Here is a 56,647-nt window from a genome sequence, read left to right on the forward strand (position 1 = left end):
TTCAGTCGTTCGAGCGTGCCGACCTCATCCTCGCCCATGAGCGTGCTGTAGCCGACCACGTCGGCAGCAAGGATCGCGGTAAGCCTTCGCTCCATGTGCGGTTGTCCTGCCTCCCTAGGTCAAAGCTTCGCTGAGCGTATTCGACTGGCGTTTCGAATGCGAGCATGCTTGGCCTACTGGACAGCGATAATGCAACCACGTCGTTTTGAAGACATTGCCCTCATGGCTTAGCCTTGTGCGAAACCGGATGTTGCCGCATGGCTGATGTGGGTCGAGATCGGCCTCTGTCGTTCTTAACTGGCCACAAGCGGACTTACTGGTCCCGGCCCCAAGGCTGCCGGTCAGCAATGCGCCTGATCTCGGCCGTTGCAGCCACCTTTGATACCTTCTGAAAGCAGACGTTGACGGCGACCACGCTGGAGTTCGCAGTGCGCACTGTGCGTCACGACGAGTATGAGGTGACCGGCCTAACCGCGTGGTCGGGCGGTCGAGCCGCGGACCAAGAGTTCGACCGGTATGATCACCTGGCTCGGGGCGCCGTTTGCAAACACCGTCGTGGCGGCAAGTCTCCCCTTCCCGACAATGTCTTGAGCCACTGTCGTGAGCGGGGGCGTGGTGCGCGAAGACTCCGCAGTGCCATCGAAGCCGACGACAGACATGTGTTCGGGTATCTTGATATTGCGCCGACGCGCTTCGTCCAGGACGGTGATTGCCTGCCAGTCCGACATAGTCAAGATCGCCGTTGCTTGCGGAGCCCGGTCGAATACGACCGCTCCGGCCGAAGGCTCACCTGGGGTCGTCTCGATGATCGGGACATTGTCGATTGACAGACCGAGCTCAGCCAAACCCTGGGCGAAGCCGAAAAGTCTCTCCTGATCGAGTTGAAAACCGGCAGAGATAGCGCGCGGGGAATTGCCAGGCAAATGGACGATGGGTGACCCCGATGTGCGCCGAATGGAAAGGATTGCAAAACGCCGATGTCCAAGAGCAGCCAGATGCCTGATGGCCGCCAGCGCCCCGCTCCTGCCGTCTATCCGGATAGAATTGACGTCCGGACCGGCATCGCTCTCGAGGATGACGAAGGGCAGCCGCCGGCGCCGTAAAGACGCGATCAACTCGATGTCCGCGCTGTGGCCCAGAATGAAGCCGTCCACCAAGGCCTCTCGAATGGTGGAAGTGCGTGTCTCGTCCGTACCATTGACCAAACTCAATGTCGCTCCAGCCTCGTCACAAGCAAGCGAAACGCCAAGCACCAGCTCGCGCAGATATGGGCTCCTGATCATATCGGCAATGGCGTATGCGCCCGGGGGGATCAGGCCTATGGCGTTGAACTTGCCGTCGCGCAGCACGCGTCCCCTCGGGTCGGGGCCATCATAACCAAGCTGACGCGCCGCGGCCTCGACGCGCTGGCGCAGATCGGATCGCACCAGATCCGGATGGTTGAATACGTTGGAGACGGTGCCGCGGGAGACTCCAGCGAGCCGGCCGACATCGGCGAGCGTAGGCATTTTAGAAGCGTTCATTTCCCTCAATTAGACAATTTCTTGGAGCGCTCCAAGTTTTTTCTTGACGCTAGGTCCAAAATGTTGGAACTTGCACTTGGAGCGCTCCAAAAATTGAAAGTAGCAGTTCGGCATCTGTCCCGAGCATCGGCCGAGCTGATTTCGAAAATCATCAAGGAGGATTAGGATGGCTACGACCAATGGTGCTCCGACCTCGCTCGTCGGAAAGACTTTTGATTGCTCATTCGGACAGTTCGTACCGAGGTTGACGGTCCTGTCGCCGACCGAATTGCGGGTGCAGGCGACGATCGGCGCTACCGAGATCGACGAGGTGGTTCAGAGCAATCTGACCGGCGTTCGACCCGGACTTTTCATCATGAGTTGGACCGAGCAAGGCGGCAACTTCGTCGTGCAGGTTCAAGATCACGAGAACCAGATCGTTCATAACTATGCGCGACTGGCGGACGGGCAGCAGTTCTGCGCCCAAGGCACAATTCAACCAGTGACGACGGCGTGAGGGCCGCCTGTCTATCTGAGAGGAGAATTACGCCATGACTACCAAGGTGATCGACCATACCGATCCTACGCAGTGGGATCCAAAGCTTGACGCCGTTATCGCGGCTCCCGGAAACCATAAGGTGTTGTTTGAGAATGACCGGCTACGTGTGCTTGAGGTAATCCTCAAGCCCGACGAGGAAGAGCCGACACATCACCACCGCTGGCCTTCAGTATTCGTGTTCGATGAGGTGGAAGGCCCTATCCACGACTTCGCGCCGGATGGAACCATGATGCCGCCCAATCGAGATGTCATCCAGGCGGTTCAGGCATGGGACGGTCAAGGCTGTCTCGTGGTGCATATGGCCGCCCAACCAGCGGGTCGCGTGCTCAACGCTTCGAGCAAGACCCTGCATGGTATCCGTGTCGAGATGAAGTCATAAAGCAGACGTGATCCTGGCCACCGGAACTCGCGCACGCTGAACGTCCACTTCTGACGGATTGAAGCCTTAAAGCTGCCAGTTGGCTTGCGGTCCCCAAGGTTGCCCGACAGCTTTGCGCTTCATCTCAGCCGTTGCGGACAGATTTGCCACTGATTGAAAGCGGGCATCGCGGCGACCACGCTGGTCGTCGCTCGCGACTCAGCGCGATCAAAGCTCCCACGGCGAGACGAGGGTCGCACCGTACACCCGATTTTGATTGTGCGTCAGCGCATTGGCAGGATGTTCTGGTTGAGGCGGAACAGATTGTCCGGATCGTATCTGTGCTTGATCTTGGCGAGCCGCGCGTAAGCCTCAGCGCCGAAGGCGTCGCGGACGAGATCCGATCCTTCGCCATGGCCGGGGAAGTTCAGATAGAGGCGGCCGGTCGAGTAGCGCTGCATGTCCTGCCAGAAGCTGCGAACCCAGCCGATGTTCGCGTCGTCCTCGTTAGCGCCTGGCCAGATGGCGTCGAGGCTGAGCATGAAGGGCATGGAGCGGTCGCCGAAGGCAGTCTCATCGGCTGCAACGCGCTGGACGAAACCGCCGAACTTCCAGATCGAGGCGAAGGTCATTTCGGAGGGGCGCTTCGCCATCCAAGCAGTGGTCTCCCCGACGACCTCGTCGTCGAGGCGCGAGAGGTAAGTGGATTTCCAGTAGCAGCGGTCGCGGCCTTTCGGGAACAGCCCGTCATAGAGCGACTGGATGGTGCGATATGGCATGCGGCCGCTGAAATCGACGAGCGGTTCCCCAAAACTGCGCAACGGCGCCACGACCCGTTCGCCCTCGTCGGCCGGTCCGTCATAGACATGCGCGAGCGCCAGGACGCGCCGGCCCCTTGCATGCTCGGCAATCGAGGGGTCGTCGGGCAGGGTGGAGAACTCGGCCAGGCCGCTCAGGCGGTCGGGTGCGGTCTGCATGAAGTCGCGCCAGAGCGGAATGATCTCGTTGGCGCGCTCCTCGGGATAGGCCGGACCGCATAACATCAGTTCCGGTTCGATCGGGTGCAGCTTGAACTCGAAGCTCGTCACCACGCCGAAATTGCCGCCGCCGCCGCGTAGCGCCCAGAAGAGATCCGGGTTCTGCGTCGCGTCGGCATGGATGAGCCGGCCATCGGCGGTCACCAGATCGGCGGCGAGCAGATTATCGACGCTGAGGCCGTGGCTGCCGCGCAGCCAGCCGATGCCACCGGAGAGCGTCAGGCCGGCAACGCCCGTCGCCGAGATGAGACCGCCCGGCGTGGCGCGGCCAAGCGGGGTGGTGGCCGCATCGACATCGGCCCAGGTCGCGCCGCCCTCGACGAGGGCACGGTCGAGGCCGGACGCGACCCGCACGCCCTTCATCAGCGACATGTCGATCATCAGGCCGCCTTCGCAGACGGCGTAGCCTGCAACATTGTGGCCACCCGAGCGGATCGCGATCGCTAACCGATGCTCGCGCCCGAAATTCACCGACGCCACGACATCGGCAGCACTCCGGCAGCGCGCGATGAGGGCGGGACGGCGGTCGATCATGCCGTTCCAAACGACCCGCGTCGCGTCATAGGACAGGTTCGACGGCTCCAGCACCTCGCCGCACAAGATGGAACGGAAGCTATCGATGCTCGATTGTGCAAGGGTAGCGGTGGCGGCCATGTGGCGGTCTCCTCGTTTCATGCACGCTAGCGCGGCGCGGGCACGGCCGCTAAAGTCGAAAATGCTGGAAGGCGGTCATTTCTGCCATGGTTGAACAGGCAAGACCATTGAATGTGGCGATCCTTGCCGCTCCGGAGGCTACCGCCTCCACGATCTACGGCATGTTCGACTTGTTTTCCTCGCCCGGCAGGGATTTCCTGTTCATCACCAGCGGAGCCGCGGGCACGCCACGCATGCGGCCCTATGTGGTTGCCGGGGACGGCAGCCCGTTTCGCGCGGCAAACGGCATCTGGGTGCGCCCAGATCACAGCCTTGCCGATTGCCCGCCACCCGACATCGTCTGTATTCCAGATTTCTTCGTCAATCCGGGCGAAAGCGTTGCCGGGCAGTATGACGCCGAAGCCGCGTGGCTGAAGCGAGCGCATGACGACGGCGCCATGCTGGCCAGCGCATGTTCGGGCGCGGTGCTGCTCGGTGAGGCCGGGCTGCTCGACAATCGCGAGGCCACCATTCACTGGGGCTATGTCGAGACTCTCACGAACAACTATCCCGGCGTGAAGGTGAAGCCGGGCCAGTCGCTCGTGCTGAGCGGCGAGGCCCAGCGCATCGTCATGGCCGGGGGCGGCTCAAGCTGGCAGGATCTCGCCCTCTATCTGATCGCGCGCTTCGTCAGCCTCAGGGAGGCGATGGAGGTCGCCAAGGTCTACATGCTGCAGTGGCACGACATGGGCCAGCAGCCCTTCGCAGCGCTGATGCGCTTTCGCCAGACCGACGACGCGGTGATCAACCGCTGCCAGAAATGGGCCGAACGCAACTACCGGACCCCTTCGCCCGTCACCGCCATGACCAAGCTGTCAGGCCTGTCCGAGCGCTCCTTCGTGCGCCGCTTCGCAAGGGCCACGGACATGAAGACAATCGACTACATCCACGCGCTCCGGCTCGAAGCGGCCAAGGAACTGCTGGAGACCGGCGACCTGGCGGTCGAGGGGGTGGCCAATGAAGTCGGCTACGAGGATGCGAGTTTTTTCGGGCGTCTCTTCCGCCGCAAGGTCGGGCTGACGCCGGCGCAATATCGCATTCGTTTCAGTGCTCTCCGGCGAGTTCTGAGCCGCGGTTGAATCTCAACCGTCGAGGCGCGATGCCATATTCCGCTATGCGCCGCAATTCGGCCATTGGGCCGAGCTCTGCCGCCGATTGAAGCGGACTCTGGTAGCTGGTTGCGCGTAGGCAGGGGTGCCACGTTAGAGCAAACCCAGGTGTAGGGCCGGAGGGGATCGTGGCGCGCCCAGAACGAAAGCTTGTGGCGGTTTTGGCAGCAGAAATGACCGAAGCGCCGTAAGATTGCGGCAATCCTGGTGGCGGACATCGTCGGGTTCAGCCGTCTGGGGCGAAACGACCAGGATTGTAGGCCCCCTTCACGCACACTTCTTGCGCTCAGCCACCTCGACGCTAAGGCGGAAAGCCTGGCCATCCGCATAGGAGCGTGCGTAGCTTTCTGCCTCGAAAGCGAAGGTCAGCGTGTTGCTATAGGCCGGCACGCGGACGGTCCAATTTCTTGTAGCGGATGATTTCGAAAGCATGCTCGGGCGATTCCATAGTTCCTCCCGCGATCACCGACGAGAGCTCTCAGATAGCGTCGCAAAAACCTTTGAATGCAAACCATCCGACACATCGGTGTCGTAATGTTTCAACGTTGCCCAAAGCTCCGCCAGTCCGGCCGGTAACCAAACAGTTCAGGCGGCGCTCCACATCATCAGCGCTTTCGCGACTCCGTCGAGAAGATGGTCAGCGTCAGATTCATGCTCGTAAAGCATGCTGGCCCGGATCGACTCCAGTGGAGTGTAGGATGGCGCGATACGCTTGAGTTCCGAAACGAGCCGCGATACCGCGTCCTGGTTGCCCAACTTCGCCTGTGCCGCCGCCAGCCATGTGAGCCTTACGGCCGAAGTCATGGGCAACATCGACCAACTGACAACGGCTCCCTTGTAGTCTCCCGCCGCGTATTGGGCGAATGCACGGTCGGAATGATACCAGTCTGGATGTATCGGATTGATCTGAACCGCCTTGTCGATCCAGGTCAGGGCTTCGAAAGGCTTGCCCCTGATGGCAAGCAGATAGCCGATCTGCGCGATCGTGTCCGCATCGAAGGGATTGAGGTCATAGGATCTTCGAAAGTGCCGCTCGGCGGCATCGTATGTGCGCGTGCACAGCAGTGCTTGGGCAAGAATCCGATGGCAGCGAGGCTCCTCTGGTGCGAGTCCTACCGCGAAGCGGGCTTGCTCTACTATGTCGGCCAGCACCTCCGGAGGAGCCATTCCATAATCGCCGATAATCAGGTCGGCAAATGCAAGGTATGAGCGCGCGAGCGCATAATGCGTATCCTTGGTGACGGCCGCAGCAAAGTAGTTCCGTGCTGCCTGATTATCGTCGGCGCCGTAGCCACGCAAATGCACCAGCCCCTTGAGAAGAAGCTCATAGGCCGCCAGGCTTGCTGGAGGCTTTGGACGGGCGCGCGTCAAGCCCGCATCGTCGAGCCGTGCGACAAGACGGTTCGTCACACGCAGCGCGATCTCTTCCTGCATGTCAAAAACAGCTGAGCCCGATGCTGTGAACTTCTCGCCCCACAAGACCGCGCCGTTTGCCGCTTCGATGAGGTTGATCGCCACCCGTACGGTGCCGTCGCGAAGGCCCATGCGTCCCCGAACCAGGAAGGTTGCCCCGAGTCTCCTGCCGACCTCGGTCCAGTTGCCGGGGTCCTCCGACGCAAAGGAAAAGCTTGAGTTGCGCGCCAGGACAACAGCAGTGCGAAATCGCGCCAGAGCGTTGACAATGTCCTCGGCAAAACCATCGACCAGAGGCGTGTCGGTCGCATCGCCTTCATTAGTGAAGCGCAGCACCGCTACAGAAGGCAGGTCGGACGGCGGCCTCGCCGGCGCGCCAAGCGGTGAAAGGAGGTAGCCGCGGCCTGAGACGGTGCGAATTATACTTTGTGAGTCATCGCGCAGCGCCTTGCGCAACTCGCGCACGCCTTGGGTGAGCGAGTCTTCGGTTACAAACAGCCCAGGCCAGACGGACTCCATCAGCTCCGACTTGCTGACGACGTGCCCTGTTTTTCCAACGAGATGGCTCAGGAGTGCAAATGTCTTGGGACGAAGTTTGACGGGATGACCCTGGCGCAACAGCAAGCCGCGCGAAGTGTCAAACACGCACTCGCCGATTGCTATGCTCCCTGATTCTGTATGCGACATTCAGAAGCGCTCTGCCAAACCGAGCCGGGCTCGTCGACATACAGGGGCCATCCGCGCTTACGGTCAAGACCTTTGCCGCAGCCGCAGGTTCTGCTCCCTCAGGCACGGGTTCATGGCGAGCCAGGGCGCCCAACTCTAGAAGTTCGAAGAAGGTGCCGGGCATTGGCGCGCAGGCCAAGCTGTTGACCCCACTGAAGTACAACTCGTAAAGCTCTTGCCGTATGCGGAGCCTTTCGACGTCGTTTTCCATGATGGCCACTCCCTAGATTGTAGGGATCATGGCGCATGTGGAGCGGTGCGTACCGGCGAAATTCTGAAACTTTTCTGAAACCTGGTCGCTGGAGTACAGATCGGCCGGCGCCGAGAAGCCAATGACTGGCTCGCCGGCGGCTATCGCGAAATGCGATCACGCGAATCGGGCGAACTATTCCTCGTCTTCCACTCTCGGCGAGGCGCCTTGGGTCGCTGCCTCGATGCGATCGACGACGCGCAGCTCTTTACGATGGCGAGGAATTCAGCTGCCAGGTGCTTGAACTTCACCTCGCCCCCAGAGCGAAGATCCTCGCCTTCGATATCTCTCAAGGGCATGGAAGTTGCGGCAGCGCCTTTGAGGAACCGCAAATATCCCGCTGCAGCTCGTCTTTCGTTCGTTCAGGGTGTGAGGCCGCCACATGATTGAAGACCCACCGCTGCTCACCATCAAAAGCCGTTTCGAACGGCCTGCGGCAGAGATCATCAGTGCCTTTTCCGGCTTGCCCGTGAGCCTAGTCCTAGACGCCATGGGCGGGCGAGGGGCGTTGCACCAGGGATTAAGGCACTCTCGCCAGGTACTGCGATACTGGCCGATATCATCGTTGCGGCCACCGACAGCTTTGCTGGTGCGGCGGTCACTGAGGATCTCGTCCTTGGCATGGTGCGAAACAAGGGGTGCGCCGGCCTCGTGCGCGATGTTGTCGGGATCGAGGCGGGCGGGTGCCGGTTTACTGTGCCGGGATCGTCGCGAACTCGCCGGCGCGCAATGGTCCAGGCACGGCCGGGTTCCCGGTGGTACTGGGAGGAATGACCATCTCGCGGGGAGACATACTGGTCGGCGACCGCGATGGTATCGCCGTGGTGCCTCGCCTCGAGGCTGAAACGGTGCTGGCGCGGCTCACCGTATCAGGGCGGTGAGAAAACTCTTGATGGCCTGGTGCGGCAAGGTCTCGCCCGATTTCGCCGAGGTCATCATCAAGTCTGACAGGACGCGCTTCGTTGACTGAAAATTTTCAACGGCACCTAAGGTCCGCCTCGCCAACAGATCGTGGTTGCCGTAATTCACTTCCAATCAGATCCCGCGCTGCTTTGTTTGAGGCTATCTCGGAATTCACCTATCGAACGTCGCCTTCGAAAACGGGATTTTGTAATCTGTGCTATGCCACTTAGTCGACAGGAGTGGGCAAAGTGAGCCAGACGCGGAAACTTGCGGCGATCCTGGTCGCCGACGTGGTCGGATACAGCCGGTTGGCGGGGTCGGACGAAGATCAAACGCTGGCGCGGCTACGGGCGCTCCGGAGCGATCTCATCAATCCGACCATCGCTGTCCACAATGGGCGCGTTGTGAAGCTTATGGGTGACGGCACCCTCGTAGAGTTCCGGAGCGTTGTTGACGCCGTACGCTGTGCAATCGAAATGCAGAACGGCATGATTGAGCGCAACGCTGGCTTACCGCCCGGGCGACGCATTGAATTTCGCGTCGGCATTCATCTCTGCGATGTTGTCGAGGAGAGCGACGGCGATCTGATGGGAGATGGTGTCAATATTGCCTCCCGTCTAGAAAGCATCGCTGAGCCGAACGGCATCTGTTTATCGGCCGCCGCTTACGAACAGGTGCGCGACAAACTGAAGGAAGAATTTGTCGATCTGGGCGAGAAAGAGCTCAAAAATATCGCACGCCCGGTGCGCACCTATCGCCTATGTATGCGCGACACGGTCCCAAAAACCGATCTGGCTGCGACTGCCGGGTCCTCCGAACAGCTGGCGCTGCCCGACAACCCTTCGATTGCTGTCTTGCCATTCCAGAACATGGGCGGCGACCCCGAACAGGAATACTTCGCCGACGGCCTTGCCGAAGACATTATTACTCGGCTGTCGCGTCTTCGTTGGCTCTTCGTGTCCGCCCGGAACTCTTTGTTCACCTACAAGGGAAAAGCGGTCGACTTAAAACAAGTCGGTCGAGAGCTTGGTGTGCGGTATGTGCTGGACGGAAGTGTAAGGCGCTCAGGTCATCGACTCCGGATAAGCGCGCAAGTCAGTGACACATCGACCGGGGTACAAGTGTGGGCTGAACGATACGATGTGGAATTGTCGGAATTCTTCGCGCTTCAGGATCAGATTGCCGAAAGTGTCATCGCTACGATCGAGCCGCGGCTCTACACGGCGGAACAGCAACGCTTTCAGAGCAGGTCCCCCACCAATCTTGACGCTTGGGGATTCGTCATGAAGGCGATGCCATATGTCTGGACCTGGAGTTCGGCTACGGAAATCGAGATTGCACAGGGATTTCTGAAGCAGGCTACGGACCTCGATCCTGACTATCCCCGCGCCAACAGCCTGTTGGCGTGGGCTCACGCGGCCCGCGTTTTGTCAGGATGGGCCAACGCAGCAGACATTCTGCCCACCTCTCGCGCCCTCGCGCAGCGGGCAATCCAAGGCGACCCCGAGGACCCGTGGACGCATTTAGCGGCAGGGTTTGTCCACATGATTTCGCGCGGCTTCGACTCTGCTGTGAGAGAACTAAATGAAGCGATCGAGCTAAACCCGAGCTTCGCCTTTGCGCATTCGATCCTGGGCTCAACTTACGGATATGGGGGCATGCCCGCCGAGGGGCTCGACCATCTTGAAATCGCGGGTAGGCTAAGTCCTCGCGATCACACATATGCTGCGAATTTCTCCATCCTTGGCTTATGTCATTTCATGGCTGGACGATATGCAGACGCGGTCGAATGCGAATGTCGCGCGGTTGAACTCCGGCCCCATTTTGGGTCTGCATGGCGGACGTACGCGGCGGCCGCTGGGATGGCCGGTGAAATGGACATCGCGGTTCATGCGCTTTCGCAGGCCAAGCGCCTTCAACCGTCCCTATCCCTTCAATGGGTAGACAAGTTTCATCCGATCGTTCACGACAAGCACCGGGCTCTCTATGTAGAGGGGCTGCGAATTGCCGGGCTTCGATAGTTGCGGATCGTGCCGTGCTCGTAGCTCGCTATCGGACCTACTATACCGCACGAGCGTGCGCTCAGCGCCTCAACTCGGTTGTTAAAGCTTCGGTGGGTTTCTTCCAACAGCAGACGTTCCTCACGATGAATCCGAAGAGCCGGCCGACCACTTGGAAGTATGCATTCGAATCGCTTCGGCGCGCTAGATCTCTGAAACCAAGGCGCTACTGGGGATCCCTGAGTTCGGCTGATCAATTGCCGCCGTCAAAACGGCTTCCGCTCCCGGGGCTCTCCCTTCTCACCAATTTCCCGTGCGGTTCTGCGCTGCACTCTGGAGCGCGCGAGAGGCGGACCTATCGAAGCTGTCGGCGCAGGCCGCTTCGACGTCCGCTTCGGTCAAGCCAACGTCCCGCAGAAGGAAGTTGGACAGGTGACCGAGCCCGCGCTCTATGTTGCGGCGGGTCCTCCACTCACGGACAAGGGCCAGCAGGCGTTCGAGCGGAGGGTCAAGAAAAGTGCCCGGCAAGCGCCGTGCGGTCTGGCCTATTGTCGTTTGCGTCATGTTACGCCAAGTCATGGTGAACCTCCGTTGATCGGGAATGCGAATGGCGATCACGTGACGGCAGAAGGCGAGAAGGCGCCAGGGCAGCTTCGGAAGCGTTCCGCTTCAGATTGTGAACTGGCCTCAGACCTCCGAAAGGCCTAACCTGCGGCAAAGGAGCGGTCAGCCATGACGCGACGGCCTTACGGACTGGTCTGCCCGATCTCGCACGCCTGCGAGTTCCTGGAGCCACGCTGGACAATTCAAATCCTGACCGAGCTCTGGAACGGCTCGACCCGCTTTAATGACATTCGCAAGGGGGTGGGCAACGTCTCGTCCGCCCTCTTGTCGAGGCGGCTCAAGGAAATGGAAGCGTTGGGCCTGGTCGAGCGCGTCGAGGACGAGGCGACGGGCACCATCAGCTATTTCCGTACCGAAAAGTCGATAAGGCTCGAGCCGGCGATGAACGCGCTGGCGGAATGGGCGCAATGCAACATCGAGGCGGAGATCGCGCTCGCCGACGTGGATGTTTCGACCCTCATGTGGGCCGTGCGGCGAAAGATTGACCTCGCTGAACTGCCGCGGCGGCGCGCCGTCATCCGCTTCCATTTCCGCGACGATCCCCCACCGAGGTGTCCCCATTACTGGTTTGTGGTCGAGCCAGGCTCAGACTTGCCCGAGCTATGCGCGCTCGACCCCGGCCGGGACGTCGATCTTTACGTCGAGACCGGCGTTGTTTCGCTGGGAGCCATCCTGGAGGGCCGCTCCAGCATCGAGCGTGAGAAAGAGAGGGGCGGCCTTTTCCTCATCGGCGACCCCGGCCTCGCGCGAAGCATGGACCGTTGGCTTCGAATCTCGGTCTACGCGGCGCTTGAGGGAATCGTCCAGCTTCCTTGAAAGCCATGTTTGGAGTGCAGCCTTATGCAACCCGCCCAGGACGACAAAGCCATTTGGCTGGCCTCAAAAGCTATGGTGCAATCGTCCGTTGTTGATTGCTGCTCACTGAAAGCCGCCGGTCCGCATTCGGCCCAAAGGAAGTCATCGCTGCACAACTTCTCGTTCACTGCAATCCTACGATAGCCTTGAAACCCGCCGCTCGTTTTATCAGTACGCCGGCGTCGGCGGTACGCCCTGCGCGATCCTTCGCTCCATGCTGTCCACATGGGCAGGGTCTACCGGACGTTCTGAAGCGAGACATAGTTGCGTCCAATAAGGTTCCCATTGACTTTTGGGCACATCTGACTCAAAAGTTCAGAGGCTATTGGACATTGGAGAGTGGGATGCAAGTCGGCTACGCACGAACTTCGACAGAAGAGCAGGTCGCGGGACTGGAGGCCCAGATACGCGACCTCAAAGCCGCCGGTTGCGAGGAAGTCTTTTCGGAGCAGGTGTCAGCCCTGGGCGATCGGCAGGAGCTCGATCGTACGCTCAAGTTCCTGCGCAAGGGCGATACGCTGGTGGTCACCAAGATCGATCGCTTGGCGCGTAATACGCGAACCCTTGGTGATATTGTCGATGGCCTGCATGGACGTGGTGTAGGTCTGAAGGTCTTACAGTTCGGAAGGGAGACGCTGGACACGACCGGAGCGTACGGTCGGCTGATGCTGAACATGTTCGCTGCTTTCGCAGAGTTCGAGCGGGGCCTGATGAAAGAGCGACAGAAGGAAGGCATCGCGAAGGCGAAGGCAGACAAGAAATACAAAGGGCGGAAGCCTACGGCTCGAGCAAAGGCCGGTGAAGCAGTCGCCTTATTCGAGCAACAGAAGTCCGTGTCAGAGATCGCCGCGTCCCTCGGCATAGGACGGGGGTCAGTCTACCGAGCGCTTACGGCTGCTGGCCTCAGTAGCTCACGGTCTGCAAGTGTGTCGCGGACTGTTCGCACGCATCGGATTTAATTTGTTCACCAAGGGACCGAACCGATGATCGGGCGTACATTTCAAATGTGTCCTTCAGTGTAAAATACGATTTTCACACTGAGACGTCCGCCAGGGGTGGATCTGAATCTGGTTAATTTTCCGAGGCGAGTCGGTTGCCACTCGCGATACTATGTAGAGTTACCGGGACAGTAGATTTCCGAACATGATTTTCGGACACCCAGGGGATTCAGTTTGCAGCCAAGGCATCAGGGTTTACCGATGTGCGGAAAACGGTCGTTTTCCGGACATAGCAATGTCGCGTACAGACTTACGCGCTATCCGGGCTCTAAGGTCCGATCCAGGATGCGATTTAGGCGAGCAAGATACGCTCAGCGAGCGTGCGATGACCGTCTTTGGGGCAGGCTATCATTTTGTCGATCAAAGAGTGCAGAACTCCTTTGACCCATTCGTTGCCCACGGCACGGATCGCGTACTGCGCGCCTCGATAATCGTCGAAATTCGGGATCAGTCTGCCGCTGATGGAAGCCAGCGACGGACAGGCTCGCTATCATCAAAGACCGCCTCGAAAATTGATGATGCGAGCACGGCATATATGTGAAGGGTTTCAGAGCCGACGTTTCGAAACCCGTGTTTTCGATTAGCCGGAACAACAAGTGATTGCCCTTCGATTACGCTAACCGACTCGTTGTCGATCCAAATCTCTGCTTTGCCGGCGACCACAGAGAGCACTTCTTCAACACGGTGACTGTGCGTCGGGGCGCCCATAGCCGGCGCTACCCATTGCTCGAAAATGCACAGCTGAAGCGCGCCGTTCTCAGCGGATATAAGCATCCGGGTTTCTACTCCAACTCGCCATTCCTCCCGCCGCTGTTCCGCATGTGAGATTATCTTCATGATGATTGTGGACCCCTCTCACTTCAAGCAAATGTTCTTCTCCTGTAAGGACCGGCCCGCCACTCTGAAATGCACATCGAAGCAACGTCCCAACCTTGGCCAGAGCACAAGCAGATGGTCCGTGTCGGCATCCCCGGACCCGGAGCCCTCAGCGACATCCATCCCCCTGCTTGTCACCAGATGAGACTTCGATCAATCTCGCCAATTGAGGTCCTCCCGGTTAACGCCATTGCCGTTTCAAATTCCCGGCGTAACAGGTCAACACAGTGCCTGACCCAATCGGATCCGCCCAAGGCAAGCGCATAAACATATGGGCGGCCGATCATCACCGCGGTTGCTCCAAGAGCGATAGACTTCAAAACATCCGTTCCCCGTCTGATGCCGCCATCGATAATAATTGGAATCCTGCCGGCCACCCGCTCGGCAATTGCCGGCAGTGCATCGATCGTTGCCGGCAGCGTGTCGAGGTTCCGTGCGCCATGATTGGAAACCACAATGGCGTCGGCGCCTGAGCCTATCGCCAGTTCAGCGTCCTCAGGATCAAGGATGCCTTTCAAAACGATAGGCAGAGCGGTGAGAGAACGAAGCCACTCAACATCCGGCCATGTCAATATTGCACGCTTTGGCGAACCACCGATCTTGAAGAGGCCTGTATTGCGGTCATTGAAATAAGGGGTGGCGAGCGCATCGGGAATTTTGAAACCGGCTCGCATTTGCCTTCGCCGATCGCCGAGTGTTGGCATATCCACCGTTACGCAGATCGCCTTCGCTCCGCCCGCAGCGACTTGGGCGACAAGGTCGCGGTTGAAACCTCGATCGCTCTGCCAATACAACAGGAACCAGATCGGCACAGGGCTTGTGGCCACGCATTCCTCGATGGTTGCTGTTCCGCTGGTCCCCAGAGTGAATATCGCACCGGCTTCGCCCGCCCCGCGAGCGGCAGCCACCTCGCCCCCGGGGTGTGACATGCGTTGGAATGCCGTTGGCGCCAGAAAGATCGGATGAGAGAGCCTTTCACCGAAGAGCGTAATGCTTGTGTCGATCTTCGAGACGTCCCGCAAAACCCGCGGCCTGATCCGCAGCAGGTCAAACGCACCTACATTGTCCCGCATCGTAATTTCGTCACCAGCCGCGCCGGCGATAAACTCATAGACGGCATGGGGCAAACGATCACGTGCAGCAGGTTCGAAGTCTGCCAGGCAAAGAAATTCATTTGCGAGATCAGAAGGCATTTGCCACCCGGCTGCGGTGTTCAAGACGTTATGCTGAGTTGTTACGCTGTTCAACAGGCCGCCCGTGCTCCACGGCATCTTGAGCTTCTTTCCAGAGTCGTGCTCGAATCGGACTGACTACGAGTTGAGGCCATCCGTGCCTGACCAAAAGCCAGAAGGCCCCTGCCGGACAAAAACGCGCTTTGTCGTCTGCCGTGCTGGTGGCCAAGCCGTCACGCCCTCTCTGAAGGACTTCTCTCGTTTGAGGATGCGCCTAGACGGCACCCTTTCAGATATTTATGTTAGACATCTCTAAAGTAGGCATGAGCCGCTCGGCTTCAGATTGCGCCAAGGCCTGCATTCAAGCCCTGATTTGTTGTGCTTTTTCATCCGGGGGGCGCCAGTATGACAAGCGAACGTCAGCACGAATACGAGTTGGGACATTCGGAAAGAGAACTGAGAAGGCTGGCGACGCAGGCGGCATTGGTTGACCCGATGACCCGGGATTACCTGCGGCGAGCTGGGCTTCGAGCAGGAATGCATGTCCTTGACGTGGGGAGCGGCGCCGGCGATGTCGCCTTTCTCGCGGCTGATATTGTCGGACCCACAGGTCTTGTTATCGGCTCTGACAGGTCGGCGAAGGCTCTTGACGCTGCTCGGGCGAGAGCCGCGCAACGTGGTTTGGAGAATGTAATCTTCCACCAGTGTGATCCTGCCTCCTTCACTTTCGATATAGCGTTCGACGCAGTTGTTGGCCGATACGTCCTTATGTTCGCGCCCGATCCGGTCGAGATGTTGAGGGGGGTTGCGCGGCATCTTGGTCACGGGGGCGTGATGGTATTCCACGAAGTCGACTGGACTGGCGCTGCCTCGTTTCCCTCCGTCCCAACGTACGACAACTGCTTTCGGTGCATTGTGGAGACATTTCGTCGTGTAGGGACCAACCCCAACATGGGCCTGCAGCTCCATGCGACCTTCGTAAAAGCCGGGCTGCCGGCCCCTAGCATGGCGGTAAGTGCTCTCGCCGGAGGTGGATCAGACAGTATGAGCGGCATTGATCTGATCTCCGATCTAGCAGCGACCATGGCTCCGGTCATGGAGCAGATGGGCGTTATCGCAGCTTCAGAACTCGGTCCCGAAACGCTGCAAGATCGAATTCGCGCCGAGGCTTATGCAAGCGGGAGCGTGGTGGTCGGCCGATATGAGGTGGGCGCCTGGTCACGGCGAATGTAGGCACCACGGTCATGCGCCCGCGCTTCCCTCGTGCAGCCCGCTCGAGGCTATCCGACTCGAGGCAGCGCCGGCGCGAGACATGGTGGCCTGGCTGTGCTCGGACGCCATCAACTTCAATACCGGCGTGTTATTCGAAATGTCGGGTGGGCGGGCTCGCTACTGAGCGCCGACCATCTCGGTGCTTTCAGGCGGCCCGGCGCCACCGTGGACCAAATATTCCCTACCCCTAACGCGGACCTATATGATCCCCTCATGGCAACTCTGCGGTACGAGGTAAGGCGGGAACTAGATGGGACGTGGACGGTGTTCGACGTGTTCACCGGGCTGCCGGCTATTGTAGCGGGCCACCCATCTATCGACCTTCCCGACATGGAGTATGCCGAAGAGCTGGCAGCCATCCTGAATGCCGACGATCTGAAGCAGAGGCTACCTCACGGTAGGTTCTCGGAGGGTTCGCCTACGGAGGTGGCATGACAAGTTAGCCATTCGCCCGCCTTCGTGCCCCATCAGGGCGCCGAGTGTCGGCGTCTGTTTGATTAGGGGACGGGGGTTTCATCATCACTCGCAATTGCATCTGGTCAATGGTTGCGACGATGGCGGCGGGCGGCGCTTCCGCTTCATGGATCAGTTCCGGCCCGTACAGGCGCCCAGGCCAACCATATCGCGCTGCCGGTATCGCCAGGCGCCGCCTTGGCTTCATTCTCACGCATATCGTCACGTGGCCTTCCACGCTGCCGTTGAAAGACAGTTAAAAGAAGGGCATGAGGAGCGCTGCCAAAGCTAGTTAGATTGGATGAGTCCTATGACGCAGAGCATTCTCGATAAGACATTGGCAGGGGCCCAGAAGGATCAGGAGACGGTTCGATCCGGCGAGCCGATCGGCAAGGTCCCCGACGGCGTGACGTTTCACGACATGACCGCTCACCTCGACGACAGGGGAAGTGTCACCGAGGTCTACGACCCTCGCTGGAATTGGCATCCCGATCCGCTTGTTTTTTGCTACATGTTTACCATACGACCGAGAACGGTGAAGGGTTGGGCGCTGCATAAGCTTCACGAGGATCGATACTTCGTTGTCGATGGCGAGATGGAGGTCGTCCTGTATGACCCAAGGCCCGAGTCGAGCACCTGCGGACAGGTATTTCGGATTGTTCTGTCTTCAGCCCGGCCACGCCTGATGAACATCCCCAGATTCGTCTGGCACGCGGACCACAACATCGGCGCGAGGGACGTTAGAGCAATCAATTTTCCTACAATGCAATATGACCACGCCAATCCCGACAAATACCGGCTGCCGCTGGATACCGATTTGATCCCGGTCGACTTTGGCGGCCTCAAGGGATGGTAGACGACGCTCCGCCGCTCTTCAGCGTTCTGATGCCGACCCATAATCGTCCCGACTCTCTTGCCTATGCGATCCAGTCGGTGCTGGCGCAGACGGAGCAATCGTTCGAGCTTCTGGTCGTTGGCGACGGTGCAGCACCGGAGACCGAAGCGGTCGTGAAAAGCTTTTCCGACCCGCGCATTCGTTGGTTTGATTTCCCCAAGGCGCCTCACTTTGGCTATGCCAATCGAAATCTGGCGCTTCGATCGTCACGCGGGGAATTGATAGCCTTCGCGGCCGACGATGACCTGATGATGCCGGATCATCTTGCACTCATGCGCGGCCAGTTCGTCGATCCGTCGGTGGCACTTGTCTACGGCCAGGTCCTCTGGGTCTCGACCGACGGCATTTGCGGTCCTGATCTTACCAACCTGTTTTTTCCCGAAGAGCGGCGCCAATTCATGGCGAGAGGGAACACGATAGCGGCCTCAGGCGTCGTATATCGCGCCAGCGCTCTTGCAGAGCGGACGGTGTGGCCAGAAGATGTGAACGGGGCGGGAGACTGGGAGATCTGGCGTCGGATCGTGCTCACAAAGGGCTTCGCCGCCGTGCGCTACCTTCGCCTTCCTACGTGCCTGCATTTCTCCGCTAAGTGGAAAAACCTCAGAGACTCCGGATTCGCGAGGCTGACGGGCTTCATCAAAGCGTGTGAGACGTCGATCTGGTTTCCGGCGCCGCTACGGGTGGCCATTCCGACAGGACACCTGGAACAAAAGGTCTTCTGGGACATCATGTCTGTCGATCCCGATGGCTGGACCGCGCTCATTCGGGAAGCCGCAGCCGACGCCGTCAACCGACTTGCGCTCGACCGTCTCGAAAACCTGGCTACACCCGACTCGCCGCCCACATCACCTCCTCCCACCGCTGCACCAGATAACGGCCGAGCCGAGGCGCTTGCGGTAGAACTACAGGCTCTCGCGATTGAAAGGAACGTTTTGAAGATGGAGATGGAGGCGCTCAAGCGCTCGAAGAGTTGGCGTTGGACTGCCCCTCTAAGGCAATTGCGAAGGCAAATCGGCCGATAGGAGCCGGCGCCGAAGGGCATCAAGCGGCAAAGCCGGGCCCGATCGGACGAGTTGAAGCACTTGCGTGGCGAGGAAGATTTGCGGCACGCTTCTCTGCAGGATTTCCGCGAGGACGAGGATCAATAGGCGTTGCCCTTTGAAGCGGCTTTTGATCATGAACCACCTGGCTGGCGCCGAACTTTCGGCCGGTGTCCTCGCCGAGAAAGTTCAACTCAGCCAGTCGGCTTTGTCGCAGCATTTTGCCAAGCTCCGCGCCTTCGGCCTTGTCGACACCCGACGCGACGGTCAAGTAATCTACTACTACTGCTCATCCGGCGCAGCGCGCGATTTGCTAGCTACGCTGGACGGCTTCCTGACGACCGGACGACCGCTCGCGGCGCCAGGTCCGCACTACGTTGCCCAAAGACTTCGCAGGGTGCGAATGGCCTGAGAAGGCAAATCTACGACCTAAACGGGGCGACCCGAACCAAGTGGATCGCTAAGGTTCGATGGACCTCACGGGACACGGGCGGCCCGCGTCAGCCTGTAAAGCGGAGCGCGGGCCTCAACCGTCGACATCGGTTGGCAGCGGGACACGCTGCAACCACCCAACTCACGCCGCCCGAGGCCTGTTCCCCGGACAGACAAAAAGCCCGCCGCCTATGCTTTTGCGCGCAAATAGTTCGCCCAGTTCACTGGCGCTAGTCGACCATGTCGCGCAGCGGCTTCTTGCGCTTCGGCGGCACATAGGCCTGCACCAGCCTGACCTTGTCGATGTCGACCGTGACCGGCGGTCCTAGGACAATTGTCACCTTGCCGCCTTCCTCGTCGACATAGGTGACGTTGCCGACGAGTTCGATCTGCTGCCCGCGCTTCACCTTCGTCGTGCGATCGACGATCGAATGCGGGAAGTTGTAGCTGGGTATGCTGACGCTGACGTGGTCCTCGTCGACCCGCCTGCGCACCGTGGCCGTTATCGCCACCTCGTCGCCAATGCCTATTCCCCGAGCCATAAGAGGGATTCTGGAGCTGGCGGCCTGTTAGTCAAGAGATTGCTAATATGCAACCGGAGGCGCAAAGTGTCAGATAGATGAAGCTCTTCTTGATCGCGCTCGCCGTCGCTCATAACTGGTATACCGGCTACCATGATCCGGTCACCGGTGAATGCTGCGACAAGAAGGATTGTAGGGTCATCAGCTCGCGCTCTGTCGAGCCTTTGCCGGGCGGCGATTTCAATATCCGCACTGGGTCCAAGAGCCGATATTTCATCTCTAAGAAGCGCGTTCTAGAGAGCGAAGACAGCCAGTATCACATCTGCACGTCGCCCCCGAATATGACTATCCGCTGCTTCTTTGCGCCCCACGTGGAGGCGAGCCGATAGCGGCCGATTTCGGTTTCGGGAACCGCAACGAACCAAGGCTCAAGTGTTGCAGGAATGAGACAGTAAATTTGGCGAACTCTGGTACATATTAGCTCCGGTTTAATGTGGGGACGATGATGCGCAGCCTTTCAGTTGCAATTGCAGGTATTTTGACGATGCTGGCCGGAGCGGCATTTGCCGCAGACCCGATGGCCATCGTTCCATCTGAAAGCAGCGCCATCAACTGGTCAGGAGCCTATATTGGCGCCGTAGCCGGATATGGTTGGAACAGCGATCACTACGATTTCGGCCCCCCCGGTGTCGATGTTGATTCGGATGGCTTCATTGGCGGCCTGACCGCAGGGTACAATTGGCAGCGGGGCCAGATCGTGTTCGGCGTTGAGGGCGACGTGTCATACGCCAATATTCACGGCAGCGCCCTTGAGGTTCCGTTTGTGCCGCCATGCGGCAATGAAGGCTGTACAGCCGATGTCGACTGGTACGGGACTGGCCGCGTGCGCGTTGGCTATGCGTTCGAGAATTTCCTCCCATATCTCACGGGCGGCTTTGCTGTCGGTAAGGTCAAGGGCACAGCTGACCTGGGAGCCTGCGGCTTTACGCCAACATGCGGCTATGACGAGACCAGGTGGGGCTGGGCGGCCGGCGCAGGACTTGAATGGGCGCTGAACCAGCAGCTGTCGTTCAAGGCTGAGTATATGCACGTCGACCTGGGCACTCCCGAGTTCAACACGCCTTCTTCTGTCCCATCGACTGACAATATCGATTTCGACACGGTCCGCGTAGGCATCAACTATCATTTCTGAGGCTCTACGCCTTTCTGTCGTCGGTTTATTTTGAAGGAGAAAACCTTGGTGAAGAAAATCTATTTGAAGCCGACGTTGGCGAAGCGCGGTAAACTGTCGGCTGTGATCGCTGGCGGTCTATCCTCCCCGGGCCCCGTGGCAACATAAGTTTTGTTACCGCCACATTCCGGGCCCCTTGGTGCGTCCAGCTTGGCGGATTGACTGCCTCGGCTCTATATCGGCCGGATGGAGGCTGGACGTTCCAATCGCTGATCGACAAAAAGATGACGGTCACGGCGTACTGCCACACCCCAGCGTGCCATCATAAGCAGGGAGCTTGAACTGGTGAAGCTCCGCGACCGTTTCAGCCAAGAGGCGCCGGCCATGACCGATGACCTCATTCCCAAGCTGAAAGTCGGGCTGATCTACTCGTCGGACACCAGCCCGAACGCCTATGGCAAGGCGAAGGGCAGCTAACGAGCCAGCGCCATTCCAAGCCCAACACCAAGGCCGATAGTGAGGGCCAAGGAACAGCTTGCTGGCAAGCTCGAGGGCGAAGGCGCGACAGGGCGCCAAACGTCCTGGCGGGGCTCCTTGAGGGCGTTGGCGATGTCATCGAAGATCGTTTCCATCGGTCGAGTCTTGGATCGAAACGCCGAATCTGTGAATCCCCTCCGTCAAAGTCTAACGATCAGGCGAGCGCCCTGGAAAGCACGTGCAGTAACGGTTGATTCAACCATTGCTGGTATAAGTGTGGGGTGGGTGGCGGCTCCGACAGTTCGGGGTGGAACTCAATGCCGAAGCCGCCTACGCAGCCAAGGTTGGGGTTTGACCGCGCCGTCCTATTCTGGGACAGCGCGGTCAACGATTCGTTAAAACGCTCCGGAACTAATTAAGCACGCGCTAATTGACTCGCGGTCTCGGGAGTCAGTGCATGCGTGAAGTTCATTCCTCCGATGATGGAGCCGATTTTGGCGGGACAAGCCTCCCGAGGGCATTGGACAGCGTCACGTACCGGCCGCCGTCTTCGTCTTCCCTCTTCCTAGAGATCCGCCATTCGTTGGGCGAGTGGGTTGTTCTCATCATAGGCAGGAACGGTGAAACGTATTCCCGAGCATTCGAAAATGAAGCAGATGCCCTCGCTTTCGCTGGCGATCAGTCTTCTCGTCTAGGATTGGAAGCTCCCCCGTGAGCGTCAGCGCTGCCCGGCATTCGTCGGCTTCGATCTTCATAACCTAGAAACATGCAATTCGTCTAAAATGTTCCGGAACCGATTTCGGGCTCGCGGCTTGAATCGCCGGACGGTGGGTCAGTGCATGCGTTTGAACTTCATCGAGCCGTTGATGCCGACCCTTGTGGAGAAGCCTCCCGCGGGTGAAGGCTGGACCCACGAGGTCAAGTTCGACGGCTACCGTTCCCAGATGATCATCGATGAAGACGGCACACGCATTTATACGCGCAACGGCCACGACTGGACGGCGAAATATCGTGACCTGGTGAGAGAGGCTAAGCGCCTTGGTGCCGAAAGCGCCATTGTCGACGGCGAGATAGTCGTTCTGAACGACAAGGGCCTTTCGGACTTCGCAGCGCTGCGCAAAGCCATCACCCGCCGGCAACACGACTTGTATTTTGTTGCCTTTGATCTGCTTCATCTTAACGGCCACGATCTGCGCGATAAGGCGCTAGAGGAGCGGCGCGAGATCCTGGCCAGCATGATCAAGCCGGGCGGGCGCATTCAATTCAGCGAGCCGCTGCCCGGGGAAGCGAACGCCATTTTTCACTTGCTCGACAAGGCCGGACTTGAAGGCATGGTGTCGAAGCGGAAGGACAGCAAATACCGAAGCGGTCCGTCGACCAACTGGCTGAAGGCCAAGTGCTATGCGATCGACGAGTTCGATCTGCTCGGCGTCGAGCGTGAAGCGGGCAAGCCGGCTTTCGCTCTGATGGCTGAGCGCGGCACCGGGCGTTATGTCGGAAGCGCATTCGTCACCTTGAACCGGGAAAGGCGCGAGAGGCTATGGAAACGCGTCCAGGAGCACTCAGGCACGGCGCCCAAGGGCATCATCAAGCGGCCGGCCACGCAATGGGTCAAGCCGGGGCTGATCGGGCGCGTGAAGCATCTGCGCGGCGAGGATGACCTGCGGCATGCATCGCTGCAGGACTTTCGAGAAGAATGAGCAAGCGGGGTAGGGATTTTCTCTACCATTGGATCTCGGATCATTTGTCGGACGATCCGATTATCGACCCGGTGCTGCTGGTGATCGATATGACTGCGGAAGCAAAACGGGCGGCCGAAACCCAAGGCATTCCCGGCCAGGAGATCGATGAGGAAATCGGCACGATCTATAAATTAATCATGCAGGGGTTGCGCTAACTGCCGGCGGCCGACCGATCATCTGATGGGGCTTTGGGCCATCCTTGGCTATAGGAAGCGTTCGCCATCGCCGCGATGCGCCAAACAGAACCAGTGCGAGGGCTGGCGCGGCCTAGCAAAACCGAACCCAGCATCCTTGTCACATCCAGTGTGTTCGCACGAATGATTGTCGACGCGTCGTCGATCGCTCGGGGGTGACGTCATACGTTCGGCAAGCCGAGATGGTTCATCGCTCATGCTGAAATGATTCCACAATCCGGCTTGACGTTCAAGGAATTTGTTCCTTTTCTGTTCTCATGGCGCACGATCCTATTGACACGCTGGGAAAGGCGACCCGGCACAACATGCTTGTGAAAGCGGAATGCAGCTGCGGCAATGTCCGCTACTGCCGGTCGGCTGATCTAATGATGGTCTATGGCGGCGGTGTCGACCCCTTGCGCCTAAAGTTCGACTGCAGCCGCTGCAAACCGCAGATCAAGATCACGCTCCTGGAGGTGCATCCCGAGCACTTGCCGAAACGCCTGATGATCCACAAGCCGACGAAGGTTGACGGCAAGATTGTATGGCACACCGAGCGATTTCGCGGATGACCGATCATCGCACAGGAAACTTGATGCCAGCCGATCGCCTTACAGTCCGCTTCGCCTATCAACGCGGCTTTCAGGTCGTGGACGGCAGCGCAATTCTCCAGACCTTCGAAAAGCAGGATGAGGCGTTCAAGTTCGTGCTCGGCCGGGATGCTCGCGTGTGGCTGGCCTGGTCGAGGACCGTCATAGGAGGGCAGACGGCGCCCTTCGATTTCGCCGCAGCTTTCCAGCAGGAAAAGGTCGGCCGCATCATGAAGACAATGCACGGCCCAGCCGCAGGCACTTGGTTTTGGACCTGCCATGACGGCGGCGCGCGCGGAACAGTCGAAACGAAGGATGAGGCTGTTGCTGGAGTCGAGCGGGCATTCACGCGGCGCATCGCCGGGGCAGATTGGCGCTAGGTTCAAAGCCTTTGGCGGTACGGAACTTCCAAAGCTACAGCAGCCTACCATGGCACAGTGCGCCGAAGAGGCATTAGCCTCTCACTCCGCAAATACTGATTTGAAGGGCACTTTAATAAAATTCCATTCAACTGGTACGCTAGGCTTTCCTCTGCACTGCAATTAACTTTGACCAAACGAAGTAGTGGTGTCGCGCCGGTCATTACTTGCGTGATTGCTAAAATAATGAAACGCTCCCACCCATTGGGGATGGGTCGATGGAAGAAAGCCCAGATAGATTTAGTTGCATTCTCGATCCGGCCGGCGCTTGGATGGTATGGGATCACGTTGCCGACGAGCCCGCAACCTTGGGCGGAAAAATACTTATGGGCTGCACGCGAGAACGCGCCGAGACTGCTCGCGACGTACTCTTGCGCATTTACCAAAATAGGCTGGACGCTCGACCAGCTAGCCGCTCCCCCGCTTAAGACATGTCCCGCTGCCGGTAGCGTCAGACCGCGCCAGCGAGCATCAGGAGGGCGATGGCGTAGGTGCAGTCAGGGCCTCAAAGGCACTGAGGTATTCAACACTGCGAAGTAAGACGTCGCCGGCAAAAAGGCCGAGAGTTGGGGAATTTCTAATCTGGACCCTTCACTTCCTAGCCATTTCCAGAATGTCGACCAAGTTAGGCGGCGCGATCTCAGAGTGCGTGCTACCGTCCACCGGACGGAAAAGCGCGTTGAAGACAATAGCCAGCTCGGTCGGCGTTGCACCTTGCTCCGCAGTAAGTGCGCTGTAGGTCGTGGCTATTGTTCCTCGCAGTCTCGCATCTGCGCCCAATGCTAGGTTCTGTACGATGACCCGGCTGACGTGTCGCAATAGCCAAGCGAAGGCCAAGGTTGGCAACGTTATGAATGCAAGTGGGACGAGGGCAAGGAGGCCTGGATCTTGGACCTTTCCGACGATCCGGTCGTGGGCATTGCCGACCAGTTCAACGCCGTCATGCGTAAGCCAATAAATACCGTAACCCAAAGACAAGAAAAAAATCAGGCCGAACACGGACGCTATAATCACATGGGTATTTGCCTTTTTAGTCCAGTAGGTCGTCGGCGCTTCAAGTACGAGCCGTTTTCTTACCTTCTCTTCCAGCTCCGCGATGCGTGCATTCGAGTCGGTCAAGGCTTGGGCAAGTTGCGCGCGGACACTTTGGAGCGCGTCAGTTGTGCTTTGGCGAAGTTGGACGAGTTCCGTTCCCACATCGCTCTTGGTTTGGTCTCGCCAATTTTCAAAGTCTTGCTTCATTTCCTCCGCATCGTCTTTGTGGGCCAAGGCATCCGAAATAAGGCTCGCTAGCTGATCTGTTTCCACCTTTGTTGACTTCGAAGGTACCAGTTCCAACAGGGCACCAAGCCCTGACAGCCAAACAGCCCAAGGGAATGGCTGCCGACCGCCTTGGTCCGGCCACGCGCTTCGTGGGCCGAGGCTGGCAGCGATAGCTGCTACGGCACCAGGATAAAGCTGGGGCTTGTCGGTCTTCAATTTGGAAAGGAATCGTCCATACATGCCTTCGGTGAGTATGGCTCCTCTCTCCTCAAGGACTTTGAGCGCATCCTCTGGGTGAGGACCAGTTGCGAGAGCTTTGTCAAAAATCTCGGTGGTGAGCGGATCTAGAAAACCCAGACCTTGGTGGCCGCCTGGCAACGGAAAATAATTTGTTGGTTGGTTGAGTTCTTTCCAGTGATCTCGCCCTGAAACCAGGAACGATCGCAATTCTTCTTGCGTGCGAAATATTCCACTCCAGCGTTGGACTGGAACACTGAATCTGACGGGATACCCCCCGTTCCTCGACTTTACTGGCATTTTATTTCCCCCAAGTATTCACACTTCCACACACGAGGGCATGCATGCAAGCCGTGTCCCCGACGAAGGGAGTGCTTGACGAAATCAGCGAATAAGCAAAGTGTGTCCGTGGGCGTGATAACCCGGACCAGGAATACGGCGGCGCAACCCTTGGCGGGGCGGCTTCACCGAATAGCGTAGGAAGCCTGCACGGCTTCTGTGCGTATGTGGTGCGCCTTGGCGGGCGTCCCAACTCGGCTTTTATGGCCGGGGGCGGACGCCATGTCCAGAGGGAAACCTTAAAAGCGTTCGGCCTGTCTTCCTGGCAGGTTATCACCCCCCGGCTGCGGCGCCGCTCGCCGTGGGGGCCGTGATAGCCCTAGACCAGGGGACTTGCACCAATGACAACACAGGCAATAACCATCGACCGGCGGCATTTGCTCGTCGGACTAGCCTCTCTGCCGGCCATAGCGGGCGCTGTAGCGCTGGCGCCGCCCGCAGCCATCCCGTCCGATGTGATAGAGAAGATTCAAGGCGTGGCAGGCAACGCAGGCCGCCCTGAGCGCGGCACACGATGCCTACAGCGCAAGCCTCCGAGCAAAGCCTATCGATAAGACAGTATGCAACCGCCTTTTCCAAACATTGCTTGATGCCGGCGAAACGAGCCGGTGGCACCGTGATGAAATGATGACGGAGCTGGCTTTCTTCGATCAGGAGCGCGTGTCATGACCGCCCATATCAGGATGCTGAAGCCTTACGGGATGCCTACGGGAGCCGACCCGCGCGTCTGGCGCCAGTCGGTAGAGAAGCGCCTCAACGACCTCCTAGACCGCGATGAGCCTGATAACGGCGCTGGATCTTATGCAGGCCGATTGCGATCTGGAGGAGACGGCAGACGACGAGCCGTCGCTAGGCTGCCTTGATGGTCTAGAGCTAGACAACGCCGACGACGAGGAAGGCGCGGACGCAGAGCCATGCCCTGACACCTACGGCGAAACTGTGATGTGGGGCGACCACCTGAAATCTCAGGAAGTGCTGGTTCGCTTTAATCCGCGCACGCCAAACTCTAGAAGCTGGGAGTTTTGATTCGCCCGCTGCCTCACGAGGGTGGCGGCCTTTTATATTAGCAAAATTCGGGAAGGTCCATGGCATGGTTGTTAGCAAACTCGCTGCTATCGTGCCACCTAGTGTCGGTGGATGGGGTTTGCGATGCACGGGGCTGGATGGATCAAGGGCTTAAGGGAAGCTGATGCTCGCGAACTGCGAAGCGATATCGATCGGCTCGAAATAGACTTGATCGCCGCAGCCAATTGTAAGGGTCAATCTAGGCTGCACGACGTCGCGAACACACCGCGGTGCAAGAGAGTACGCTTGGAACGCCTAGAAGAGTTTCTCGGTTCAATGACTTCGAAAGGCCGGCCAGCGACATCAGCAACCCCGCCCCATGATGGCCGGCAGTAAAAGGCGACTCATCATTTCCGAAAGAGAACGGGCTTTTTTTATTGCTCAGCCCCAACGTCTCGACGCCGGGCTGCGGAACGCAAACGTCGTGATGTCGTCACGGGAAATCCCGATGTCGCTGACCATGTCGTCTGGTGACTCGCTCAACTCGTCCGTTGCCTTCAACAGCGCCTTCTGCTCGGCTCGATGACGGACCCAATCGGCAAGGGGACCAACTGCGACAAGAGGAAGATTAACAAGCATAGGAAGGTTCACAAGCATCGGACCACTCCCTTTACCGCTGCAGGAATGCACGTAGCCTACGCCGAGACGTCGATGCGTCTGTGACAAACCTCACAGATCGATCGGGAATGGGCAAAAGGTGCCCAGGGTGCCTGACGTTGGCGGGCCTTTAATGGTTTCTTGGAATCGCCCACATCGCCGCTCCGTTCTGGGCGAATGTCATCACTGCAAGTTCGTTCCGCGCTCGAATCTGGTTCCAGAGGCACATCGTCAACGAGCGATCAACTTCAGTCGCCCGATCCTTCATGTCATTGCCGTCGGATGCTGCGTGAGCGATATCCAAAAGGAACGATCGGATATCGCCATACTCCAACATAGTCGGATAATTCAGATCCAGCCAAAAATAGAGCCCGTCTAAGTGGGCCTGCACGGAGCTGTTGGCCATTGCTTCAAGAGCCAACCTTCCAAGCTTCACCCTGTTGAAATAGACACTGAAATTTCGGCCGTACGCAGGCGAGTCCTGATGCAAGAGCCGCAGTTCTGAATGGGGCAACTCCTCAATGCGAAAGCCTCCCCATTTGAGCTTCATATTGAATCTGGTGCCAAAGTCGGCTGTCCTCGCAAATGCCTCTCGATCAGTATCCATGATCAGGGACGCAATCGCCCCGGTTTCTATGCTGACCGGCTGCTGGTGGTTTGCCTCGATCGGAAAACCCGCTTCGATCTCCTTCCGAATCTCGTCGGGAGACGTCGGCTGTTCGTAATCGCGCTTCTTGCCTCGGCCGAACATGCCAATTCCTTCCAGCCTCGTGTCGCATTCTAGTCGTGCGGACCTGCCAATAGTCGCAGGAAAGGATTGGCACCGCAATTGGCACCGGACGGCGAGGAAGGGCAGGGACTGGGTAGGACAGCGGGCCGATGGTGGCAAAGAAAAAGTCCGGAAAATGGCTATTCGGGACCGCTCAAAACAAGGCGGGATGGTCGTCACGACGTTTCAAGACCGGTGCCCAATCCCGATGTTCACGGGAGTTGGAAGCAGACCGTCCGACAACAGTAGCCTTCGCGCGAGCCGACTGCCGGGAGCGACCAAGAAATCCCATCAGCTGGGCTCCCGACCACGGCAATTTTCGGCAAAACGGACGGAATCAACACCCAGCGTCCGCCAATGTTCGCAGGCGTATATTCGACGCACATTCGACGTAACGGAAAAAAGGTAGGCTAAGTGCCTGAAAGATCTGGTACGCCCAAGGGGAATCGAACCCCTGTTACCGCCGTGAAAGGGCGCGGTGGCTTTCAATATGCCGGAAAAGACGATCGCAAAAGGATTGCTGGATGCCGCACGCGGTCTGTGCCGTCATTGCTATTGTGGAAAAATGCACGGCGCCAATTTAGCGTAAGCTGCAGCTTTTGCTTGGATCGGCTGGCCTGATATCGGCACCCGACCTTTTGACCGGTGCTCAAATGACCGGACAAGTGCGTCTACTTTTTCGCCGCATTGCGTTTTGCAATAGCCGCTTCCTTGATCTGGTCTTCGAAAGAGGGTGATTTGGCCACACGATCGGTGCCGCCTTCCTGTAAAAACAAATCAACCACGGTCACGATATCATCATCCAGGTTTTCAGGGTCGCCTTTGAAGGTCATCGCAGCGTGTACGTGATTGTGGAATCGTCTGGCGCTCGAATACGCAAGGATGTGGAAAACGACATCGTTTCGAAACGCTGAGCCCCTGTCGGGGAAGAGCATGGCCAGTTTGACGACAATTTCGTGTTTGACCGCGATGACGTTGCGATACGACTCAAGGGGGACCTTGTCGTTGAACAGCAGCGCGTAGTCCGTGTCAGATTTCAGCAGCGATGTCGGGCGACCGCGGGCATCGGCGCCGCGGAAAAGAAACGCAGACATAACACTTTGTGCCAATTCTGAGAGTGTTACAATCGAGGAGCGAGGGTAGCCTGCATTCCTGTATTGATTTTTACGTCTCTCATAGTACACGCCAGCGTGGCGGAAATGATCTTCAATGTTCCTGTGGATCGAATCCATTCCTCGCAGATACGCTTTGGGAATGTGAGTTTGGCTATTAGTTGCCTTAATGATCTCATCGCGCACCTTTTCGGTAGGTGGCTCAATTATCCTAATTAAAACAGACTTTGAGAGAATGTTCGACTTCACCGTCTCCTTCACAGTGGGGTCTCTTATGAAGGCGTGGATCACGTTGGATGTCTGAAGCCCGTTGACCAGAAGAGGGTCGTCTAGAACGAGCCGTTTTCCCTTCTGGTCGACGTGAGAGGCAACTATCGTGATCCCATTATTGAACCACCAGAAATCCTCGCCCTCAAGGGTCTCCAAAGTTTCCCTGATAGCCTGATTGACGTCGGTCTTGCCTAAGAAATCGCGCACGTTTGCGTCAAATAGTGGCCTGATCAGATCGCCATTTTCGTCGCTAAGAAACGCCATGAGAGCGTCGATTGAAACCAGGCAAGCGAATGTCCGACCATCGCCAGACGAGAGCGCCTCTTGGAACCCGAGATCACGTTTGCGCGTCTTTGGTAGCCGGCTCAAATCGATGAGTTCTTTGGCGCCCAAATACGTAAGTTGCACATCCGAGGTAGCGACGAGTGAGGAAAGGTCGCCTGATAGTGCCTTGCCCGTCGCTAGGACCGTGGGGTGAATGTTTTCGGTGCTGGCTTTCGTGGCGTAATAAACTCTGACCCGGACTTTGGCTGTACGGCCTGCTGACGCAATGATCACGTTTCGAAGCGTGCGGAACTTGTCTTGTAGGAGTTCGCTGTAGCTGGCCAGGTACTTCGGATAGGGCTGATCAAGCTTGAGTAGGTCGGCGACCGTTGATCTGATCAGCTTCAACGGCGTCTCTTCGAATCCGTTGGTGTTTTTGGCTTGGATCAGAGCGACGTCGATTTCAATAGGGCCTTTCGGGGGGAGCTCGTCCGCGTTCTCACTTGATAAAAGCGTTCCATTCGCGAGAACGAACATCGCGTCGATCTGACCATCCCCGTTGCCATCCGTGATCCCGGTTTCGATCTCGTCGACATTGAGGTCAAAGGGCTCAAGCACCAATCCGTTGACGATGTTTTCGAACGCTTCTGAGTCGTCGGATTGCAGATCTGCCTTCCGAGCGGCGATAACCACGTCGATTAGGGCTTTGTAGTTCTCCGTCATAGATCCCCCCGGTGGGCGCCAATAGCGCCAGTCCTAAAAGCCTTTTTTCGAGCCCTTTCTTAGAGAACCTCGCAAATCCTAGGATTTGCGAGGTGGTATTTTCGCTTGAACAGCGGCAGCCTGATCAGGATGCACGTAAATTGAGGCCACGAGCCATTCAGTTAGATCCATCATTGTCGCAAGTTCGGCCGTCGTAGGTTTCCAACCTCGATGCATTGCAGCGTGGCCGCCCTCTATCAGCGTGTCACGGAACGCTTTCTCGGACCTGGGGGGGACGTAGCCTGCCGCTAGAAACGCTTTAACGTTGTCACCAATGCTGCCTTGGTCGCCAACCTTGTCGACCATAATCGTCTCAATCAGAGCCCGAATAGCCATGGCCGCTGAGCGTCTAGAATCGTTCTGGAGGGCAGCGTAGATCTCGGTGAGTAAATCCCCAATCGCTATTTCCGCTTTGGAACCGAGAGGCCAAATAGCGTCTCGAGACCACGTTGGCTCTCGCCGCGAGACTGCTGAAGGATATAAGCGGACTCTCGGGCCCCCCTGCGGGTCATCCTCGGAGAAGAACGTCTCGTGGCGAAACTGAAATTCCTCGCACCCAGCACACCTCAAAAAATAATAATCATCGGAGCCGGACACGGAAAATCCGCCGTAGGCGTTATCTCTCCAGTTGGTACTCTCTCTGTGGAGAATGCGTTGATTCCGTTCGCCGCCGCATGTGTTGCAATGCGATTTTTTCATGCCGCTCGCATATGACATCATACGGATCCCCCTCGGCCGTTACCCGAATGCATACCCTGGCAGGGCAATGCCAATCCATACGGCGCGTCGAGTGGGGTCAAGTCATTGAAAATATTGGTCGGAGTGGCCGGATTCGAACCGACGACCCCTTGACCCCCAGTCAAGTGCGCTACCGGGCTGCGCTACACTCCGGACCGCGCAAAGCCATATATTTTCAAGGGGTATGGTGCAAGCGCTAAAACGGCGCGCCGGGCCTGAAAGTCGCCAGCATTCGGCCTTGTCGCCGCAACGCCAAGGCGATATGGCTCGCGCAGTGTCGATACGAAGGATTGCGCGTGGCAAATTCCTGTTTTTTTCTGGCGGCCGACGCAAATTATTTTCCGTATGCATGCTTGGCGGCGCGCAGAATTCTGGATGTTTCGGGAGAGGCAACACCGGGATTCATCCTGCATGTCGGCGCACGCGATGCCGATATGCGTGTTGCTGAACGCCTGCTGACGAACCGTCTTCGCATAGTGGACGTTTCGGGGCTGTTTGCGGAGGCTGGCCATACTTTCCGGCCAAGCAATGTCGGCACTTTTGTTCGGCTTTTCGCCGACCAACTGCCTCAGTTCGCGGACTATGACCGCATCGCCCATGTCGATTGTGATGTTCTGTTCAATCGAGATATCGCCGACCTGGTGGGCCAGACACTTCATGCTCCGTTGTTGGCCGCTCACGACGATTACATGTATTTCCGCCCGGGCTATCGGAACAAACTGTCGATGCAGCCGGGGGCGCCTTATTTCAACGCCGGCATCATCGTCTTCAACATGCCGCCCGTGCGTCAACAGGGACTTTTGCACCGCGCCAGAGATGTTGCCGTTGCCGGGCAAATGAACGATCAGAACGCGCTGAACATCGTCTTCGAGGGCAAGTGGCAGACGATGCACCCGAACTGGAATTTGATGTCCAACGATACGAAGGAGTTTCGGTTCGCCCAAGCCTATGCGCGGCATTTCGCCGGCGGCAAGCCCTGGGGAAGCCAGGTCGACGTGGAGCCCGAGGCGCTTGCCGTCTGGCGCGATCTGGCAAGGGATACGCCGTGGCTTGAGCCCTTCCGGCAGCGTATTCCCTTCGAGCGGGGCGTCATGAGGCGGTTCGCCCGAAGGTTCGACGGTATCATGGGGATGTTGCCGAACAAGGACCGGTATCGGCGGCGCGCACGGTACGACGGCAGCAAGGTGCATAAGATATATGCCGAGCATGCTGACGCCGGGGCGATGGCTGTGCAGTTTCCGGAAGTACTCGGTGGTTTCGCCTGAGACCCGCAACGGAGCTCTCGCGAATGGGTCAGGCAACAGGTTGTAGCATGCCGCAAAAATCGTGTTTCTTTTTCGCCACCGACCAGAGGTATTTCCCGTATGCCAGCCTGGCGGCGCGCCGCGTGCTGAATGTGTCGGACCACCTCGACGGCTTTATTTTGCACACCGGTGTCATCTCCAACGAAGACCGAGCTATCGGAGAGCGTCTGCTCGGTGGGAAGATCCGCATCCTGGATGTCACGAAATTCATGGAAGCGACAAACTTCAACCGCGGAACGCACCCAACCCTTGCGACCTACATCAGGCTGTTTGCCGATCAATTGCCGGAGTTCGAACCATATGACCGCATCGCCTATTCCGACGCCGATGTGCTTTTCAACAGATCGATAGAAGACCTCTGCAACGTCCCGCTCAACGCTCCGCTGCTGGCCGCACACGATGAGCAGACCTATTTCGACGTAAAGTATCGACAGCATCTACCGATGCAGCCAGGCGCGCCGAAGTTCAATGCCGGCGTGCTGGTGTTCAACATGCCACTGGTCAGGCAGGAGGGGCTTCTGGAGCGTACCCGGCAGTTGGCCTCCGAGCAGGTTTACGGGATGGATCAAGGTGCATTGAACGTGGCTTTCGAGGGCAGGTGGCAGACGATGCACCCGTTCTGGAACGTGATGACCAACTACACCAGCCAGATTTCTTTCAGCCGCTGCTACGCCCGCCACTTCGCCTGGGGCAAGCCCTGGGACCGTCCGCCGATCGGTGTCGAGGTCGACGCCATGGCGATCTATCGTGATCTGGCGAAAGGCACGCCCTGGGCCGGCCGTTTCAGCAGCAGCTGGCCGGTCAAGAGAGGCATATTGAAAAACCTCGGCCGCAAGTTCGACGCCATCAGCGGGATTTTGCTGAACGACGAGAAGCGCAAGCGACGGGCGCGGTTCGACGCCGAAAAGGTCAGCGCCATCTTTGCCAGCCATGCGGACAATTCGATGTTGGCCGTGCAATACCCCGAACGGGTAGCTGGCATAGCCAGATAGAACTTGACGCTCCGCCGGACGCGGTTCCTCCCGCCAATCTTCCTCGATAAGTCTATTGCCTCGCTGGTTGATGCCCTCCGGCTAGCACGCTCAAGGCCGAGCCGATACTTAGCTCCAATCCAGATTGATGTTGCGGATGCCTTCCTGCGCGATCCGGCCCCGCAGCTTGCCGATCCGGTCGGCCAGGTCTGGCGAGAACCGTTCATGTGTCTCGACCAGGATTTGTCCAATCGAACGGTGAATGCTGGCGTCCAGCATGGCTTCGATGCATTCCGCTTCGGCCCCTTCTATGTCCATCTTGACGATGGCGATCGGCTCATGGAGACCTTGCAGGAACTGCACCAGGTCAACCACCTCAACTTCAAAGCTTTTCCCGTTCGTGTGTTCGTGTGTCTGGATCAGGGACGACGATTCGGTCCTGCGGAGATCGCTGACGTCCGGCCTCTGATGGAATGTGGCCGCTCGCGCTGATCCACCAACAGCCTTCGGAATGATCGTCACCCGGTCGTTGTTGCCAAACCTTTTCGTCAAAATCTGGCGAGCAACAGGGTCAGGCTCGAAAGCAATCACCCGCATCCCATAGGCTAGTACATGTCCCGTGACGTCGCCAATATTGGCGCCGAGATCGATGAACAGACTATCGGCGGGAAGCTTTTTCATAAGCTGATGGAAGTCGTATTCGGCCTGCCGCACACGCCGCGGGGGCCTGTGCCATCGGCGATACGCGTACCAGCGCAGCATGAATTCGAAATAGCTTTCCCTCAGCATAACCACGCCCGTCAGATTAGTGGCGCCCACCAACCCGGAATATTATCCAGCCCGGCAAGCACGCCAACTCAATTGGAATTTTGTCAGTCGCGTTTAGCGACGTTTTCCCACCATCACAACATAAATGCGCCGCCGGCAACCCGTGCTCAATTCGACCAGGGGTTGGAGCAAGCAGATCAAAGCCTGCGAGGGCCTGCACAACCCCGGTATTGGCGTGCGCGGCTGTTCCTGTCCTTTAGGATTACTCGGCTACCTCGGTTGCGCCACCGCCCGCAACCCGCGCTGATGCCTGTATTCCAGCGCGATCGCGCCCCAGATTAGGCCGAGCAGCAGGTAGACATGGCGCCAGTGGTCGATGTCGATGAAGGTGCCGAGCCCGATATTGCCGATGAAAGCGACGTAGGCGCAGAGCAGATAGGGCTGCCACGGCCGGTCGCGCAAAAGGATGCGGAAGCCGGCGGCGATCGTCCACAGCGTCAGCGACAGGAACGAGACGAAGCCGAGCCAGCCATAATCCATCAACGTCTTCAGCCAGATGTCGTGCGTGTCTTCGCCAAAAATGGTGCCGAACACCAGCGGGCCGATGCCGAGCGGATATTCGAGCGCCATCTCGAAGCCGATCGTGTAGCGGGCGAAGCGGCCAAGGCGCGCCGTGTCGTAGCTCTGTTCCAGCTGGGCGCGGCTTGAAAACATCTCGCCGACGCCGGGCAGCTGCAGGATGACGATCATGGCGACCACCAGCAGGGTGACGGCGGCAATGGTCATGATGATGACGCGCAGCCGGAACTTGCCGCTGTTGCTTTGCAGGAACAGGGCGCCGGTGAGCAGGATGGCCGAGACGGCGAACATGCCCCAGGCGCCGCGCGAGAACGAAAAGAAGATGCCCGCGGTGATGATCAGCAGCGGCACCGCCAGAAGCGGCATGCGCGCGATTGAGCCGGTCAACAGCAGATAGAGCAGATAGATGCCGGGCAGCACCAGGAACGGCCCGAACACGTTCGGATCCTGGAAGGCGCCCTGGGCGCGGTCGTATCTGGTGAAGACTTCAGCGCCCGGGAAAGCGTGGAAATAGCCGGCAATGCCGAGCAGCGAGGTCACCACCGCGGAGACAACATAGGCGATGAAGATCAGCCGGTAGAGGCCGGGCTGCACCGCCGTCACCGACGAGAAGAACACCGCGGTGACCGCGAGAAACAGCGAGACCGCGAGATAGAGCGGTGTGTTGGCGAGATCGGCCATCTGAGTCATTGCAATCATGCCGCCGATGTTCATCGTGATCAGCAGCACCAGCAGCGGCACGGCCGCGCGCGATATGCGCAGGCCAAACAGCCCCCACACCCCGATCAGCCCGACCATGAAAAGATCGTAAGGCGCCGGCTCGTCGATGACGAAGCCTGACAGGAAGACGCCGAAAAACACCGCGCCCGACGATATCAGCGCGATCAGCTTGGCATTGACCGCAGCCTGCGGCACATCATGGGAAATCGCGCTCAATAGGCGTTTTCCGTGTTGAGCAGCCGCAGCGGCGTCATGAGCAGGATGCGCAGATCGAACAGCATCGACCAGTTCTCGATGTAATAGAGGTCATATTCCGTGCGCATGCGGATCTTCTCATTGGTGTCCATCTCGCCGCGCCAGCCATTGATCTGCGCCCAGCCGGTAACGCCGGGCTTGACCTTGTGGCGGGCGAAATAGCCGTCGACCACCTCATTGTAGAGAAGGTTGTGCGACTGCGCGGCAATCGCATGCGGGCGCGGGCCAACCAGTGACAGCGTGCCGAACAGCGAGTTGAAGAACTGCGGCAGCTCGTCGATCGAGCTCTTGCGGATGAAGCGGCCGACGCGGGTGACGCGCGGATCGTTCTTGGTCACCGTCTGCTTGGCGGTCGGGTCCGAGCGGTCGGTGTACATGGAGCGGAATTTGTAGACTTCGACGATCTCGTTGTTGAAGCCGTGCCGCTTCTGCTTGAATAGCACCGGCCCCTTGCTGTCGAGCTTGATGGCGATGGCAGTCGCCAGCATCACCGGTGAGAACAGGATGATGCCGATCAGCGAGAAGACGATGTCGAAGGCGCGCTTGGCGACCGAATCCCAGTCGTTGATCGGCCTGTCGAAGATATCGAGCATCGGCACCGAGCCGATGTAGGAATAGGCGCGCGGGCGAAACTGCAAAGCGTTCGAATGCGCCGAGAGCCGGATGTCGACCGGCAGCACCCAGAGCTTCTTCAGCAGCTGCAGCACGCGCGTTTCGGCAGTCAGCGGCAGCGACACGATCAGCATGTCGATGCGCGCGATGCGAGCGAATTCCATCAGCTCCGAAATGGTGCCGAGCTTGGGATAGCCGGCCACGATCGGCGGCGAGCGCTTGTCGCCGCGGTCATCGAAGATGCCGCAGATGCGGATGTCGTTGTCTGGCTGCTTCTCGACCGAGCGGATCAGCATCTCGGCCGCCTTGCCGCCGCCGACGATGACGGCGCGGCGTTCCATGCGGCCGTTGCGCGCCCAGCGCCGGATCAGCTTCGACATCACCAGCCTGAGGCCGAACAGCAGAAGCAGGCCGACGACAAACCAGGTGCCGAACAGCAGACGCGAATAATCCTCCGACATTTTCATGATGAAGGCCGTCAGCGCCATCAGCGCGAAGGTGCCGGCCCAGACCATCAGCACGCGGCCGAGATTGGAGATCGGTCGCATCAAGGCGGAGATCTGGTAGCAATCGCTGACGTCGAGCAGCACCACGGCCACGAATGACGCCGCGGCAATGGTCAGCGGATATTGCCAGGCGAGATAGTTGAAGAAGCCGACAAAGTGGAAGTAGAGCGCGAGCCCCGACAGGAACAGCAAGCCGAATTCGACGATGCGCAATACGCCGCTGACCATGACCGGCGACATCGTATCGCGCCGGTATTGCGAGGCGACCTGGCGGGCAACACTGTTCATGCCGCCGGGCGTGGGGCTCTCGGCAGGACTGTCGAATTTGCGCACCGCATCGGCCGAAAAGCGGCGCGTGGGGTCGGTCTCGTTCATCGGGTTTCCCACAAGCTTCCGCGATGACGATAGCAGAAAGAGAGCTAAAAAAACCTTGAGACAACTTGTGGTTTTGGACGGTCGTCTATCTGTTGAGCGCGGCGAAATAGGCCTTTTCGATTTCGGCGGCCATCACATCGGCGCCGAATCGCGCCTTGAGGCTGGCGGTATCGGGCATGACGCGCCGGTAGGCGTCGAGATCGCGCAGCGCTTCACCCATCTTGTCGCCGAGTTGGCGCGGATCGGGACGGATCAGGGCAGGGGATCCCTCACCGAAGATTTCGGGAATGCCGCCGACGGCCGTGGCGATCATCGGCCTGCCGGCCGCCAGCGTCTCCAGCACGATATAGGGCATGGCTTCCGCGCGGGAGGGGACGACGACCAGATCGGCCAGCGAAAATGCCTCCCTGGCCGGCATCGGCGGCAAGAAGCGGACCTGTTTTCCGAGGCCCAGCCGTTTCACCTGCGCATGGTAGCGCGGCAGGTCGTCGCCATCGCCGACCATGACCGCGGTCAAGCGGCGCTCAAGCTGGGACCCGGCCAGCACCAGCGCGTCGATGAAAATGTCAGGCCCTTTGAGGTCGCGCATCATGCCGATGTAGAGCAGGTCGGCCGCGTCGGGCTGTGCGACCACCGGTTCGAACTCGGCGGCGCGCAGGCCGTTATAGACCAGCGTGTTCGGGATAGGCGGTTCACCGACCTTCCTGCGATAGGTGCGCCGCTCATAGTCGGAGACGAACAGCAGGCAGTCGGTGAAGCGCGCCATGAAGCGCTCGAGCGCGAAGAACAGCTTCCCGGTCGTCGTCGTTTCATCATAGTGGAGGGAGCCGCCATGCGGCGAATAGAGGCGGGCTACGCGAGACCTTGATACCCGCAACAATGAGCCGAACAGACGGGCATAGGCGCCACCTTTGGCGCCATGTCCGTGCAACACGTCCGGCTGCAATTCCTTGATGATCCTGTAAGTGCGCCAGGCCGAGGCGAAGTCGCCCGGCCCGACATGGCGCTGCATCGGCGTGCGATGGATGCCGAGCGCCAGGCTGTCCTTCATCTGGTCGAACAGGCGTTCCTCGTATTCGCCGCCGGTGGTCGAATCGCAGACGATGCCGACAACATGTCCGGCGGCGAGCTGGGCCTCCGTCAGGTCGCGCACATGCCGGAAGATCCCGCCGACGGGTGAGCGAAAGCAGTGGACGATCCTGAGCTGGTCCGCCACGTTGATGTCAGAACAGGCGTTCGCGAACGTAGACCGTGTCGCCCGGCAGCAGCGGATCGGAGGTAACCACCCGGCCTGTCATCACCTTGCCGTTGATGTCGCGGGTGATGTCGACGCTTTCCTGGTTGGCGCGCGGCGAGAAACCGCCGGCAATCGCGATGGCCTTCTGCACGGTGAGGCCCGGCACGTAGGAATACTGGCCGGCGGCGCCCACTTCGCCCATGACGAAGATCGGCCGGTAGCGATCGATCTCGACCGACACGTCGGGGTCGCGCAGATAGCCTTGGCGCAGTTTGTCGGCGAGCGCTTTTTCCAGCTGCTGGGCCGTGTGGCCGCGCGCCGGCACCGCGCCGACCAGCGGGAAGGACATGTAGCCGGACTGATCGACACTGTAGGTGTTGGTCAGACCGTCCTGTTCGAACACGGTGACGCGGACACGGTCGCCGGCGCCGAGCCGATAGGGCTGGTCGAGTACCTCGTGGAAGGCCGCCGGCGTCGGCCGGTAGCTGGAGCAGCCGGCGAGGATCGACACGGCCAGCAGAGCGCGAAACAGACCAGCAGCGCTTTTCATGATCGGACACACACCTTCGTCGCTATGGCCGCCAGGACACGGCGGCAAACCTTAAGGATCTGGGTTCGTTATCATCCTGTTAGGGTTAATGGCCGGTAAAGGGACGCGGCCGATTTGGCGGCAATCGACAAAAAGCCGTATAGTTTTGCTGGCTTTGTTTACCGGATGTCAGCAAACCCTAACAGCTGCTTACCGCGATCTTAACGGCTGAGTTACCATAGTTGTTTACGCTACCATCTAGCCTCATGTCCGGAGCAGGAATGCATGTCCGACCAGTCCGCGGCCGCAGATGTCGATGTCGACCTGAGACAGCTCTTCGCCAGCCTGGCGCGGAACTGGCTGCGCATTCTTGTGATCACGCTTCTCGTCACTGGTCTCGCCTTCGCGTTCGCGTGGCTTGCCACGCCGCATTATAAGGCCACGACGCAGCTGAAAATCCAGTTGAGCGAATCGGCCTATACGCGGCCTGCCGGCACCAATGAAGACGACAAACCTGTGCTCGATGCGGAAGGTGTAGCAACCGAGGTTCAGGTCATTTCCTCGTCCGACATTCTCAAGCAGGTGGCTGCCGACCTTAAGCTGGGCGACAAGCCCGAGTTCAACGATGCGCTCGGCATGTCGCCGGTCACCCGGCTCCTGGTCATTGCCGGGCTGAAGAGCGATCCGGAAGAAATTCCGCTCGAAGAGCGCGTGCTGACGAAGATGCGCGACAAGCTCAATGTTTATGGCGTGGAAAAGACCCGCGTCATCGCCGTCGAATTTTCCTCTGAAGATCCCCAGCTTGCCGCCGACATTCCGAACGCCATTGCTAAGGCCTACCTGGCCTACCAGGCGGATGCCAAGACCAAGTCGAACGCCGCCGCGACCGCCTTCCTCGGGCCGGAGATCGAGGAGCTGCAGAAGCAGGTCAGGGATGCAGAGGCCAAGGTCGCGGCCTTCCGCTCCGCTCAGTCGGACCTGTTGATGGCTGGCAACAATTCGGTGCTGGCGACACAGCAATTGTCCGAATTATCGAGCGAGCTGTCGCGTGTGCGCGCCAGCCGCGCCTCGGCTGAGGCAACGGCCGAAAGGGTGCGCCAGGCTTTGCAGAATGGCGGTTCGCTGGACGCTGTACCCGAAGTGCTGTCTTCCGATCTGATCCAGCGGCTGCGTGAGCGTCAGATCGAGCTCAGAACCAACATCGCCGATCTTTCCACCACCTTGCTCGACAACCATCCCCGCCTGCGGGCGATGAGGTCGCAGCTTGCCGATCTCGACGGCCAGATCCGCAACGAAGCGCAAAAAATCATGCGCGGGTTGCTGACGCAGGCGCAGACCGCCCAGGCGCGCGAAAACCAGCTGATATCGGACGTCAACAAGCTGAAAGCGGCGTCGTCGCGGGCCGGCGAGGAGCAGGTCCAGCTGGATGCGCTGCAGCGCGAGGCGAACGTCCGGCGCCAGCAGCTTGAATCCTATATGGCGAGCTTCCGCGAAGTGTCCTCGCGCAAGAATTACCTGCCGGTCGATGCCAGCGTGTTTTCCGAGGCGCGCGTGCCGTCGGAACCCTATTTCCCCAAGCTCGTGCCGATCGTCGGCGCCGCCTTAGTCGGCTCGCTGCTGCTGATGTCGGTCATCACGCTGCTGCAGGAGCTGTTTTCCGGCCGCGCCATGCGTCCGGCCCCAGGGGCGCGCTTCGAGCGTATCGAGCAGGTTGCGATGCCGGCAATGTCGGCGCCGGTCGTCCACCCGGAACCGGCTCCTGAGGTCGTGGAAGTGGACGATCAGCCGACGACCGTGGAGTCTGAACTGGTGCCAGAGCCCGAGCCGGCTCCTTCAGTGCTGGAAGGAGCAGCGGCTGCCGGTTCCGAACCGCAAGCCGAACCTGAACCTGTCCGCTCCAGCCTTGGCGAGATCGATGTCGAGAAGGCGGCGGAGAAGCTGATCGCCAGCGGTGCTGCGCGCGCCATCTTCGTCTCGCCCGAAGGCGATGAGGCCGCGGCCTCGGCAGTGCTGGTAGCGCGCGAAGTCTCCGACGCCGGCCTGCGCGTGTTGCTGCTCGATCTGACCGCATCGGGCGCGGCGTCGCGGCCGATGCTGGACAGCGGACTTTTCCCCGGCATCACCAATCTGCTGGCTTCGGAAGCGCAGTTCAGCGACGTCATCCACGCCGACCTCTATTCGGACTGCCACGTCGTTCCCGTCGGCACCGCCGATCCGGTGCGCGCCATGCGCGCCGCCGACCGGCTGCCGATCATCATGCAGTCGCTGACCACCGCCTATGATCTGGTCATCGTCGAATGCGGACCGGCCGATGCGCAAGGCATCAGCCGACTGGTCGGCGACAGCACCGAGGTCTTCATGTCCATGCTGCAGGCGGACGATGAGGTGGCGCAGGCCGCCGTCGAGCTGATCGAAAGCGGCTATCCCGACCTCACTCTGGTGACGCCGATCGGCCACGAGACGCCGGGTAACCCCGTGCCGGGACGACGTAGCGCCGCCTGAGACATCAGACAATTCGACTTAGGCGGCGCTACTACGGATCGGCTCGTCCATCGCCCGCCGGCTCCCGAAAAACCAAGCCTGTCAGCCGGCGCCGGGATCTACCCCAACTCCAGGGTCGTCACGCCAAATATTCGGCGCGAGTCGACCTTCGGAGGCGGGCCCTTGTACATGCGCGTGGTGGTGAAGGTCGGCCTGAAACCAATCGCTGCAAGCGCCTTGGTGAAATCGAAATTTTCGGCAGGAACGTCGATATGCAGGTCGCCACCTTCGCATGCGGCAGCCAGACTGCCCATGAGCTGCATCGCCGTCTCGGTGTCGTCGGCAAACAGCGGGCCGATCTTGTAACCCGAACGGCAGGGACGAGCCACGGCGTAGCCTATGGTGCCGAGTGAACTGATCGCGGCGAACCCGCAATGCGGCGGCTGCGCCCAGCGGTGCAGGAAGGCTCGTCGAGGCGCGGGGAAACAGCGGGCGTCATAGACGATGATGTCGGGCACGAGTTGCGTGGTTATCATGCGCACCCCTTCGCTTCGGACGGGCGGGGTCGCGATACGGCCGCTGAAGCGGATGGTTTCGTACGCCGAGCTGAATCCCGTGCGGCGATAATTCGCCAGCTGCGCGGCGACCCCGTCGAGGCCGACCGTTCGGCCGGCCAGCCTGGCCATGCCCGCATTCCAGACTGCTTTGCCATGGCCTTTGCCGCGCATGTCTGGTCGGCAGATGTAGAGACCGATGAAACCGAAGTTGCCGCCATAGGCGACAGCCGAGATGGCGGCGGTCATCTCGTTGTCGACAAAAGCGCCGATGAACCCTTCAGGATCGGTTGGCCGGAACGCGGCGGCATCGTCAAGGCCAGGATTCCAGCCTTCAGCCGCCGCCCAGTCGATGAGAACGGTCAGTTCCGGCGGAGACAATGCGCGGACGGTAGGCTTCATAGCGTTCACTCCGCGGCGACCACCCCCGGCGAGAAGGATTTCAGCACGCCGCGATAGGGCTTGGCCAGCGGACTGGCATAGGAGCCGCGCTTCGAGGTCGACAGGCCCAATGCGATCAGCGCCTCGGCCTGTTTGAGGGCGGCGCCGACGCCGTCGATGACGGGCAGGTCGAACTCTTGCTGCAACCGGTGTGCCAGGTCGGCCATGCCGGCGCAGCCGAGCACGATGGCCTCGGCGCGGTCTTCCGCTATGGCGCGGGCGATCTCGGCGCGCAGTTTCTCGACAGCGCCGGAAGCAGCGTCTTCAAGCGAGAGTACGGGAATGTCGGCGGCGCGCACGCGGGCACGCCCGGCCATGCCATAGCGCTGCACCAGCCCCTCGACAGGGACACGCGAGCGTTCGGTGGTCGTCACCACTGTGAATCGCTGGGCAATGTAGGAGGCGACACCGAGTGCGGCCTCGCAGATGCCGATGACCGGAATGGAGGCCATGGCGCGTGCCGCATCTAGGCCGGTATCGTCGAAGCAGGCGATGATGGCGGCCTGAGCCCCGGCACGTTCGCCGGCGGCGATCTCCATCAAAAGGCCGGGCACGGCCAATGCCTCGTCATAATAGCCCTCGATCGAGGCCGGGCCCATCGAGGAGGTGACCGCGATCACCTCGGTCCCGGCGCCGGCAACGCCGCGCGCCGCCGCCGCGATCGTCTCGGTCATGCTCGCCGTCGTGTTGGGGTTCACCACCAGTATCTGCACAATCAAACCCTGGCCCGCCTGCGGCCGACATAGAGGATGGCGCCCAGTGTGGCCAGGATCACCAGGAAGGAGAACACGGTGGTCACCGTGCCCAGCGCGTAGAGCACCGGCGTCGTGACATTGGTGGTCATGCCGTAGATCTCGAGCGGCAGCGTGTTGAAGGTGCCCGACGTCATCAGCGTGCGGGCGAACTCGTCATAGGACAGCGTGAAGCCGAACAGGCCGACGCCGATCAGGCTCGGCGCGATCATCGGCAGCACGACATGGGCGAAGGTCTGCCAGGAGTTGGCGCCCAGGTCACGCGCGGCTTCCTCATAGGCGGGCGAGAAGCGGTTGAAGACGGCGAACATGATGAGCACGCCGAAGGGCAAGGTCCAGGTTAGGTGCGCGCCGAAGGCCGATGTGTACCAGGCCGGGCGGAAGCCGACCTGCTGGAAGACGACGCCGATGCCGAGCGAAATGATGATCGAGGGTACGACGAGGCTGGCGACCGCCAGGTAGAACAAAGCGGTGGCGCCGCGAAATTTTTGCCGGAAAGCGAGCCCTGCCAGCAGCGACACGACGACGGTGACGATCATCACCATGAGGCCGAGCACGAGCGAGCGCTTAAGGCTGCCGCCGAAATCGCCGACCGCCTGGCGCTCGAACAGATTGGCGAACCAGTGCAGCGACACGCCATTGAGCGGGAAGGTGAGGCCGCCGGTCTCGCCTTGGAAAGAAAGGATCAGGATCGCCGATAGCGGGCCGTAGAGGAACAGCACGAACAGAGTGAAGAAGGCCGCAAGCACATAGAATTCGAGGGTGCGTTTTTCGTGGCTCACCTCAAAGCTCCTTGCGGATGTCGACGATGCGCAGGATGCCGGCGACCATCAAGAGCACCAACACCAGCAACACCACGGCATTCGCGGCGGCTGCGGGATACTGCAGCAGCGACATCTGGTTCTTCATCATCAGTGCGACCGACGCGCTCTGGCCGCCCGACATCACCTGCACGGTGGAGAAATCGGCCATCACCAGCGTGACGACGAAGATGGTGCCGATCGCCATGCCGGGCTTGGCCAGCGGGATGACGACGTTCCACAAGACCTGCCAGCCGGACGCGCCGGCATCGCGCGCGGCCTCGACCAGCGAGCGGTCGATGCGCATCAGCGTGTTGAAGATCGGCGTTACCATGAACAGCGTGTAGAGATGCACCATGGCCAGCACCACGGCGAATTCCGAATAGAGCAGCCATTCGATGGGTTTTGGCACCAGCCCCAATTGCACCAGCGTCGAGTTGATCAACCCGTTGCGGCCAAGCACCGGGATCCACGAGATCATGCGGATGATGTTGGAGGTCAGGAACGGCACCGTGCAGACAAGGAACAGCACCATCTGCATGGCGCTGGTGCGGATATGGAAGGCGAGGAAATAGGCGACCCAGAAGCCGATGAACAAGGTCAGCGCCCAGACGATAGCAGCGAATTTGATGGTGTTGAGATAGGTCTTCCAGGTGACCCATGATCCCAGCACGTCGGAATAGTTCGTCGTCAGGAAATCCGGATACATGGCGGCGAAGTCATAATCCCAGAAGGAGACGACGACGATCATGATGATTGGCAAGAGCAGGAACGCACCGAGGATGAGCGCCAGCGGCGCCGATTGCAAATAGGGCGTGACGGCGCCAAGGGAGACGCGGCGGCGTCTGGCGGGCTTGGCTGCTGCGATGGCGGGGCGTTCGAGCGCGACTGTCATTGGGAAAATCCTCCGCGTGATCGCGATGACTTGCGATCCTTCGCGCCCCCCTCTGTCCTGCCGGACATCTCCCCAACGAGCGGGGAGATCGAACTCTCATAACGGCCTTCGCCAAACTCCAACGTTGCTAACGAAGAGCCGGCCATGACGCTGCCAATCTCCCCCCAAGTGGGGGAGATGTCCGGCAGGACAGAGGGGGGCGCGAAGGATCGCAACATCACAGTGAACGCGTCCGCTCTACGCCGCGATGAACTCGTTCCAGCGCTTCACCATGTAGCGGTCCTCGTCCATGACCGAGTTCCAGCAGGCGACTTTGCCCATACGCTCTTCGAACGAGCCGCCGTCGCGCACGGCGCCGGCCTTTTCCATGACGGTGCCGTCCGGCGCCTTGATCTCGCCCTTGGCCGGCTTGCCTTCGATCCAGTAGCCCCATTCGTCCTCGGACATGAACTTCTTGGCCGAGACCATATTGGCGGAATAGTAGCCCTGGCGGTTGAGATAGCCGCCGACCCAGCCCGACGTATACCAGTTGATGTATTCGTAGGCCGCGTCGAGCTCGGCGCCTTTGAGATGGGCGGCAAGTCCAAGGCCGCCGCCCCATGAGCGGTAACCTTCCTTGAGCGGCTGGAAGCGGCAGGCGATGCCTTTGGAGCGGACGGCGGCGACGGCCGGCGACCACATCGACTGGATGACCACTTCGCCCGATGCCATCAGGTTGACGCTCTCGTCGAACGACTTCCAGAAGGCGCGGAACTGGCCGGCCTGCTTGGCCTTGATGAGGAAGTCGATCGTCTTGTCGATTTCTTCCTTGGTCATGTTGCCCTTGTCGGCATATTTGATGCTGCCTGTGGCCTCCATGATCATGGCCGCATCCATGATACCGATGGACGGGATGTTAAGGATCGCGGTCTTGCCCTTGAAGGCCGGGTCCATGATGTCGGCCCAGGTGGTGATGTCGCGGCCGACGAGGTCGGGCCGGATGCCTAGCGTATCGGCGTTGTAGATCGTCGGCACCATGGTGAACCAGTTGGTCGGCGCCTTGGCGAAGGTCTTTGAGTCCTGCGCTTCGACATAGCCGACCGTGTGCGGCGCGGTGCCTTGGGCAATGACGCTGTCGGGGGTCAGCTTGCCGGTTTTGAACAATGGCACCAGCTCGTCGTAATATTTCAGCTTGCTGACATCCATCGGCTGCAGCACGCCGCTCGGGAACACCTTCTTGCAGATCCAGTATTCGATGTCGGCGATGTCATAGCTGTCGGGCTGGGTCACGGCGCGCTGGGCGGCCGCGTCGGAATCGGTCGCCGTCATTTCCAGCGTGATGCCGAGGTCGGCCTTGCACTTGTCGGCGATGGCGTTCAGGTTCGACACGCCGGTGCCGAACTGGCGCAGCGTGATGTTGGACTGCGCCCAGATGGTTGGGAAGCCGGTGATGACGCCCGAGCCGGCGGCGAGGCCGACGGCGGCGGCACCCGTCTTGAGCAACGAACGGCGCGATATGCCAGTCTTTGTTTTTATAGTGTTTGTCATGCCTATTCCCCTGTTTTGTTTTGCTTCGTTGAACTCATGAATGAAGGCGGCCGAGGACGATGGCGTCCTCGGAATCCCAGGCGAGCGGTACGGCGTGGCCAAGGGCGACGGGTTTGGCGAAGAAGTCGGAATCGTCGATGATAACGGTGAAATCGTCGATGCCGCCGCCGGTGACCGACAGCTTCACCGTGGCGCCGCGATATTCGATGTTGGAGACGATGCCGGTGAAGCCAAGGCCGGGCGAGGGCGCTTCGCCGATGCGCACATGGTCGGTGCGGATGGCAATGTCGATCGGCGTGCCCACCTCCTGGCCCGCCTCCCGGCCTTGCCCGCGGGCGGCGAGCGAGGCGCCACCATTGACGTCGAAGACGACCATGCCGTCGCGCGCGCCGGTGACCCGGCCGGAGATGACATTGTGGTCGCCCATGAAGCGCGCGACGAAGGCGGTGGCCGGCCTTTCGAACACATCTCGCGGCGGCGCCGCCTGTTCGATGCGGCCGTCATTCATCACCACGATCAGGTCCGCCAAGGCCATGGCTTCTTCCTGGCTGTGGGTGACGTGGACGAAAGTGATGCCAAGCGAGGTCTGCAATTTCTTCAGCTCGGCGCGCATGCGTATCTTCAGGAACGGGTCGAGTGCCGACAGCGGCTCGTCGAGCAGCAGCGCCTCGGGATCGGTGATCAGAGCGCGGGCGAGTGCAACACGCTGCTGCTGGCCGCCGGAAAGCTGCGCCGGCCGGCGCGTCGCATAGGCCTCCATCTGCATCAGCTTGAGCATGTCGAGCGCCTTGGCACGGCGCTGCTCCTTGTCGACGCCCTTCATCTTCAGGCTGAAGGCGACATTGTCGACAAGGTCGAGATGCGGAAACAGCGCATAGGACTGGAACATCATCGCCGTGCCACGCTTTGCCGGCGGCAAGTCGGTGACGACAATGTTGCCGAGGCGGACATCGCCCGACGAAATGCTTTCGTGGCCGGCGATCATGCGCAGCGTCGAGGTCTTGCCGCAGCCGGAGGGGCCAAGCAGGCAGCAATAGGTGCCTGCCGGTATCTTCAGGCTGATGGCCTCGACGGCAGTCGTCGTTCCGTACACTTTCGAAACGGAGACGATGTCGATCTCGGCGGCTTTGGACATTCAGGCTTCCCCCGTTTGGTCGCGTCAACCAATGCATTATGCGTGCCAATCGGCGAGATTCGGCCAAGCGTTTGAATCATCAGCAAAATCGGAATTCGTGCCCACTGCCTAGCCGGTGGGCTATCTTGTGCATTGCACAAATAATGGGCGATTGTGCGCGATCCGCGCAAGAATCGTATGCAATCTTTTTTGGCTTCGTGTCCACTTTGCCTCTCGTGTGCAGGCGACGAGTTGCGCTAGAAGAGGCTGGGAACCATCATCGCCATGAACATTGCCGATCAGATCCATTCCGCCGACAGCGCCAACCAGGATCGCGCCCAGGCGATTCGCGACAATCTGCGGGACGCCATCGTTGACCGTCGGCTGACGCCCGGCACCAAGCTGTCGGAAGGCGAGGTCGGCACGCTGTTCGACGTCTCGCGCACGGTCGCGCGCGCGGCGCTGCAGATGCTGTCCTTCGAGGGGCTGGTGCGTACCGAGCGCAACCGTGGCGCCTTCGTCGCCAACCCTTCGCCCGAGGAAGCGCGCCAGGTGTTCGCATCGCGCCGGCTGATCGAGCCGGGCATCGCCATTGCCGCCTGCGGGCGGGTCACAGCCACCGATATCGCTGCGTTCCGAGCGCAGCTCGACGAGGAAGGGCGCTTCATCGCCGAGCGCGGCCCAACCGCCCGGCGCTCCGAAATCAAGGCGTCGGGCGATTTCCATCTGCTGCTCGCCTCCGTCGCCGGCAATGCCATCCTGCAGCGCTTCATGGAGGAGCTGGTGGCGCGTTCGTCGCTGGTGATCGCCCTTTACGGACGATCCGGCGTGTCGGCCTGCGGACACAGTGAGCACACGGAAATGGTCGGCGCGCTGGAAAGCGGCGATTGCGGGTTGGTGAGCCGGCTGATGCTGCACCATATCGACCACATCGAGGCGGATCTCGACCTGCGGGTCAGGGCCGGCCCTGCGCTCCGCGAAGCGCTGAATTTCTGATGGCTAGTTTTCGTCGTCCGCGGGAGCGGGCGCTGCCTGTCCGACGGCCTTGCGGCGCAGCATCTTGGTCAGCTTCCAGACCGTCGGGTTGTTCTTGATGAAGGTTTTCGCCCGTGCGCCCTGCCGCAGTGCCGACGCCAGGGCGCGTCCCTTCAGCGTCAGGGGCGCCAGCACCTCGAAATGCCTGGTCTCGATATCGCACCAGAGCCGCTTGTAGGGCTCGTCGCCGACCGAGAAATCATAGACATCGAAGCCTGTTTGGCAGGCTTCCTCGATGATGTCGAAGAAAAGGAAATCGCCGGGGCTGGTGTGGCCGAGATCGTCCTCGGCGATGGCGCCGAATTCGCAGATCAGGCGTTTGCCCGAGCGGCTCGAGCCGGTGATTGCGCGCAGCTTGCCGGCCACTTCGAGCCCATGCAGCACAAAGGCCGGTTTCTCCTCGGCCAGCGCGCCGGCGAAGAGGGCACGGAAGAAAGCCCGCACCTCCGGCTCGCCGAAGACATTGGCGATGCCCATCTTGGCGAAACGGAACTCCTTCATCTCGAAGAAAGCGTCGAGCAGCCGGTTCACGTCTTCGGGTGTCTGCGCCTCGATGCGGCGATGAACGCCGACCGCCTCGAATTTGCGTGTCTGCGAACGGTGCTTCTTGCGCTTGCGCTTGCCGCCCACACGCGACAGCAGCACATCGAAACCACCGTCGAGATTGACGGCGAGCGACAGGTTTGGGCTCGGAAAGTTGGAGAACGCCGCCAGCGGATTGGCAACGCCATCGAGGTCGGGGAGCAGCCTTTCCAAGGCAACGAGATCGATGTCGGGGCGCGCCTTGCCGATCGCCGTCACCAGCCTGCGGATCCCCCCGGCATCGGCCTTTGCCAGCCATGCCGGATCGGCGGCGGCGAAATTGCCGTTGGCATGGCGCCCGCCCATGAAGCGGGCGACGCGGAATGGACCAGTTCGCGTGATTTCCAGTGCCAGTGCAAAGACCGGCCTGTCCTCGATTGTCAGCGTGGCGACGACCGCATCGGGATTGGCCTGCGCCGTCCAGGCATGAACCCAGGCCGCGCTTTGCGCCGGCGCAAACAGCGCCGAACGGCAGAATTCGCCGTAAGAGGCGAGCGCGGCAGCATCTGCGATCGACACCGACAGACTGGTCTGGTCGGCAGCCGGCGCACGCGCAGACGCCTTGCTTGCGGCGAGCCGATTGCCGTCAAATGACGCGGTGGCGTCAACCATACCTCAATCCTTAAGGCGTATTCGTCGCGATCAGGAGTTCGCGTCGGCGCGTTCCGTGCTTGGATCGAGCCTAGGCGCAAAAGGTGAATGAATGATCGACGGTGGTGAGGCAGTTCGGAAACTGGCGCTTAATATCGCCCGCTTTACCGGCCTTGCACCGCTGGCCAAGCCGTTCGTCGGCGGCATTGGCGCAATCCTCATGTTGCATCGGGTCACCGCCACGCCGGAGAAGCCGGACGGCGTCAACCGCCACCTCAACATCGCCCCGCGATTCCTCGACGCTCTCGTCGCCGACATGAAGGCGAGGGGCTATGCCTTCGTCACCCTCGACGAGGCGATCGAGCGCATCAAGGCCGGCGGCAAGGACGGCCAGTTCGCCACCATCACCGCCGACGACGCCTATCGCGACAACATGACCGAAGCGCTGCCAGTGCTGGAAAAGCACGACGCGCCGATCACCATCTATGTCGCGCCGGGTCTGATCGACGGCAGCGCCGATTTATGGTGGGACGTGGTCGAGGATATCGTCAACGCGCGGGAGCGTTTGACGCTGGCGACGCCGAAGGGGCCGGTGACCATCGACTGCTCGACCCACGGCAAGAAACTCCACGCCAATGCGCGTCTGCATGCCTATCTGACGCTCGAGGTGCGCGAGGAGGATCAGCGCGCTGTGCTGCGCGATCTGGCGCGCTCGAACGGCATCGACCTCGATGGCTTGCGCCCAAGCACGCTAATGACTTGGGACGATATCCGCGCCGTGGCCGGGCACAGGCTGGTGACGATCGGCGCGCATACGGTCAACCACCGCAATCTGAAGCGGCTCGACGAAGCCGATGCGCGCCATGAAATCGTCGACGTCAGGCGCCAGCTGCAGGCGCAGCTCGGCGAAGACCCCCGTCATCTCGCTTACCCCTATGGTTACGCCAGCGCTGTCGGCTGCCGCGAAGTGGGCTTTGCCTGCGACGCCGGCTACGCCTCGGCGGTGACCACTCGCCACGGCGTGCTGCACGCCGAACATGCCGGCTTCCTGCACGCGCTGCCGCGCATTTCGATCAACGGCCGCTACCAGAGTGTCGCCCATATCCGCACCATGTTGTCGGGCGTGACGACGCCGCTGGCCAATGCCGGCAAAATGGTCGTCACCATCTGACCTGGGTCGGGCGCTTCAGCCTTTCGGCGGCGGCTCCAGGATCAGCCATTTGATGATGCCCATCGCAGGCAGCACCCAGAACAGGCCGCTGAACAGGAAGAACAGGAAATGCACCAGCGGGCTGGATTGCGACAGCTGCGCGACCGCTATGATCGACGCGACCAGCGCATAGATGATGACCAGCGCCACCAGTAGGAAGGTTCCGATCAGCTTTTTCAGGCGGATGGGCATGAGCGTTCTCGTTGATCGCCTCCGCTTAGGCCCAACCGGGGGCGCGTGCAACCCGTGACTTGCGGCGCGACGGCGTGCCGCGCCGTCCGGTCTTGTCAGCCGGGTTGCGATGGTTCACCAATCCGCCACGTCAACCTGCCGGGACCAACCCATGGCCGCCATATCAGCCGCCGCGCCTTACATTGACCGCGATCGCGATCTGCAAAACCGGGCTCTGCTGCGCGGCTGGCTTTATGTCGTGCTTCTGGTGCTGTTTGCGCTGGTGCTGGTCGGCGGCGCCACCAGGCTCACCAATTCCGGCCTGTCGATCACGCAGTGGAAGCCGATCCACGGCGTGATACCGCCGCTCAACGACGCCGAGTGGCAGGAGGAGTTCCAGCTCTACCAGAAGATTCCGCAATATGCCGAGCTCAACAAGGGCATGAGCCTGGACGCCTTCAAATCGATCTTCTGGTGGGAGTGGGCGCACCGTATCCTGGCGCGCAGTGTCGGCCTGGTCTTCGGCCTGCCGCTGCTGGTCTTGTGGGCGACGCGCCGCATCGAGCGCGGCCTTGGGCCAAAGCTGGTCGGTATTCTGCTGCTTGGTGGCCTTCAAGGCGCCATCGGCTGGTGGATGGTGGCCTCCGGCCTGATCGACCGGATCTCCGTCAGCCAGTACCGCCTGGCCACGCATTTGACGCTTGCCGCCCTGATCTTCACCGCCACCATGGTGGTCGCGCGCGGGCTGGCGCCGCATTCGGAGCCTGCCGCCGACCGGCCGACACAAAGGCTGGCCGGCTTCATCGTGCTGCTGGTGCTGGTCCAGATCTATCTCGGCGGCCTGGTCGCAGGGCTCGACGCCGGCCTGAGCTACAACACCTGGCCGCTGATGGACGGCAAGGTGATCCCGTCAGATTTGCTTCTGCTCGAGCCGGCCTGGCGCAACTTGTTCGAGAACCCGAAGACGGTGCAGTTCGTCCACCGACTGGGCGCCTACACGGTCTTTGCCGTCGCGCTCTGGCACATGATCGCGACACGCCGGCGTTTACCAGGCACGACACACGCACGCCGCGCGACGCTGCTGTTTCTGCTGGTGCTGGTCCAGGCCTCGATCGGCATCGGCACGCTGCTGATGCAGGTGCCGCTGCACATGGCGCTGACCCATCAGGCCTTCGCGCTTGTCCTGCTGGGATTTGCCGCCGCCCACTGGCGCGGCAACAAGGGCGCCTATCCACTGCCAACGCGGCCGCCCATGAACGCAGGTACATCGTCTACGGTGTCTTGGCCGTCGCAATAATCTATTTCGCGAACGAACTGCCTCGCTACGTCTAACGCGCGAGGCTGCGCCGGTCAGAAGCTGAGCCGCACCTTTCGGATCACTCCCGCAACCGACAGCTCGCGGTTCTCGTCGACCGCATTCTCGTCCTCATGATGCCATGCGGCCGACAGGCAGCCATAGGCGATGGCATGGTCGAGAGTGGCAGCCGGCGTCTGGCCGAGTGTCCTGGCGAAGATCTCGGCCATATGCGCGATGCGCTCGGGATCGAGGCAGAGGTCGTCGCGCCCCAGTGGGTTGTAGAACAGATTGGCGGCGTCGAAGCCGGGATCGCCGAGCACGCCCTTCGGGTCGATCGCCAGCCAGCCGCGCGCACCGTGCAAAATGTTGTCGTGATGCAGGTCGCCATGCAGCGGCTTGACCGCATGCGGGGCATCGAGCAGCCGGTCCGCGATTTCGGCGGCCTCGATATAGAGGCTGTGCTCTCCGGCGTCGCGATCGGCTCCGGCCTTTTTGAACAGGCTGGCAAACCGTGTCCGCAGCGGCTGCAGGTCCGGCGGGTCAGGGTGTCTTGTGGGCGAGAACAGTCTCCCCATCAACTCGGCCGCGATTGCGGTCGCGGGGTTGTCGCCTTCTTTGGCCAGAACGTCGGAAAGCAGGGTGTCGCCGGCATATTCGAGCAGCATGCGGTGGCCGTCCCGGCCAAGCAGCCGCACCGCGCCTTCGCCGCGCCGCCATGCGAGATAGTGCTCGCCGCGCAACTCGTCCTCGACATCGTCGAATGGTTTGAGCGCCTTGACGATGGCCGGCGAGCCGTCCTCACGCCGCACCTTCCAGATGCGGCTCGAAAACGTCTCCGCAATGAGCTCGGGCGCGCTGATCTTCCAGCGCTTTGGAAATGCAGGCGCGTCCATTCAGAGCGTGATGCCGAAAAGTGTTAAGCGGTTTTCGGGCAACATGCTCTCTCCAACTGAATTAAAGGCCGAGCATCAGATCCATGTTCTGAACGGCAGCACCCGAGGCGCCCTTTCCGAGATTGTCATAGACCGCAATCAGCAGCGCCTGCGCCCTGTCGTCATTGGCAAAGACATAGACCTTCATCCGATTGGTGCCGTTATAGACCTCGGGATTGATCTCGGGCAGGCGCTCCACGTGCTCGTAAGGAGCTACCTCGACCACGCCGCCCTTGATGGCGGCAAAATGGTCGGCGATTGCCGCGTGCAGTTCGGCGCCGGCCGGCACATGGTCAAGCCCGCCGAGCTGCAGCGGCACCACCGTGATCATGCCTTGGGCGAAATTGCCGACCGCCGGCTGCATGATCGGATCGTGCGACAGCTTCGCATAGGTGCGCAGCTCCGGCACATGCTTGTGCTGCAGGGTCAGCCCATAGACCTGGAATTCAGAGGCATCCTCGCCCTTGGCGACATAGTCCTCGATCATCGGCCGGCCGCCGCCCGAATAGCCCGAAATGCCATTGACGGTGATCGGGAAATCCGCCGGCAGCAGACCGGCGGCGACCAGCGGCCGCAGTGTCGCGATCGGTCCTTGCGGCCAGCAGCCGGGATTGGCGACGCGTTTTGCATTGGCGATGATCTTGGCCTGGCCCTTTTCCATCTCGGCAAAGCCATATTCCCAGCCCTCGGCGACGCGATGCGCCGTGGAGGCGTCGATCACCTTGGTGGTGTCGTTGGCAATCAGCGATACGCTTTCCTTGGCAGCCGCATCCGGCAGGCACAGGATGGCGACATCGGCTGCATTGAGGAACTCGGCGCGCGCCGCCGTTTCCTTGCGGCGCTCGGCCGGGATCGAGATGATCTCGAGGTCGCCGCGCTCGGCCAGCAGCGCCCGGATCTGCAGGCCGGTGGTGCCGTGTTCGCCATCGATGAAGATTTTCGGTTTCATGTGCCCGTCAATTCCCTGCTAATTCAGGCCTATATGCCCTGGCCATGGTTTGCCGCGCCATGGTTGCCGCTGTTCAGCTCTTCCGCCCGCGCTTTTCGCTCGGCCACCAGGCCGAGATAGTGCATGGCCACCATCGAGCCGGCGATCGCCGTTATATCGGCGTGATCATAGGCCGGCGCAACCTCGACGACGTCGGCGCCGACAATATCGACCTGGCCGAGCTGGCGCAGCGTCGACAGGATTTTCGCCGAGGACGGTCCGCCGGCAACCGGCGTGCCGGTGCCGGGCGCAAAGGCCGGGTCGAGGCAGTCGATGTCGAAGGTGAGATAGGTCTTCCTGCCGCCGGTGCGGTCGACGATCGCATAGGCGATGTCGGAAGCCCGCATCTCCTCGATCTCGTGACCGTAAAGGATCTTGATGCCGAACGTATCGGGGGCATGCGTGCGGATGCCGATCTGGATCGAGCGGTCGGGGTCGATGATGCCTTCATTGACGGCGCGGCCGACGAACGAACCATGGTCGATGCGCTTGCCATCGTCAGGCCAGGTGTCCTGGTGCGCATCGAACTGCACCAGCGCCAGCGGCCCGTGGATGGCGGCATGTGCCTTGAGCAGCGGCCAGGTGACGAAATGGTCGCCGCCGAGCGACAACAGGAAGGCGCCCGATTTCAGGATTTTCGCCGCCTCGCGCTCGATCGTGCCTGGCGTCTTCTGGTGATTGCCCGAATCGAGCAGGCAATCGCCATAGTCGATGACGGCGAGATGCTCGAACAGGTCGCGCGAGAACGGATATTGCGGGTCGTTGTCGAGGATCGCCGAGGCGCGGCGGATCGCCTGCGGCCCAAAGCGCGCGCCCGGCCGGTTGGTGACGGCGGCATCGAACGGAATGCCCCACACGACGGCGTCCGCGCCCTTTGCATCCTTGGTGTATTTGCGCCGCATGAACGACAGCGCGCCGGCATAGGTCGGCTCGAAGGAAGGCCCCGTCTTGGAGCGGGCGGTGAAGGCGTTGTCGATGGTCTGGTTCGCCATTACGGGTCCTTCTTTGTTCATCGGGCTGCCACAACTACAGAACCGGCACGCAAGATGCCAGTCACAGCTTGGCGAAACGCCATAGCGTTCTAGAGGGGCGACACAGGATTTGTATCGCCAAGGCGCAAGGCCCGGCGACTCCTCTCCGGCGGCCGCGGCGATGAACTGGCGGTGCGGGCCGGCATGCCGGCCGAGACACGGTTTCTGGGCCGAACGCGGCGCCACCATCATCCAGACCGAAGAACCGAAGGCTGCGATTGGCTGGCTGGGGGCCGATGGGTTTCGGGCGCCTTATGTGGATGAGGGAAGCCGGCCGAGCCGCGAATACGGCGAGTATCAATTAGAAATCGTACGGCGGCGCCATCACCCCACCCGGCGCTGCGCGCCGACCTCCCCATCGAGGGGAGGTAGGGCGTTGGCGCTTTAGATCCGACAGTCGTAGCGATTGCGAGGCATGCAAGGCTGCCGCGACCTCCTACCTCCCCTCGATGGGGAGGTAGCGCCGAAGGCGCGGGTGGGGTGACAGCGCCGCCCGCAAAATCTTCACGCCGCTTTCGCCACCCCATTCAATTCCCTCAGCACATCAGCCGACAGCTCCAGTTCCGCCGCCGCCAGGTTCTCTCTCAAATGCCCGACCGACGACGTCCCCGGGATCAGCAGGATGTTCGGCGAGCGGCGCAGCAGCCAGGCGAGCGCAACCTGCAAGGGTGTGGCGCCGAGCCGCGTGGCCACATCCGACAAGGTCGACGACTG

Annotated in this window: 55 protein-coding genes, 2 tRNA genes and 1 pseudogene (1 of these 58 cut by a window edge); 26 read left to right on the forward strand and 32 right to left on the reverse strand. The window is 60.3% G+C overall.

The window, feature by feature from the left end; all coding sequences use genetic code 11:
- Positions 1–467: 467 nt before the first annotated feature.
- Entirely contained in the window at positions 468–1,508 is a 1,041-nt protein-coding gene (locus NKH35_RS20385; RefSeq protein ID WP_023731945.1) for a LacI family DNA-binding transcriptional regulator, read from the reverse strand.
- Between the two features lie 181 nt (positions 1,509–1,689).
- Here NKH35_RS20385 and NKH35_RS20390 point away from each other — a divergent pair, with 181 nt between their 5' ends.
- Positions 1,690–2,019 (forward strand): MoaF-related domain-containing protein, encoded by a 330-nt coding sequence (locus NKH35_RS20390; RefSeq protein ID WP_023699226.1) that lies wholly within the window; start codon positions 1,690–1,692, stop codon positions 2,017–2,019.
- A 34-nt stretch (positions 2,020–2,053) separates the two neighbouring features.
- Entirely contained in the window at positions 2,054–2,440 is a 387-nt protein-coding gene (locus tag NKH35_RS20395) for a hypothetical protein (RefSeq protein ID WP_023825155.1), read from the forward strand.
- 263 nt (positions 2,441–2,703) lie between these two features.
- On the opposite strand, the gene NKH35_RS20400 is transcribed toward NKH35_RS20395, so the two are convergent.
- The gene (locus NKH35_RS20400) at positions 2,704–4,110 is read right to left on the reverse strand and encodes an FAD-binding oxidoreductase (protein ID WP_023716192.1); all 1,407 of its coding nucleotides are present in this window, start codon (positions 4,108–4,110) and stop codon (positions 2,704–2,706) included.
- A gap of 113 nt (positions 4,111–4,223) precedes the next feature.
- Between NKH35_RS20400 and NKH35_RS20405 the strand changes: the two genes are divergently transcribed.
- The gene (locus NKH35_RS20405) at positions 4,224–5,228 is read left to right on the forward strand and encodes a GlxA family transcriptional regulator (RefSeq protein WP_245260153.1); all 1,005 of its coding nucleotides are present in this window, start codon (positions 4,224–4,226) and stop codon (positions 5,226–5,228) included.
- A 297-nt stretch (positions 5,229–5,525) separates the two neighbouring features.
- Here the strand turns inward: NKH35_RS20405 and NKH35_RS20410 are convergent, their stop codons facing one another.
- Complete coding sequence (locus NKH35_RS20410) at positions 5,526–5,648, reverse strand: hypothetical protein (RefSeq protein ID WP_023825152.1); 123 nt, start codon at positions 5,646–5,648, stop codon at positions 5,526–5,528.
- 195 nt (positions 5,649–5,843) lie between these two features.
- Positions 5,844–7,316 (reverse strand): winged helix-turn-helix domain-containing protein, encoded by a 1,473-nt coding sequence (locus tag NKH35_RS20415; RefSeq protein WP_023829984.1) that lies wholly within the window; start codon positions 7,314–7,316, stop codon positions 5,844–5,846.
- A 1,014-nt stretch (positions 7,317–8,330) separates the two neighbouring features.
- On the opposite strand from NKH35_RS20415, the gene NKH35_RS20420 reads away from it, so the two are divergent.
- Both NKH35_RS20420 and NKH35_RS20425 read left to right on the forward strand, forming a co-directional pair.
- Complete coding sequence (locus tag NKH35_RS20420) at positions 8,331–8,528, forward strand: RraA family protein (protein ID WP_196813640.1); 198 nt, start codon at positions 8,331–8,333, stop codon at positions 8,526–8,528.
- A 270-nt stretch (positions 8,529–8,798) separates the two neighbouring features.
- Positions 8,799–10,571, forward strand: a complete 1,773-nt coding sequence (locus NKH35_RS20425) for an adenylate/guanylate cyclase domain-containing protein (RefSeq protein WP_023716187.1) — start codon at positions 8,799–8,801, stop codon at positions 10,569–10,571.
- 279 nt (positions 10,572–10,850) lie between these two features.
- Here the strand turns inward: NKH35_RS20425 and NKH35_RS20430 are convergent, their stop codons facing one another.
- Positions 10,851–11,129 carry a YjiS-like domain-containing protein gene (locus NKH35_RS20430; protein ID WP_023716186.1) on the reverse strand — a complete coding sequence of 93 codons (279 nt, stop codon included), beginning with the start codon at positions 11,127–11,129 and terminating at the stop codon, positions 10,851–10,853.
- Between the two features lie 153 nt (positions 11,130–11,282).
- Here NKH35_RS20430 and NKH35_RS20435 point away from each other — a divergent pair, with 153 nt between their 5' ends.
- Together NKH35_RS20435 and NKH35_RS20440 are read left to right on the forward strand one after the other, a co-directional pair.
- Positions 11,283–11,990: a winged helix-turn-helix transcriptional regulator gene (locus NKH35_RS20435; RefSeq protein ID WP_023825148.1), complete on the forward strand. Its 708-nt coding sequence runs from the start codon at positions 11,283–11,285 to the stop codon at positions 11,988–11,990.
- A gap of 383 nt (positions 11,991–12,373) precedes the next feature.
- Positions 12,374–12,988 (forward strand): recombinase family protein, encoded by a 615-nt coding sequence (locus NKH35_RS20440; protein WP_352916069.1) that lies wholly within the window; start codon positions 12,374–12,376, stop codon positions 12,986–12,988.
- 486 nt (positions 12,989–13,474) lie between these two features.
- Here the strand turns inward: NKH35_RS20440 and NKH35_RS20445 are convergent, their stop codons facing one another.
- Positions 13,475–13,864: a cupin domain-containing protein gene (locus NKH35_RS20445; RefSeq protein ID WP_352916072.1), complete on the reverse strand. Its 390-nt coding sequence runs from the start codon at positions 13,862–13,864 to the stop codon at positions 13,475–13,477.
- Between the two features lie 173 nt (positions 13,865–14,037).
- On the reverse strand, positions 14,038–15,120 hold the full coding sequence (locus NKH35_RS20450) for an alpha-hydroxy acid oxidase (RefSeq protein ID WP_352916075.1): 1,083 nt from the start codon (positions 15,118–15,120) through the stop codon (positions 14,038–14,040).
- Positions 15,121–15,612: 492 nt separating this feature from the next.
- Between NKH35_RS20450 and NKH35_RS32035 the strand changes: the two genes are divergently transcribed.
- The 5 genes from NKH35_RS32035 (at position 15,613) to NKH35_RS20480 (ending at position 19,147) form a co-directional block, all read left to right on the forward strand.
- A complete protein-coding gene (locus NKH35_RS32035) occupies positions 15,613–16,308 on the forward strand; it encodes a methyltransferase domain-containing protein (protein WP_502906988.1) in 696 nt (231 codons plus the stop codon).
- 252 nt (positions 16,309–16,560) lie between these two features.
- The gene (locus NKH35_RS20465; RefSeq protein ID WP_352916078.1) at positions 16,561–16,782 is read left to right on the forward strand and encodes a hypothetical protein; all 222 of its coding nucleotides are present in this window, start codon (positions 16,561–16,563) and stop codon (positions 16,780–16,782) included.
- Positions 16,783–17,110: 328 nt separating this feature from the next.
- Positions 17,111–17,656 carry a cupin domain-containing protein gene (locus NKH35_RS20470; protein ID WP_023681672.1) on the forward strand — a complete coding sequence of 182 codons (546 nt, stop codon included), beginning with the start codon at positions 17,111–17,113 and terminating at the stop codon, positions 17,654–17,656.
- On the forward strand, positions 17,650–18,717 hold the full coding sequence (locus NKH35_RS20475; protein WP_352916081.1) for a glycosyltransferase family 2 protein: 1,068 nt from the start codon (positions 17,650–17,652) through the stop codon (positions 18,715–18,717). Before NKH35_RS20470 ends, NKH35_RS20475 begins: the two co-directional genes overlap by 7 nt.
- Positions 18,718–18,817: 100 nt before the next feature.
- Positions 18,818–19,147 carry an ArsR/SmtB family transcription factor gene (locus NKH35_RS20480; protein ID WP_502906989.1) on the forward strand — a complete coding sequence of 110 codons (330 nt, stop codon included), beginning with the start codon at positions 18,818–18,820 and terminating at the stop codon, positions 19,145–19,147.
- 250 nt (positions 19,148–19,397) lie between these two features.
- On the opposite strand, the gene NKH35_RS20485 is transcribed toward NKH35_RS20480, so the two are convergent.
- Positions 19,398–19,709 (reverse strand): hypothetical protein, encoded by a 312-nt coding sequence (locus NKH35_RS20485; RefSeq protein WP_352916087.1) that lies wholly within the window; start codon positions 19,707–19,709, stop codon positions 19,398–19,400.
- 89 nt (positions 19,710–19,798) lie between these two features.
- Here NKH35_RS20485 and NKH35_RS20490 point away from each other — a divergent pair, with 89 nt between their 5' ends.
- The 6 genes from NKH35_RS20490 to NKH35_RS20515 all read left to right on the forward strand — a co-directional run bounded on the left by NKH35_RS20490 (position 19,799) and on the right by NKH35_RS20515 (position 24,221).
- Entirely contained in the window at positions 19,799–20,077 is a 279-nt protein-coding gene (locus tag NKH35_RS20490) for a hypothetical protein (protein WP_352916089.1), read from the forward strand.
- A 113-nt stretch (positions 20,078–20,190) separates the two neighbouring features.
- Complete coding sequence (locus NKH35_RS20495) at positions 20,191–20,880, forward strand: outer membrane protein (RefSeq protein ID WP_352916092.1); 690 nt, start codon at positions 20,191–20,193, stop codon at positions 20,878–20,880.
- 1,295 nt (positions 20,881–22,175) lie between these two features.
- Positions 22,176–23,036, forward strand: coding sequence for an ATP-dependent DNA ligase (locus NKH35_RS20500; RefSeq protein WP_352916095.1), 861 nt, complete (start codon positions 22,176–22,178; stop codon positions 23,034–23,036).
- Positions 23,033–23,233, forward strand: coding sequence for a DUF768 domain-containing protein (locus NKH35_RS20505; RefSeq protein WP_023702893.1), 201 nt, complete (start codon positions 23,033–23,035; stop codon positions 23,231–23,233). Before NKH35_RS20500 ends, NKH35_RS20505 begins: the two co-directional genes overlap by 4 nt.
- Before the next feature lie 404 nt (positions 23,234–23,637).
- Entirely contained in the window at positions 23,638–23,823 is a 186-nt protein-coding gene (locus NKH35_RS20510) for a hypothetical protein (protein ID WP_352916098.1), read from the forward strand.
- Positions 23,820–24,221 (forward strand): hypothetical protein, encoded by a 402-nt coding sequence (locus tag NKH35_RS20515; RefSeq protein WP_352916101.1) that lies wholly within the window; start codon positions 23,820–23,822, stop codon positions 24,219–24,221. Before NKH35_RS20510 ends, NKH35_RS20515 begins: the two co-directional genes overlap by 4 nt.
- Before the next feature lie 630 nt (positions 24,222–24,851).
- Here NKH35_RS20515 and NKH35_RS20520 read toward each other — a convergent pair.
- Positions 24,852–25,970, reverse strand: coding sequence for a DUF6161 domain-containing protein (locus NKH35_RS20520; protein ID WP_352916104.1), 1,119 nt, complete (start codon positions 25,968–25,970; stop codon positions 24,852–24,854).
- Positions 25,971–26,873: 903 nt separating this feature from the next.
- On the opposite strand from NKH35_RS20520, the gene NKH35_RS20525 reads away from it, so the two are divergent.
- Complete coding sequence (locus tag NKH35_RS20525; RefSeq protein WP_352916107.1) at positions 26,874–27,125, forward strand: hypothetical protein; 252 nt, start codon at positions 26,874–26,876, stop codon at positions 27,123–27,125.
- 420 nt (positions 27,126–27,545) lie between these two features.
- On the opposite strand, the gene NKH35_RS20530 is transcribed toward NKH35_RS20525, so the two are convergent.
- The 6 genes from NKH35_RS20530 to NKH35_RS20555 form a co-directional block, all read right to left on the reverse strand.
- Positions 27,546–27,761, reverse strand: a complete 216-nt coding sequence (locus NKH35_RS20530; RefSeq protein WP_352916110.1) for a hypothetical protein — start codon at positions 27,759–27,761, stop codon at positions 27,546–27,548.
- 130 nt (positions 27,762–27,891) lie between these two features.
- Entirely contained in the window at positions 27,892–28,512 is a 621-nt protein-coding gene (locus NKH35_RS20535; protein WP_352916113.1) for a hypothetical protein, read from the reverse strand.
- Between the two features lie 446 nt (positions 28,513–28,958).
- Positions 28,959–29,040, reverse strand: a tRNA-Glu gene (locus NKH35_RS20540).
- 161 nt (positions 29,041–29,201) lie between these two features.
- Positions 29,202–30,899, reverse strand: coding sequence for an AIPR family protein (locus NKH35_RS20545; protein ID WP_352916116.1), 1,698 nt, complete (start codon positions 30,897–30,899; stop codon positions 29,202–29,204).
- A 78-nt stretch (positions 30,900–30,977) separates the two neighbouring features.
- Positions 30,978–31,658 (reverse strand): DUF4145 domain-containing protein, encoded by a 681-nt coding sequence (locus NKH35_RS20550; RefSeq protein WP_352916119.1) that lies wholly within the window; start codon positions 31,656–31,658, stop codon positions 30,978–30,980.
- 94 nt (positions 31,659–31,752) lie between these two features.
- Positions 31,753–31,829: transfer RNA gene (locus NKH35_RS20555), tRNA-Pro, on the reverse strand.
- A gap of 143 nt (positions 31,830–31,972) precedes the next feature.
- Between NKH35_RS20555 and NKH35_RS20560 the strand changes: the two genes are divergently transcribed.
- Both NKH35_RS20560 and NKH35_RS20565 read left to right on the forward strand, forming a co-directional pair.
- Positions 31,973–32,941, forward strand: a complete 969-nt coding sequence (locus NKH35_RS20560; RefSeq protein WP_023734138.1) for a glycosyltransferase family 8 protein — start codon at positions 31,973–31,975, stop codon at positions 32,939–32,941.
- A gap of 23 nt (positions 32,942–32,964) precedes the next feature.
- Positions 32,965–33,972, forward strand: coding sequence for a glycosyltransferase family 8 protein (locus NKH35_RS20565; RefSeq protein WP_084023765.1), 1,008 nt, complete (start codon positions 32,965–32,967; stop codon positions 33,970–33,972).
- 108 nt (positions 33,973–34,080) lie between these two features.
- Here the strand turns inward: NKH35_RS20565 and NKH35_RS20570 are convergent, their stop codons facing one another.
- The 5 genes from NKH35_RS20570 to NKH35_RS20590 form a co-directional block, all read right to left on the reverse strand.
- Positions 34,081–34,770, reverse strand: coding sequence for an FkbM family methyltransferase (locus NKH35_RS20570; RefSeq protein ID WP_245260854.1), 690 nt, complete (start codon positions 34,768–34,770; stop codon positions 34,081–34,083).
- Between the two features lie 219 nt (positions 34,771–34,989).
- Positions 34,990–36,234 carry an O-antigen ligase family protein gene (locus tag NKH35_RS20575; protein ID WP_023734135.1) on the reverse strand — a complete coding sequence of 415 codons (1,245 nt, stop codon included), beginning with the start codon at positions 36,232–36,234 and terminating at the stop codon, positions 34,990–34,992.
- Positions 36,231–37,766 carry an undecaprenyl-phosphate glucose phosphotransferase gene (locus NKH35_RS20580; RefSeq protein ID WP_023689486.1) on the reverse strand — a complete coding sequence of 512 codons (1,536 nt, stop codon included), beginning with the start codon at positions 37,764–37,766 and terminating at the stop codon, positions 36,231–36,233. The genes NKH35_RS20575 and NKH35_RS20580 overlap by 4 nt, the downstream gene beginning before the upstream one ends.
- An 85-nt stretch (positions 37,767–37,851) precedes the next feature.
- Positions 37,852–38,982, reverse strand: coding sequence for a glycosyltransferase (locus NKH35_RS20585; RefSeq protein ID WP_023693282.1), 1,131 nt, complete (start codon positions 38,980–38,982; stop codon positions 37,852–37,854).
- Between the two features lie 7 nt (positions 38,983–38,989).
- Positions 38,990–39,553 carry a polysaccharide biosynthesis/export family protein gene (locus NKH35_RS20590; RefSeq protein ID WP_023682330.1) on the reverse strand — a complete coding sequence of 188 codons (564 nt, stop codon included), beginning with the start codon at positions 39,551–39,553 and terminating at the stop codon, positions 38,990–38,992.
- A 264-nt stretch (positions 39,554–39,817) separates the two neighbouring features.
- Here NKH35_RS20590 and NKH35_RS20595 point away from each other — a divergent pair, with 264 nt between their 5' ends.
- Entirely contained in the window at positions 39,818–42,034 is a 2,217-nt protein-coding gene (locus NKH35_RS20595) for a GumC family protein (RefSeq protein ID WP_023705049.1), read from the forward strand.
- 98 nt (positions 42,035–42,132) lie between these two features.
- On the opposite strand, the gene NKH35_RS20600 is transcribed toward NKH35_RS20595, so the two are convergent.
- The 6 genes from NKH35_RS20600 to NKH35_RS20625 form a co-directional block, all read right to left on the reverse strand.
- A complete protein-coding gene (locus tag NKH35_RS20600) occupies positions 42,133–42,969 on the reverse strand; it encodes a GNAT family N-acetyltransferase (protein WP_023705048.1) in 837 nt (278 codons plus the stop codon).
- 5 nt (positions 42,970–42,974) lie between these two features.
- Complete coding sequence (locus NKH35_RS20605) at positions 42,975–43,721, reverse strand: aspartate/glutamate racemase family protein (protein WP_023700526.1); 747 nt, start codon at positions 43,719–43,721, stop codon at positions 42,975–42,977.
- 2 nt (positions 43,722–43,723) lie between these two features.
- Positions 43,724–44,542, reverse strand: coding sequence for an ABC transporter permease (locus NKH35_RS20610; RefSeq protein ID WP_352916124.1), 819 nt, complete (start codon positions 44,540–44,542; stop codon positions 43,724–43,726).
- A 1-nt stretch (position 44,543) separates the two neighbouring features.
- On the reverse strand, positions 44,544–45,455 hold the full coding sequence (locus tag NKH35_RS20615; RefSeq protein WP_352916127.1) for an ABC transporter permease: 912 nt from the start codon (positions 45,453–45,455) through the stop codon (positions 44,544–44,546).
- Positions 45,456–45,692: 237 nt separating this feature from the next.
- The gene (locus NKH35_RS20620) at positions 45,693–46,982 is read right to left on the reverse strand and encodes an ABC transporter substrate-binding protein (RefSeq protein WP_352650152.1); all 1,290 of its coding nucleotides are present in this window, start codon (positions 46,980–46,982) and stop codon (positions 45,693–45,695) included.
- A 34-nt stretch (positions 46,983–47,016) separates the two neighbouring features.
- Complete coding sequence (locus tag NKH35_RS20625; protein ID WP_352916130.1) at positions 47,017–48,117, reverse strand: ABC transporter ATP-binding protein; 1,101 nt, start codon at positions 48,115–48,117, stop codon at positions 47,017–47,019.
- Positions 48,118–48,381: 264 nt separating this feature from the next.
- Here NKH35_RS20625 and NKH35_RS20630 point away from each other — a divergent pair, with 264 nt between their 5' ends.
- Positions 48,382–49,092, forward strand: coding sequence for a GntR family transcriptional regulator (locus tag NKH35_RS20630; protein ID WP_023669398.1), 711 nt, complete (start codon positions 48,382–48,384; stop codon positions 49,090–49,092).
- Positions 49,093–49,095: 3 nt separating this feature from the next.
- On the opposite strand, the gene NKH35_RS20635 is transcribed toward NKH35_RS20630, so the two are convergent.
- On the reverse strand, positions 49,096–50,325 hold the full coding sequence (locus NKH35_RS20635; RefSeq protein WP_352916133.1) for a GNAT family N-acetyltransferase: 1,230 nt from the start codon (positions 50,323–50,325) through the stop codon (positions 49,096–49,098).
- Positions 50,326–50,416: 91 nt separating this feature from the next.
- Here NKH35_RS20635 and NKH35_RS20640 point away from each other — a divergent pair, with 91 nt between their 5' ends.
- On the forward strand, positions 50,417–51,475 hold the full coding sequence (locus tag NKH35_RS20640; RefSeq protein WP_352916136.1) for a polysaccharide deacetylase family protein: 1,059 nt from the start codon (positions 50,417–50,419) through the stop codon (positions 51,473–51,475).
- A 15-nt stretch (positions 51,476–51,490) separates the two neighbouring features.
- Here NKH35_RS20640 and NKH35_RS20645 read toward each other — a convergent pair whose 3' ends face one another.
- Entirely contained in the window at positions 51,491–51,706 is a 216-nt protein-coding gene (locus NKH35_RS20645; protein ID WP_023669401.1) for a DUF2842 domain-containing protein, read from the reverse strand.
- A gap of 151 nt (positions 51,707–51,857) precedes the next feature.
- Here NKH35_RS20645 and NKH35_RS20650 point away from each other — a divergent pair, with 151 nt between their 5' ends.
- Complete coding sequence (locus NKH35_RS20650; protein WP_023815642.1) at positions 51,858–52,982, forward strand: COX15/CtaA family protein; 1,125 nt, start codon at positions 51,858–51,860, stop codon at positions 52,980–52,982.
- A gap of 53 nt (positions 52,983–53,035) precedes the next feature.
- On the opposite strand, the gene NKH35_RS20655 is transcribed toward NKH35_RS20650, so the two are convergent.
- The 3 genes from NKH35_RS20655 to speB form a co-directional block, all read right to left on the reverse strand.
- Positions 53,036–53,875 (reverse strand): aminoglycoside phosphotransferase family protein, encoded by an 840-nt coding sequence (locus NKH35_RS20655; protein ID WP_023752923.1) that lies wholly within the window; start codon positions 53,873–53,875, stop codon positions 53,036–53,038.
- 61 nt (positions 53,876–53,936) lie between these two features.
- Entirely contained in the window at positions 53,937–54,863 is a 927-nt protein-coding gene (gene argC, locus NKH35_RS20660) for an N-acetyl-gamma-glutamyl-phosphate reductase (RefSeq protein WP_023669404.1), read from the reverse strand.
- Positions 54,864–54,892: 29 nt separating this feature from the next.
- The gene (speB, locus tag NKH35_RS20665) at positions 54,893–55,894 is read right to left on the reverse strand and encodes an agmatinase (protein WP_023669405.1); all 1,002 of its coding nucleotides are present in this window, start codon (positions 55,892–55,894) and stop codon (positions 54,893–54,895) included.
- Positions 55,895–56,035: 141 nt separating this feature from the next.
- On the opposite strand from speB, the pseudogene NKH35_RS20670 reads away from it, so the two are divergent.
- Positions 56,036–56,238: pseudogene (locus NKH35_RS20670) on the forward strand (glycerophosphodiester phosphodiesterase family protein); the annotation flags it as partial.
- Positions 56,239–56,437: 199 nt separating this feature from the next.
- Here the strand turns inward: NKH35_RS20670 and NKH35_RS20675 are convergent.
- On the reverse strand, positions 56,438–56,647 hold the final stretch of the coding sequence (locus NKH35_RS20675) for an aldo/keto reductase family oxidoreductase (RefSeq protein WP_352511341.1). The gene runs 663 nt beyond the window's last position; only the last 210 of its 873 coding nucleotides appear in the window; its start codon lies off the right edge, out of view — the gene reads right to left on this strand; the stop codon is at positions 56,438–56,440.

It is taken from the genome of Mesorhizobium sp. M1143 (assembly GCF_040318435.1).
Taxonomy (GTDB): Bacteria; Pseudomonadota; Alphaproteobacteria; order Rhizobiales; family Rhizobiaceae; genus Mesorhizobium.

What these genes read in the sequence shown, in the direction of transcription:
- NKH35_RS20395 (WP_023825155.1), top strand. Translation starts at nt 2,054, where the DNA reads ATGACTACCAAGGTGATCGACCATACCGATCCTACGCAGTGGGATCCA.
- NKH35_RS20640 (WP_352916136.1), top strand. Translation starts at nt 50,417, where the DNA reads ATGATCGACGGTGGTGAGGCAGTTCGGAAACTGGCGCTTAATATCGCC.
- NKH35_RS20435 (WP_023825148.1), top strand. Translation starts at nt 11,283, where the DNA reads ATGACGCGACGGCCTTACGGACTGGTCTGCCCGATCTCGCACGCCTGC.
- NKH35_RS20385 (WP_023731945.1), bottom strand. Translation starts at nt 1,508, where the DNA reads ATGCCTACGCTCGCCGATGTCGGCCGGCTCGCTGGAGTCTCCCGCGGC.
- NKH35_RS20525 (WP_352916107.1), top strand. Translation starts at nt 26,874, where the DNA reads ATGAGCCTGATAACGGCGCTGGATCTTATGCAGGCCGATTGCGATCTG.
- NKH35_RS20500 (WP_352916095.1), top strand. Translation starts at nt 22,176, where the DNA reads ATGCGTTTGAACTTCATCGAGCCGTTGATGCCGACCCTTGTGGAGAAG.
- NKH35_RS20635 (WP_352916133.1), bottom strand. Translation starts at nt 50,325, where the DNA reads ATGGTTGACGCCACCGCGTCATTTGACGGCAATCGGCTCGCCGCAAGC.
- NKH35_RS20400 (WP_023716192.1), bottom strand. Translation starts at nt 4,110, where the DNA reads ATGGCCGCCACCGCTACCCTTGCACAATCGAGCATCGATAGCTTCCGT.
- NKH35_RS20595 (WP_023705049.1), top strand. Translation starts at nt 39,818, where the DNA reads ATGTCCGACCAGTCCGCGGCCGCAGATGTCGATGTCGACCTGAGACAG.
- NKH35_RS20615 (WP_352916127.1), bottom strand. Translation starts at nt 45,455, where the DNA reads ATGACAGTCGCGCTCGAACGCCCCGCCATCGCAGCAGCCAAGCCCGCC.
- NKH35_RS20390 (WP_023699226.1), top strand. Translation starts at nt 1,690, where the DNA reads ATGGCTACGACCAATGGTGCTCCGACCTCGCTCGTCGGAAAGACTTTT.
- NKH35_RS20550 (WP_352916119.1), bottom strand. Translation starts at nt 31,658, where the DNA reads ATGATGTCATATGCGAGCGGCATGAAAAAATCGCATTGCAACACATGC.
- NKH35_RS20440 (WP_352916069.1), top strand. Translation starts at nt 12,374, where the DNA reads ATGCAAGTCGGCTACGCACGAACTTCGACAGAAGAGCAGGTCGCGGGA.
- NKH35_RS20625 (WP_352916130.1), bottom strand. Translation starts at nt 48,117, where the DNA reads ATGTCCAAAGCCGCCGAGATCGACATCGTCTCCGTTTCGAAAGTGTAC.
- NKH35_RS20475 (WP_352916081.1), top strand. Translation starts at nt 17,650, where the DNA reads ATGGTAGACGACGCTCCGCCGCTCTTCAGCGTTCTGATGCCGACCCAT.
- NKH35_RS20470 (WP_023681672.1), top strand. Translation starts at nt 17,111, where the DNA reads ATGACGCAGAGCATTCTCGATAAGACATTGGCAGGGGCCCAGAAGGAT.
- NKH35_RS20655 (WP_023752923.1), bottom strand. Translation starts at nt 53,875, where the DNA reads ATGGACGCGCCTGCATTTCCAAAGCGCTGGAAGATCAGCGCGCCCGAG.
- NKH35_RS20580 (WP_023689486.1), bottom strand. Translation starts at nt 37,766, where the DNA reads ATGAACGAGACCGACCCCACGCGCCGCTTTTCGGCCGATGCGGTGCGC.
- NKH35_RS20530 (WP_352916110.1), bottom strand. Translation starts at nt 27,761, where the DNA reads ATGCTTGTGAACCTTCCTATGCTTGTTAATCTTCCTCTTGTCGCAGTT.
- argC (WP_023669404.1), bottom strand. Translation starts at nt 54,863, where the DNA reads ATGAAACCGAAAATCTTCATCGATGGCGAACACGGCACCACCGGCCTG.
- NKH35_RS20510 (WP_352916098.1), top strand. Translation starts at nt 23,638, where the DNA reads ATGATGGTCTATGGCGGCGGTGTCGACCCCTTGCGCCTAAAGTTCGAC.
- NKH35_RS20495 (WP_352916092.1), top strand. Translation starts at nt 20,191, where the DNA reads ATGATGCGCAGCCTTTCAGTTGCAATTGCAGGTATTTTGACGATGCTG.
- NKH35_RS20535 (WP_352916113.1), bottom strand. Translation starts at nt 28,512, where the DNA reads ATGTTCGGCCGAGGCAAGAAGCGCGATTACGAACAGCCGACGTCTCCC.
- NKH35_RS20650 (WP_023815642.1), top strand. Translation starts at nt 51,858, where the DNA reads ATGGCCGCCATATCAGCCGCCGCGCCTTACATTGACCGCGATCGCGAT.
- NKH35_RS20515 (WP_352916101.1), top strand. Translation starts at nt 23,820, where the DNA reads ATGACCGATCATCGCACAGGAAACTTGATGCCAGCCGATCGCCTTACA.
- NKH35_RS20600 (WP_023705048.1), bottom strand. Translation starts at nt 42,969, where the DNA reads ATGAAGCCTACCGTCCGCGCATTGTCTCCGCCGGAACTGACCGTTCTC.
- NKH35_RS20545 (WP_352916116.1), bottom strand. Translation starts at nt 30,899, where the DNA reads ATGACGGAGAACTACAAAGCCCTAATCGACGTGGTTATCGCCGCTCGG.
- NKH35_RS32035 (WP_502906988.1), top strand. Translation starts at nt 15,613, where the DNA reads ATGCATGTCCTTGACGTGGGGAGCGGCGCCGGCGATGTCGCCTTTCTC.
- NKH35_RS20590 (WP_023682330.1), bottom strand. Translation starts at nt 39,553, where the DNA reads ATGAAAAGCGCTGCTGGTCTGTTTCGCGCTCTGCTGGCCGTGTCGATC.
- NKH35_RS20620 (WP_352650152.1), bottom strand. Translation starts at nt 46,982, where the DNA reads ATGACAAACACTATAAAAACAAAGACTGGCATATCGCGCCGTTCGTTG.
- NKH35_RS20430 (WP_023716186.1), bottom strand. Translation starts at nt 11,129, where the DNA reads ATGACTTGGCGTAACATGACGCAAACGACAATAGGCCAGACCGCACGG.
- speB (WP_023669405.1), bottom strand. Translation starts at nt 55,894, where the DNA reads ATGGCGAACCAGACCATCGACAACGCCTTCACCGCCCGCTCCAAGACG.
- NKH35_RS20645 (WP_023669401.1), bottom strand. Translation starts at nt 51,706, where the DNA reads ATGCCCATCCGCCTGAAAAAGCTGATCGGAACCTTCCTACTGGTGGCG.
- NKH35_RS20485 (WP_352916087.1), bottom strand. Translation starts at nt 19,709, where the DNA reads ATGGCTCGGGGAATAGGCATTGGCGACGAGGTGGCGATAACGGCCACG.
- NKH35_RS20630 (WP_023669398.1), top strand. Translation starts at nt 48,382, where the DNA reads ATGAACATTGCCGATCAGATCCATTCCGCCGACAGCGCCAACCAGGAT.
- NKH35_RS20565 (WP_084023765.1), top strand. Translation starts at nt 32,965, where the DNA reads ATGGGTCAGGCAACAGGTTGTAGCATGCCGCAAAAATCGTGTTTCTTT.
- NKH35_RS20445 (WP_352916072.1), bottom strand. Translation starts at nt 13,864, where the DNA reads ATGAAGATAATCTCACATGCGGAACAGCGGCGGGAGGAATGGCGAGTT.
- NKH35_RS20465 (WP_352916078.1), top strand. Translation starts at nt 16,561, where the DNA reads ATGGCAACTCTGCGGTACGAGGTAAGGCGGGAACTAGATGGGACGTGG.
- NKH35_RS20505 (WP_023702893.1), top strand. Translation starts at nt 23,033, where the DNA reads ATGAGCAAGCGGGGTAGGGATTTTCTCTACCATTGGATCTCGGATCAT.